This is a genomic window from Stenotrophomonas sp. Pemsol, from assembly GCF_003586545.1.
Taxonomy (GTDB): Bacteria; Pseudomonadota; Gammaproteobacteria; order Xanthomonadales; family Xanthomonadaceae; genus Stenotrophomonas; species Stenotrophomonas sepilia.
In genome coordinates, this window is the sequence record NZ_CP025780.1 from 3,282,543 (window position 1) to 3,339,083 (window position 56,541).

The window sequence follows — 56,541 nt, forward strand, 5'->3', positions numbered from 1 at the left end:
GGTAACCACCATTTTCCAAAGATGCCCCGGATGAACAACCTACCGAGAGATCACAACTAACAGTCGACTCTACCAATCGACGCACGCCTCTGCGGTGCCCCCTGGCATCGCCGGCATGGCCCGGCGAGAGCGTCGTCCATGCTACAGCGCTTCCAGGCTGCACCACGGCAGCTCGGGCAACCCCTGCCCGGCCACCGCCGCGGCCAGCTGTGCATCGGCGCCGTCGACATCGATGCCCTGGCGCAGGTACCACGCCGGGTCGTAATAGCTCTGCGCGTAGCGTTCGCCGCTGTCGCACAGGATGCTGACGATGCTGCCCTGGTGGCCCGCCTCGCGCATCCATTGCGCGGCCTGCAGCACGCCGATGAAGTTGGTGCCGGTGGAACCACCGACGCGGCGGCCGAGCTGGCGGCTGACATGGCGCATCGCGGCCAGGCTCAGCGCGTCGGGTACCTTGACCATCGCATCGACGCTGGTCGGGATGAAGCTCGGCTCCACCCGTGGCCGGCCGATGCCCTCCACGCGCGAACCACCACTGCAGGTCAGGTCGCGCCAGTCCTGTCCACCGGCCACAGCGGCCCGGTAGCCGTCGAAGAACACCGACACTTCCGGGTCCGCGCACAGGATGCGGGTATCGTGGCGGCGGTAGCTGACATAGCGGCCCAGGGTGGCGGCGGTACCGCCGGTGCCGGGGCTGCACACGATCCATTCCGGAACCGGGCTGGGCTCTTCGGCCATCTGCTTGAAGATGGACTCGGCGATGTTGTTGTTGGCACGCCAGTCGGTCGCGCGCTCAGCGTAGGTGAACTGGTCCATGAAGTGGCCACCGGTTTCACGGGCCAGCTTTTCCGAATCACAGTTGAGGTCGCAGGCACGTTCGACCAGGTGGCAGCGGCCGCCCTGGAACTCGATCGCGGCGATCTTTTCAGGCGAGGTGGTGGCCGGGATCACTGCAATGAACGGCAGGCCCAGCAGGCGCGCGAAATAGGCTTCGGACACCGCCGTCGAGCCGCTGGACGCCTCGATCACCGGTCGCCCTTCGCGCAGCCAGCCATTGGCCAGCGCATACAGGAACAGCGAGCGCGCCAGCCGGTGCTTGAGGCTGCCGGTGGGATGGCTCGACTCATCCTTCAGGTACACATCGATGCCCTCGAACCCGGGCAGCGCCAGCGGGATCAGGTGGGTATCGGCGGAGCGGTTGAAATCGGCTTCAATCTTGCGGATGGCGGCGGCCACCCATTCACGCTGCGACATGGCGGGCAATCGTTGTCAGGACGGAACGGTGCGATCCGGCCATTGTACGTCGCGGTACCGTCAGGTGCTGGCCGGTAGAATGCCCCCATCCGGCCGGCAACGGCCCTGTCTGAAGGACCTCCCCCATGACCATTCCCGCCCTGCGCGATGTCCCCGGCGTCGCCGCCCAGGCCCCGGCCGAAACCACCGGCTTCATGTTCAACCACACCATGCTACGGGTGAAGGACATCACCGCCTCGCTGGACTTCTACACCCGCGTGCTCGGCTACCAGCTGATCGACAAGCGCGACTTCCCGGAGGCCCAGTTCAGCCTGTACTTCCTGGCCTACGTCCCTGCCGGCGTGGTGGTACCGGAAGACGACAGCCAGCGCCGCGTGTGGATGGCCGGCCTGCCGGGCGTGCTGGAACTGACCCATAACCACGGCACCGAAACCCAGGACGGTGCGGTCTATCACGACGGCAACAGCGACCCGCGCGGCTTCGGCCACATCTGCGTGTCGGTGCCGGACATCGAGGCGGCCTGCCAGCGCTTCGAGGACCTCGGGGTAACCTTCCAGAAGCGACTGACCGACGGCCGCATGAAGAACCTGGCCTTCATCAAGGACCCGGACGGCTACTGGGTCGAGATCATCGCCAACGTCTGACCCCGAAAAGGGGACGGAGGGGATTAAGCCGTTTCTGGCACTATTGTGCTGGAAGCGACTTAATCCCCTCCGTCCCCTTTTTCTGTGAGGTTCGTATGGAAACGATGGAACTGCACCGTGGCCGCCTGATCGACCACATCCAGCTGGTGGTGCGTGACCTGGCCGCCAGCCGCCGCTTCTACCAGGCAGTGTTCGATACGGTCGGCATCCCACTGGGCGGCGAAGGGCCAGACTTCTTCTGGGCCGACGAGCTGTTCATTTCCAGTGCCAGCAGCCGTGCCGCCGCCGGCCAGCTGACCGGCCGCCACCATCTCGCCTTCCAGGCCCGCGACAGCGCCACCGTTGATGCCTTCCACACTGCCGCGATCGCCGCCGGCGGTACCGACAATGGCGCGCCAGGCGAACGCCCCTACCACCCGGGCTACTACGGCGCCTTCGTGCTCGACCCCGATGGCAACAACATCGAAGTGGTCTATCACGGGCCGGCGAACTACAGCGCCGATTCGGTGAAGGTCACTTTCTGATATCACCGGCGCCGTGAACGAAGAAGCCGGGCAATGCCCGGCTTCTCTGCTTCCAGCGCTGCGGCCCTCAGTGGGCGGCCATGTAGATGTCCTGCAGCACCGCCTTTTCCAGTTCCAGCTCGCCCAGCAGGTTCTTCACGATATCGCCCAGGCTGAGGATGCCGACCAGGCGAGTGCCTTCAGTGACCATCAGGTGACGGCGCCGCGAGTACGTCATCAACGACATGGCCTGTTTCAGCGTGGCTTCCGGCGCAATGCCCTCCAGACCGGTGGACGGCAGGCTGGAAATCACCCGGCGGCCGGCCTGCGGGCCGTCGTCGGCCAGGGTGCGCACGATGTCCTTCTCGGAAATGATGCCGACCGGGGCATCGTCCTTCATCACCACCAGCGCAGCGATCCTGTTCGCGCTCATCTTGTGGGCGGCGGCACCGATCGTGTCTTCGGCATCGATGGTGATGACAGCTTCTTTCTTGGATTGCAGGAGTTCGCGGACGTTCATTCTTGTTTCCTGGTGCAGGTCACTGAAGTCAAAAAAGTGTGCTCTTCCGATACGCCCCCTCCCCGGGAACAGACCTTTCAGCGCACGTCTGGCGCACCCGGCTGCCGCTTGGAATGGCTCGGCAGACGACGTGCTGCAACGCGAACGAGGCGGGTTCAACGACTCAACCCGAACCTCGACCAGATCGATTCTACGACTGCGACCCTCGGTCACTACCGGCATCGATAGGACAGTTCGTCGTGGGAACCAACTGACGATCCAGAGAATGGCACCGCGGCTGAAACCGCCGCTGAATACAGCCGATGCCGCGCATTAAAGAATGATTGCCTGCTGCCGACGACGGACAGAACGCCCGGCGGCTGTCCCACTTCGTACTGCCTCCGGCACAAACGAAAGGGGCCTCGCAGGCCCCTTTCGCATGCAGCATCCCACAGCTCCGGGAATGCCTTACTCCACCGTCACGCTCTTGGCCAGGTTGCGCGGCTTGTCCACGTCGGTGCCGCGTGCCAGCGCGGTGTGGTAGGCCAGCAGCTGCACCGGGATGGTGTGCACGATCGGGCTGAGCACGCCCGCATGGCGCGGCGTGCGGATCACATGTACGCCTTCGGACTCATTGAAGTTGCTGTCCTGGTCGGCGAACACGAACAGCTCGCCACCACGCGCACGCACTTCCTGCATGTTCGACTTCACCTTCTCCAGCAGGCTGTCGTTCGGCGCGATCACCACCACCGGCATGTGCTCGTCCACCAGCGCCAGCGGACCATGCTTCAGCTCACCGGCCGGGTAGGCCTCGGCGTGGATGTAGGAGATTTCCTTGAGCTTGAGCGCGCCTTCCAGCGCGATCGGGTAATGCAGGCCGCGGCCAAGGAACAATGCGCTGCTCTTGCGCGCGAAACGCTCGGCCCAGGCGGCGATCTGTGGCTCCATGTTCAGCGCGTGCTGCACGCTGCCCGGCAGGAAGCGCAGCTGTTCCAGATAGTCCGCTTCCTGCGCCGCGTCGATGCGGCCATGCAGCTTGCCCAGCACCATGGTCAACTGGAACAGTGCGGCCAGCTGGGTGGTGAAGGCCTTGGTCGAGGCCACGCCGATCTCGGCGCCGGCGCGGGTGTAGCAGACCAGTTCGCTGGCGCGCGGAATCGCACTTTCCGGCACGTTGCAGATCGACAGCGTGTGCTTGTGGCCCAGCGATTTGGCGTACTTCAGCGCTTCCATCGTATCCAGCGTTTCGCCGGACTGCGAGATGGTCACGATCAGATGCTTGGGGTTCGCGTAGGCCGCGCGATAGCGGTACTCGCTGGCGATTTCCACGCTGCACGGCAGGCCGGCGATGGCCTCGATCCAGTAGCGCGCGGTCAGGCCCGAGTAGTAGCTGGTGCCGCAGGCGATGATCTGCACGCCTTCGATGCCCGACAGCACCGCTTCGGCGTTCTTGCCGAACAGCCCGGCCGGGAAACCACCGGCATCGATCGCCGCCTCGATGGTGTCGCCCAGCGCGCGCGGCTGCTCGTGGATTTCCTTCTGCATGAAGTGGCGGTACGGGCCCAGCTCCAGCGATGCCAGCGACACGTCGGACAGGTGCACATCGCGCTCGACCGGCTGGTCGTGCTCGTCGAAGATGCGCACGCCATCACGCCGGATCTCGGCGGTGTCGCCCTCTTCCAGGAAGATCACCTTGCGCGTGGCCGAGATCACGGCCGAGACGTCGGAGGCGACGAAGTTCTCTCCCTCGCCCAGGCCGACCAGCAGCGGGCAGCCCATGCGCGCGCAGACGAAGCGCTCCGGCTCGGCGCGGCTGACCACGGCCAGCGCGTAGGCACCGGTCAGCTCCTTCACCGTGTGCTGCAGCGCCACCAGCAGATCGTCGCCATCCTTCAGATGATGATGGATCAGGTGCGCGATGACTTCGGTATCGGTCTGCGATTCAAACGTGTAGCCCAGCGCGCGCAGCTTCTCGCGCTGCTCTTCGTGGTTCTCGATGATGCCGTTGTGCACCAGCGCCACACCGTGGCTGATGTGCGGATGTGCATTGGCCTCGGTGACACCGCCGTGGGTGGCCCAGCGGGTGTGGCCGATGCCCAGCACCGCATTGAAGCCCTCGGCCTCGGCCGCCGTGGCCATTTCCGACACTCGACCGGTACGACGGACGCGACGGACTTCGGGGCGCTCGGCGTGGTCGATCACTGCGATGCCCGAGGAGTCGTAACCACGGTACTCGAGCCGCTTCAGGCCTTCGATCAGTACCGGCACCACATCGCGATCGGCGATTGCACCCACGATTCCACACATGTCACGCGATTCCTTGGAGACGATCGGCGCATTCTAGCCCGCCTGCCCGGCTTCCCCCTCCTGTCCGCTTAATGAAAGTGTCCGGAAAGGTGTCCGCGGACACCCGGACACTCCCCCGAAATCCCCAACCCCTTGACCTGAAAGGAAATAAAGTTGGCACGCTACGTGCTTGGTATTGGCTACCACCGTCAGGCACGCACCCGATGATCCGCGACACTTCCGCACAGGACCAGATCGTTTCCTCCGCCCCGGCCGGCACCACCCGCGCCAGCTGGCATCGCTACCGCTGGCCGGCGCTGGGCGCCATTGCGCTGCTCGCCGGCATCGGCTGGGCGGTCCATGCCTGGTCCAATGCCAGCCGCTCCTTCGACAGCAGCCGCGTGCGCATCGCCGAGGTGAAGCGGGGCGACCTGGTCCGTGACATCGCCGCCGACGGCCGCGTGATCGCCGCCAACAGCCCGATCCTGTACGCGATCTCGGCCGGTACCGTGGACCTGAAGGTCGTCGCCGGTGACGTGGTCAAGAAGGGCCAGGAGCTGGCGATCATCGACAGCCCGGAACTGCGCAGCAAGCTGGCCCAGGAACAGGCAACGCTGGCCGGCCTGGAAGCCGAGGCCAGCCGCGCCGCGCTGGACGCGACCCTGGCCCGTGCCAAGTCACGCAAGGAAACCGACCAGGCCACCATCGAACGCCAGGCCGCCGACCGCGACCTGCAGCGCTACCAGCGCGGCTACGACGGCGGTGCGGTGCCGCAGATCGACCTGGCCAAGGCGAAGGACTCACTGAAGAAGGCCGACATCACCCTGGCCAACGCCACCACCGACGCGCGCCTGCAGAGCCAGGGCGCCGACCTGGATGCCCGCAACAAGCGCCTGCTGGCCGACCGCCAGAAGGCCGTGGTGGCCGAAGTGCAACGCCAGGTCGATGCACTGACCCTGCGCGCCCCGTTCGATGGCCAGGTCGGCCAGGTCCAGGCGGTGCAGTCCACCAACCTGGCCGCCAACGCGCCGGTGCTGGGCGTGGTCGACCTGTCCAAGTTCGAGGTCGAGATCAAGGTGCCGGAGAGCTTCGCCCGCGACCTGGCGATCGGCATGCCGGCCCAGCTGACCGGCGGCAACGGCCAGCCGTTCCCGGGCGAGATCAGCGCGGTATCACCGGAAGTCGTCAACGGCGAGGTCAACGCCCGCGTTCGCTTCGCCAGCGCGCAGCCGGAAGGCCTGCGCCAGAGCCAGCGGATGTCGGTGCGCGTGCTGCTCGATACCCGCAAGAACGTGCTGAAGGTCGAGCGCGGCCCGTTCGTCGAACAGGGCAACGGCATGGCCTACGTGATGGATGGCCGCACCGCCGTGCGCCGCCCGGTGGAACTGGGCGTCAGCAGCCTGGGCGAAGTGGAAATCAAGTCGGGTGTGCAGCCGGGCGACCGCATCGTGGTCTCCGGCAGCGACCTGTTCAAGGACGCCGAACGCGTCTCCGTCAACTGATACCTGAATCCTGGAGAGAGGACACCCCATGTACATGCTCGAAATGCGTTCGGTCGCCAAGGTCTTCCGCACCGAACAGGTGGAAACCCACGCGTTGCGCTCCCTGGAACTGCAGGTCAAGGAAGGCGAGTTCGTCGCCGTCACCGGCCCGTCCGGTTCCGGCAAGACCACCTTCCTCAACATCGCCGGCCTGCTGGAAACCTTCACCAGCGGCACCTACATGCTCGACGGCCAGGACGTGAGCACGCTGGGCGATGATGCGCGCAGCCGCCTGCGCAACCAGAAGATCGGCTTCATCTTCCAGGGCTTCAACCTGATCCCCGACCTCAACCTGTTCGACAACGTCGACGTGCCGCTGCGCTATCGGAAGATGAGCGCCAACGAACGCCGCGAACGCATCGAGAAGGCGCTGACCCAGGTCGGCCTGGGCTCGCGCATGAAGCACTACCCGAATGAGCTGTCCGGCGGTCAGCAGCAGCGTGCGGCGATCGCGCGTGCACTGGCCGGCAGCCCGCGCCTGCTGCTGGCCGACGAACCGACCGGCAACCTGGATACGCAGATGGCGCGCGGCGTGATGGAACTGCTGGAGGAGATCAACGCTGCCGGCACCACCATCGTGATGGTCACCCACGATCCGGAACTGGCCGCGCGCGCGCAGCGCAACGTGCACATCGTCGACGGCCAGGTCACCGACCTGGTGCGCGAGCCGGTGCTGGCCACGCCGCGCCACATCGTCGCCGTCAACGAGTGAGGGCATTCCCATGTTCGCCTACTACGCCCGATTGGCGGTACGCAGTTTCCGCCGCAACAAGGTCCTGACTGCGCTGATGGTGGTGGCCATCGCCCTCGGCATCGGTGCCTCGATGACCACCCTGACCGTGTTCCACGTGCTGTCCGGCGACCCGATCCCCGGCAAGAGTGACCGGCTGTTCTATGTGCAGCTCGATGCCGCGACCGGCGCCTATGTCGCGGGCGAGGAGCCGGAAACACAGTTGACCCGCTTCGACGGTGAAGCCCTGCTGCGCGAAGCCAAGGGCGAGCGCCAGGCGCTGATGAGCGGCGGCGGCGGCACCATCGAACCGGACAACAGCACCCTCAAGCCCTTCAGCATCGACACCCGCTGGACCTCGGCCGATTTCTTCCCGATGTTCGAGGTGCCCATGCAGTACGGCCGCCCGTGGACGCGCGAGGACGACGAAGGCCGCGCACGCGTGGTGGTCATCTCCAAGGCGCTCAACGACAAGCTTTACCAGGGCGCCAACAGCGTAGGCCGCGACCTGCGCATGGAAGGCCAGAGCTACCGCATCGTCGGCGTGATGAAGGAGTGGAGCCCGGAGCCGCACTTCTACGACCTGACCACCGGCAGCTACGGCAAGAACGAGGACCTGCTGCTGCCGATTTCCACGTCCTTCGACCTGAAACTGGGCAGCAACGGCAACATGAACTGCTTCGGCGAAAATCCCGACGGCAACAGCTACTCGCTCAATGCACCGTGCGCGTGGCTGCAGTACTGGGTGGAGATGGACCCGGCCAAGGCCGCCGACTACCGCCGCTACCTGGAGAACTATTCGAGCCAGCAGCGCCAGGCCGGCCGCTTCAAGCACCCGCCGAACGTGCGCCTGCGCACCGTGATGGAATGGCTGGACTTCAACGGCGCGGTGCCCAGCGATGTGCGCCTGCAGCTGTGGCTGGCACTGGGTTTCCTGGGGGTCTGCCTGGTCAACACGGTGGGCCTGCTGCTGGCCAAGTTCCTGCGCCGCAGTGGTGAGATCGGCGTGCGCCGCGCACTCGGTGCCAGCCGTGGCCAGATCTTCCTGCAGTGCCTGGTGGAAGCCGGCGCGGTCGGCGTGGTCGGGGGCGTGCTGGGCATCGGCCTGGCCCTGCTGGGCCTGTTCGCGGTGCGCCAGCAACCGGTGGAGTACGCAAAGCTGGCCCACCTGGACGGCAACATGCTGCTGCTTGCGCTGGGCTTGACCCTGTTCGCCAGCCTTGCCGCCGGTTTCCTGCCTGCCTGGCGCGCCATGCAGGTCACTCCGGCCATCCAGCTCAAGTCGCAGTAAGCACCCGAACGAGGACTCCCATGGACATCCGCCCCATCCTCAGCACGCTGCGCCGGCACAAGACTGCCGCTGCCCTGATCGTGCTGGAAGTCGCACTGACCTGCGCCATCGTCTGCAACGCGCTGTTCCTGGTCAGCCAGCGCGTGGAGAAGATCAGCATGCCCAGCGGCATCGCCGAGAACGAACTGGTGATGCTCCGCGTCAGCGGCATCGGCAAGCAGACCGATGCCATGGCCCGCACCCGTGAGGACCTGGCGTCATTGCGTGCGCTTCCCGGCGTCAGCAACGTCACCATCATCAACCAGGTGCCTTTCCGCAACGGCTCGTCCAGCAGCAGCATCTCGCGGGAGATCGACCAGGAACGGCCGACCACCAACGCCTCGATGTACACCCTGTCCGAGAACGGGCTGGCCACGATGGGCATCAACCTGATCGCCGGCCGCGATTTCCTGCCCGGCGAGTACCAGAACTTCGAAGACGCCAGCAAGGGGGGCGCCAAGGAAAACGCCATCCCGGTCATCCTCACCCAGGCCACCGCCGCCAAGATGGAACCCAGCGGCAGCGCGCTGGGCAAGACCTACTACATGGGCAAGCAGCCGCTGCATGTGGTCGGCATCGTCGACACGCTGAGCACGCCCAACGGCTGGAATGACAACTGGACGAACTCCATGCTGCTGCCCATGCGGCGCACCTTCGACGAGGGTGGCACCTATGTGCTGCGCACTTCGCCGGAACGCCGCCAGGAGGTGCTTGATGCGGGGGCTGCTGTACTGGAGCGCAATGACCCCAACCGGCTGATGCGCGACAAGCTGACCTATGAAGACCAGCGCAAGGACTTCTTCAAGAACGACCGCGCGATGGTTGGCCTGCTGATCACCGTCAGCGTCTCGCTGCTGGTGGTGACCGCACTGGGCATCATCGGCCTGGCCAGCTTCTGGGTGCAGCAGCGCAGCAAGCAGATCGGCATCCGCCGCGCACTCGGTGCCACCCGCGGCCAGATCCTGCGCTACTTCCAGACCGAGAACTTCCTGCTGGCCTCGCTGGGCATCGTGCTGGGCATGCTGGCAGCCTACGCGATCAACCTGGCACTGATGAACCTCTACGAGCTGCCACGCATGCCCCTGTACTACCTGCCGCTGGGCGCGCTTCTGCTGTGGGTGCTGGGCCAGATCGCGGTGTTCGGGCCGGCCCGGCGCGCGGCAGCGGTCCCGCCCGCAGTCGCCACGCGGGGCGCGTGAGGTGCGTGCCTGCCGAATGCTGTTGATGGCACTGCTGCCACTGCCGGCGCTGGCCGGCGGTGGCAGCTCGCAGACGCTGGAATGGCGCCAGGATGATGCCCGCCTGGCGCTCCGCTCGACCGAGGGCCAGGTACGGGTGGACGCCGCGCGTCCGGAAGCCCGCTTCGGCGTGCGCAGCGGCGACCGCATCCTGCGCTTGGACGATACGGCCGTGCGGCGGATCGAGCATCTTGCCGATGCACTGCGGCATTCCAGTGCCCCGACTGTGTACCTGTTGCTGCGCCGCGACAAACGCGAGCTCACCGTCCCGGTGGACGCCACCTCGTGGCGGCTGGCGCTGGCCGCTCCGCCACCGCCGGCACCACCGCCTCCACCAGCGCGGCGCTGAAACCAGCCCGCCCTCGTCGCCACGGCTTTGGCTATGCTTGATGGGTGGCGCCGGGCTCTCCCGGCGTATGGATACGAACACGGCTCCATCGGCGCCGCCCATCCCTTTCTGCAGAACTGCTTGATGCCTTCGATCCTGATCATCGACGACAACGCCAGCGTGGGCACCGCGCTGGACGTGCTGTTCTCCCTGCATGACATCGACACCCTGCAGGCGCAGACCCCGGCCGAAGGGCTGGCCCTGCTCGAGTCGCAGCCGGTCGACCTGGTGATCCAGGACATGAATTTCAGCGAGGACACCACCTCCGGCGAAGAAGGCGAAGACCTGTTCGCACAGATCCGCGCACGCCACCCGGACCTGCCGGTGATCCTGCTCACCGCCTGGACCCACCTGAGCAGTGCGGTGGACCTGGTCAAGGCCGGTGCCGCCGACTACCTGGCCAAGCCCTGGGACGACCGCAAGCTGCTGACCACGGTCAACAACCTGCTCGAGCTGTCCGAGGCGCGGCGCGAGCTGGACCGCCGCCGCAGCCGTGAGCTGCGCCAGCGCAATGCGCTGGAAGAAAAGTACGAGCTGTGTGGTGCGGTCTTCGCCGATCCGGCCAGCGAGCGCGTCATTGCCCTGGCCTGCCAGGTCGCGCGCTCCGACCTGCCGGTGCTGATCACCGGTCCCAATGGTGCCGGCAAGGAGAAGATCGCGCAGATCATCCAGGCCAACTCGCTGGTGGCCAAGGGCCCGTTCATCACGGTCAACTGCGGCGCCCTGCCCTCGGAACTGATCGAGGCCGAACTGTTCGGTGCCGAAGCCGGCGCATATACCGGCTCCAACAAGGCACGCGAGGGCAAGTTCGAAGCCGCCGACGGCGGAACGCTGTTCCTGGATGAGATCGGCAACCTGTCGCTGGGCGGCCAGATGAAGCTCCTGCGTGTGCTGGAAACAGGGCGCTTCGAGCGTCTTGGCTCCAATCGCGAGCGCCAGGTCAAAGTCCGTGTGGTCAGCGCGACCAATGCCGACCTGCCGGCGATGATCCGCGACGGCACCTTCCGCGAAGACCTGTACTACCGCCTCAATACGGTGGAATTGGTACTGCCACCATTGGCCGAGCGCCCGGGCGACATCGTGCCCCTGGCCGAGCGCTTCCTGACCGCCGGCAAGCCACTTTCCAATGCTGCAACCGCGGCCCTGCAACGGCACCCCTGGCCCGGCAATGTGCGCGAACTGCGCAACGTGATCCAGCGGGCCGAGCTGCTGGCGACCGGCAACCGCATCGAAGTGGCCGACCTGAATCTGCCGCGTGCCGCACCTGCACCGCGACCGGCAGCCAGTGCCGGCAATGATCCTGACCGTGCGCGCATCGAGGATGTGCTGGCGCGCAACCACGGCGTCATCGCCCAGGCCGCCGCCGAACTCGGCCTGAGCCGCCAGGCACTGTACCGGCGCATGGACCGGCACGGCATCCCACGCGAATGAAACGGCGCTCGTTCACCTTCCGCCTGTTCCTGCGCCTGCTGCCGGTGCTGGCGCTGGCCGCCGCGTTGCCGTGGCTGCTGGCCTACTGGATGGACCATGGCTGGGTGGTGACCACGGTGTCGGCGCTGATCCTGCTGTCGCTGATGTGGTGGACCCTGCGCCGTGCAACCGCGCCGGTACGTTCATTGATGCGCGCCTTGGCCGGCACCACCAGCAGCTACCGCGACGGTGAGTACAACTTCGGTGTGTACTGGCCAGGCAACGACGAACTGGGTGACCTGGTGCAGGCGCACCGCGAACTGGGCGACGTGCTGCGCGAGCAGCGGCAAGGCCTGGTGCAGCGCGAACTGCTGCTGGACACCATGGTACAGAACACCCCGGTGGCGATGCTGCTGATTGCTTCCGGCGGCGATGGCATCGCCCGCGTGGTGTTCTCCAACCTGGCCGCGCGCAAGCTGCTGCATGGCGGCTGGAAGCTGGAAGGCCAGCGCCTGGAAGAGGTGCTGGAACAGGTGCCGGTGGAGCTGCGCGATGCCATCGCCCGTGGCGGCGACAGCCTGTTCGCGGTGCGTGCGGAAGGCGAAGACGGCGATGAGGACGACGAACAGGTCTATCACCTCTCACGCCGATCTTTCCAGCTCAACGGCCGCCCGCACGACCTGCTGCTGGTACGCCTGCTCACCGCCGAACTGCGCCGCCAGGAAGTGCAGACGTGGAAGAAGGTGATCCGGGTGATCAGCCACGAGCTCAACAACTCGCTGGCGCCGATCGCCTCGCTGGCCCATTCCGGCGGCGTGCTGGTACAGCGCGAGCGCTTCGATCGGCTGCCGGAGATCTTCACCACCATCGAAGACCGCGCGCGCCACCTGGAAGGCTTCATCCGTGGCTATGCGCGCTTCGCCAAGCTGCCGCAACCGCAACTGCAGACCGTGCACTGGGCGCCCTTCCTGTCCAGCCTGCGCCAGCAGATTCCGTTCGGCATGGAACGTGAACCGGACGAGGAACTGAGCAGCCGGATCGACATCGCGCAGTTCGGGCAGGCGCTGTTGAACCTGCTGAAGAACGCGCATGAAGCCTGTGCCGAAGCCGATCCGCCCAATGATGACGTGCAGGTGCAGCTGACGCGGTTGCCGCAATGGCTGCGCCTGGATGTGCTGGACCGTGGCAAGGGCATGAACGAGCAGGTGCTGCAGAACGCGTTGATGCCGTTCTATTCGACCAAGCGCAACGGTACCGGGTTGGGACTGGCACTGACCCGCGAGATCGTGGAGGCACACGGTGGGCGGGTGTCGCTGCAGAACCGCGGTGATGGCGGGCTCTGCGTGTCGATCCTGTTGCCGGTGGGGTGAGCGGGCCAATCGGGTAGATCCACGCCATGCGTGGATGTGCCGACCAAGGTCGACACCTACCAGACCCGCCGCATCGCCACCCGCAGGTGCATCGGAAACCCGAGCGCAGCCTCTTCGGCCATGACGGCGCGCAGGCCATCGTTCCACTCCGCCTCCGGCACTTCAACGAACCCTTCGCTGGCGTAGAAGGCTGCATTCCACGGCACATCGCTCAAGGTGGTCAGCACCGCTGCAGCAAAGCCAGTGGCCCTGGCCTGCGCCAAGGCATGCCGCAGCAATGCACGGCCATGGCCACGACGCGCGTGCGCTGGATCCACATCCATCTGCAGGACATGGAACTCGCCTGCCAGGTCGCCGGCCAGCAGGTAGCCGGCAACACCGCCGGCGGCGCCATCCACCACCCACAGCTGCCCACGCTCAAGGCCTTCCTGCAGCGTCGGCAGGTCCAGGCCGTGGCTGGCAAACACCGGATAGGCCTCGTGACCCCTCAGCAGTTCGCCGGCACGTTGTTCGATCGCCGGCAGCACACCCAGCTCATCGGTGCGCGGAACCCGTGGCTCAGGACTTCTTGACCGGGCGCTTCCAGCCATCGATGGTTTCCTGTCGTGCACGTGCCAGCGTCAGCTTGCCGTCCGGCGCGGTGCGGGTGATGACCGACCCGGCAGCGATGGTCGCGCCCTCGCCGATGGTGATCGGTGCCACCAGCGAGCTGTTGGAGCCGATGAAGGCGTTGTCGCCGATGGTGGTGGTCGACTTGTTCACGCCATCGTAGTTGCAGGTGATGGTGCCGGCACCGATGTTCACCCTGCTGCCGATCACCGCGTCACCCAGGTAGGTGAGATGGTTGGCCTTGCTGCCGACGCCGAGGGTGACCTTCTTGGTTTCGACGAAGTTGCCGACGTGTACGCCATCGGCCAGCACGGTACCCGGCCGCAAGCGTGCGAACGGGCCGATCTGCGCGGCACCTTCGGTCACCACGCCTTCCAGGTCGCAATGCGCGCGCACTTCGGTGCCGGGCCCCAGGTTGACGTCCTTCAGCCGGTTGAACGGGCCTACGGTAACGCCGTCACCGAGCACGACGTTGCCTTCAAGAACAACGTCGACATCGATCAGTACATCACTGCCCACGGTGACGGTGCCACGGATATCCAGTCGTGCCGGGTCACGCACGCGCGCGCCCTGAGCGCACAGTGCACGCACCGCACGCCGCTGCCAGGCGCGCTCCAGCTGCGACAGCTGCCATGGATCATTCGCCCCCTCGGCCTCCTGTGCATCGGCGACCAGGGCCATCTCGGCCGGGGTGTACTCATGCGCGGCGAACGCGAACACATCGGTAAGGTAGTACTCGCCCTGCGCATTGCTGTTGGACAGCTGCGACAACCAGCGGCGCAGCGCGGTCGACTCTGCGGCGATGATGCCGGTGTTAATCGTGCGCACGCGCAGCTGGTCGTCGGTGGCGTCCTTCTGCTCGACGATGGAGCCCACCTTGCCCTCTGCATCGCGCAGCACCCGGCCGTAACCGGTCGGGTCATCGACATCGGCCACCAGCACTGCCAGCCGCCCCGGCTGCGCCAGCAGGTCGCGCAGGGTCTGCGCGCGGATCAGCGGCACATCGCCATACAGCACCAGCACCTGCGCGGCATCGGGCACCTGCGGCATTGCCTGCGCCACTGCGTGGCCGGTACCGAGCTGCTGGACCTGTTCGGCCCACTGCAGGTCGGGCTGGCCGGCGAAGTACTGACGCACCGCCTCGCCACCATGGCCGTAAACCACGTGGATGGCCGCCGGCTGCAGCTCGCGGGCCGTATCGATCACGTGCGCCAGCATCGGCTGGCCGGCGATCGGCTGCAGCACCTTCGGCAGCACCGACTTCATGCGCTTGCCGGCGCCGGCGGCGAGGATGATGACGTGCAGGGCTTGGGTCATGGGAGCAGCAGTCCGTAGTTCGTTGCCGGTGATTCTAGAGCGTGGGCCGTTAACATGGGCATCCCTCCTCCTCTTCCGGCCTGCCGATGAGCCTCGTCCGCCAGGGAAGCGCCTACCTCGTCATCGGGCTCGTGCAGCTGCTGGTGGACTGGCTGGTGTTCGTGCTCGCCACCGCGCTGGGCATGCCGGTGGCACCGGCCAACGTCACCGGGCGCCTGGCCGGCATGCTGCTGGGCTTCTGGCTCAACGGCCGCTACACCTTTGCCGAAGCCGGCAGCCATCGGCTGGGCTGGAAGCGTTTTGCCCGCTTCTTCGTGCTCTGGCTGCTGATGACCGCGGCAAGCACGCTGCTGGTGAGCCTGGTCGATCACGCCCTCGGGTTGCAGTACACCTGGCTGGCCAAGCCGCTGGTGGAAGGCGGGCTGGCCTGCGTGTCGTTCCTGCTGATGCGCTATGTGGTGTATCGCTGATACGAGGCGGGATCCGGATCGGCATGCAAGTCGGCGCTGCCCCGCCAGACAAACAAAAACGCCGGCACAGGGCCGGCGTTCTCGTGGATGCAGCGCGAACCTCAGTGCTTGAGATTCTTGCGCAGGCGTTCCAGTGCCTGCAGCTGGACGACGGCTTCAGCCAGCTTCTGCTGGGCTTCGGCCACTTCCATCGCTTCGCCGCGGTTGGCCAGGATGCGTTCGGCTTCTTCCTTGGCCTTGCGGACCGAGGCTTCGTCGATGTCCTGCGCGCGGATCGCGGTGTCGGCCAGCACGGTCACCACCTGCGGCTGCACTTCCAGGATGCCGCCGGAGATGGCGAAATCCAGCTGCTCGCCGTTCGGCGTGGTCACTACCACCTTGCCCGGCTTCAGGCGGGTGATCAGCGGCGCGTGCTTGGGCGCGATGCCCAGTTCACCCAGCTCACCGGTGGCCACGACCAGGGTCGCTTCGCCACGGAAGATTTCCTGCTCGGCGCTGACGATGTCGCAACGGATCGTGCTCATGCAAATCTCTTCGCTGTTCGCGGCGGCGCAATGCCACCGTGGGGGTCCACCGGCGCGGGCGGTTGCCCGGCGCCGGCGTCAGGTCGGGCAGGATCGCTCCCGCCCGTCCCGGATCAGGCCTTCTCGGCCATCTTCTTGGCCTTCTCGACCGCTTCTTCGATGCCGCCGACCATGTAGAACGCCTGCTCCGGCAGGTGGTCGTACTCGCCATCGACGATGGCCTTGAAGCCACGGATGGTGTCCTTCAGCGGCACGTACTTGCCCGGCGAACCGGTGAACACTTCGGCCACGTGGAACGGCTGGCTGAAGAAGCGCTCGATCTTACGGGCGCGCGACACGGCCTGCTTGTCCTCTTCGGACAGTTCGTCCATGCCCAGGATCGCGATGATGTCCTTCAGTTCCTTGTACTTCTGCAGGGTCTGCTGGACGCGCTGGGCGGTGTCGTAGTGCTCGTGGCCGATCACCAGCGGATCCATCTGGCGGCTGGTGGAGTCCAGCGGATCGACGGCCGGGTAGATACCCAGCGAGGCGATCGAACGCGACAGGGTGACGGTCGAGTCCAGGTGGGCGAAGGTGGTCGCCGGCGACGGGTCGGTCAGGTCGTCCGCGGGAACGTAGACGGCCTGGATCGAGGTGATCGAGCCGTTCTTGGTCGAGGTGATGCGCTCCTGCAGGACGCCCATTTCCTCGGCCAGGGTCGGCTGGTAACCCACCGCGGACGGCATACGGCCCAGCAGTGCCGACACTTCGGTACCGGCCAGGGTGTAGCGGTAGATGTTGTCGACGAACAACAGGACGTCCTTGCCCTTGCCGTTTTCGTCCTTCTCGTCGCGGAAGTACTCGGCCATGGTCAGGCCGGTCAGCGCGACGCGCAGGCGGTTGCCCGGCGGCTCGTTCATCTGGCCGTACACCATCGCCACCTTGTCCAGGACGTTGGAGTCCTTCATTTCGTGGTAGAAGTCGTTGCCCTCACGGGTACGCTCACCCACGCCGGCGAACACGGACAGGCCGCTGTGCGCCTTGGCGATGTTGTTGATCAGCTCCATCATGTTGACGGTCTTGCCGACGCCGGCGCCGCCGAACAGGCCGACCTTGCCGCCCTTGGCGAACGGGCACATCAGGTCGATGACCTTGATGCCGGTTTCCAGCAGCTCGGTGGCCGGGGACTGGTCTTCATACGACGGCGCAGCGCGGTGGATTTCCCAGTTGTCGCTGGCAGCGACCGGGCCGGCTTCGTCGATCGGACGGCCCAGCACGTCCATGATGCGGCCCAGGGTGCCGGCGCCGACCGGCACCGAGATGCCGCGGCCGGTGTTGACGGCAACCAGGTTGCGCTTCAGGCCGTCGGTGGAACCGAGGGCGATGGTACGCACCACGCCGTCGCCCAGCTGCTGCTGGACTTCGAGGGTGATCTCGGTGTTTTCGACCTTCAGTGCGTCGTACACCTTCGGCACCGATTCACGCGGGAATTCGACGTCGACGACCGCGCCGATGATCTGAACGATCTTGCCCTGACTCATTGCTGCATCCTCTAATGTGTGCTTTGAACGAACGCGGTCAGACTGCTGCCGCGCCGCCGACGATTTCGGAGATTTCCTGGGTGATCGCTGCCTGGCGCGCCTTGTTGTAGACGAGCTGCAGGGTGCCGATCAGCTTGTTGGCGTTGTCGCTCGCCGCCTTCATCGCGACCATGCGTGCGGCATGCTCGGAGGCGACGTTTTCCAGCAGTGCCTGGTACACCAGCGACTCGATGTAACGCGTCATCACGTGCTCGAGCACGGTCGCGGCATCGGGTTCGTACAGGTAATCCCAGTCGTGGTGAGCGACCTGCTTCTCGGCTGGCGGCAGCGGCAGCAGCTGATCGAAGCTGGCCTTCTGCACCATGGTGTTCACGAAGCGGTTGTAGACCAGGTACACGCGGTCGATCTTGCCTTCGGTGAAGGCGTCGAGCATGACCTTGATCACACCGATCAGCGATTCCAGCTTCGGCACGTCGCCGATGTGGGTCACGCTGCCGACCATGTTGACCTTCACGCGGCGGAAGAAGGTCGATGCCTTCTGGCCGATGGTCACCAGGTCCACTTCGGCACCCTTGTCCTGCCATGCCTTGGCTTCGCCCAGCATCTTGCGGAACAGGTTGTTGTTCAGGCCGCCGGCCAGGCCGCGATCGGAGGAGATCACGATGAAACCGACCCGCTTGACCTGCTCACGCTCGACCAGGAACGGATGCTGGTAGTCGGTGCTGGCCTGGGCCAGGTGACCGATCACCTGCTTCATCGCCTGCGCGTACGGACGCGAGGTCTTCATCCGATCCTGCGCCTTGCGGATCTTGGAGGCCGAGACCATTTCCAGGGCGCGCGTCACCTTGCGGGTGTTCTGCACGCTCTTGATCTTGGTTTTGATTTCGCGTCCGCTTGCCATCTCTTGTTTCCCGTGGCGCGGGGCTGATGCCCCGCGTTGTTCAACCGTTTGTCATCTGGTCCAGCGGAGCCTGGGGCTCCGCTCTACAGGACCGCGATTACCAGCTGCCGGTGGTCTTGAACTCGGCGATGCCCTTCTTGAAGGCACCTTCGATGTCGTTGTCCCAACCGCCGGTAGCGTTGACCTTGCTGATCAGCTCGCCCTGGGTATTGGCGAAGTGGGCGTGCAGGCCTTCTTCGAACGCCAGCAGCTTGTTGACCGGCACGTCATCGAGGTAGCCCTCGTTGACGGCGTAGATCGACAGCGCCTGGTTGGCGATCGACATGGGCGCGTACTGCTTCTGCTTCATCAGCTCGGTGACGCGCTGGCCACGCTCCAGCTGCTTGCGGGTCGCTTCGTCCAGGTCCGAGGCGAACTGCGCGAACGCAGCCAGCTCACGGTACTGGGCCAGCGAGATACGGATACCGCCCGACAGCTTCTTGATGATCTTGGTCTGGGCCGAGCCACCGACGCGCGACACCGAGATACCGGCGTTCACGGCCGGGCGGATGCCGGCGTTGAACAGGTCGGTTTCCAGGAAGATCTGGCCGTCGGTGATCGAGATCACGTTGGTCGGAACGAAGGCGGACACGTCGCCGGCCTGGGTTTCGATGATCGGCAGCGCGGTCAGCGAGCCGGTCTTGCCGGTGACCTTGCCTTCGGTGAACTTCTCGACGTATTCCTCGGACACGCGGGCAGCGCGTTCCAGCAGGCGCGAGTGCAGGTAGAACACGTCACCCGGGTAGGCTTCGCGGCCCGGCGGACGCTTCAGCAGCAGGGAGATCTGGCGGTAGGCGACGGCCTGCTTGGACAGATCGTCATACACGATCAGCGCGTCTTCGCCGCGGTCCATGAAGTACTCACCCATGGTGCAGCCCGAGTAGGCGCTGATGTACTGCATGGCAGCCGATTCGGAAGCGGTCGCGGCCACCACGATGGTGTGGGCCAGCGCGCCGTTCTCTTCCAGCTTGCGCACGATGTTGGCGATGGTCGACGCCTTCTGGCCGATCGCAACGTACACGCACTTGATGCCGGTGCCCTTCTGGTTGATCACCGCATCGATCGCCATGGCGGTCTTGCCGGTCTGGCGGTCACCGATGATCAGCTCGCGCTGGCCACGGCCGATCGGGATCATCGAGTCGACCGACTTGTAACCGGTCTGCACCGGCTGGTCGACCGACTTGCGCCAGATCACGCCCGGAGCAACGCGCTCCACCGGAGCGGTCAGGTCGGTGCCCAGCGGGCCCTTGCCGTCGATCGGCTCGCCCAGCGCGTTCACGACGCGGCCCAGCAGTTCCGGACCGACCGGCACTTCCAGGATGCGGCCGGTGGTCTTGGCGACGTCGCCTTCGCGCAGGTGCTCGTAGTCACCCAGGACCACGGCGCCGACCGAGTCGCGCTCCAGGTTCAGGGCCAGGGCGAAGGTGTTGTTCGGCAGTTCGATCATTTCGCCCTGCATCACGTCGGCCAGACCGAAGATGCGCACGATGCCGTCGGACACGCTGGTCACGGTGCCTTCGTTGCGCGATTCCGCGGCCAGCTTGACCTTCTCGATGCGGTTCTTGATCAGTTCGCTGATTTCGGAGGGGTTGAGCGTGGTTGCCATCGTCAAGTCCTAGTGCCGGCAGCGGGGCCGGACGTTAAATGAATTCAGTTAGCGAGCGCGGTCTGCAGACGGGCCAGCTTGCCCTTCAGCGAACCATCGATGACCACGTCGCCGGCGTCGATCACGGCGCCGCCGATCAGCGAAGCATCGACCGCAGTGGTCACGTCGACCTCGCGGTTGAAGCGCTTGCGCAGCGCGACCTTGATCGCGTCCAGCTCGCCGGCCGACAGCTCGGCAGCCGAGGTGACGGTGGCCTTGACCACGTGCTCGGCTTCGGCGCGCAGGGCGTCGAACATGCCGGAGATTTCCGGCAGCAGCGGCAGACGATGCGATTCGGCCAGGATGGCCAGGAAGCGCGAGTAGGTCTCGCCGTGGGACACCGGCGCCAGCAGGGCGACGGCGTCGTCACGACCCAGCTCCGGGTTGGCGAGCAGGGCCGCCACGCGCGGGTCGGCGGCGACGTGGGCGGAGAACGCCAGGGCGTCCGACCACGGCGCGAACGCGCCTTCGTCGCGCGCGGTCGCGAACGCGGCGCGGGCGTACGGGCGGGCAAGCGTGAGGGCCTGGCTCATCCTTAGATCTCCGAGGCCAGCTCGTCGAGCAGCGCCTTGTGGGCGTTGGCGTCGATTTCGCGCTTGAGCAGCTTTTCGGCACCGGTCACGGCCAGCGCGGACACCTGCTTGCGCAGATCTTCACGGGCACGGTTGGCGGCGGCGTCGATTTCAGCCTGGGCCAGTTCCTTCTGACGGGTGGCTTCGGTGATCGCTTCGTTGCGGGCAGCATCAACGATCTGGTTGGCACGCGCATGGGCCTGATCGATGATCTCGTTGGCCTTGGTGCGGGCTTCCTTCAGCGCTTCGTTGACCTTCTCCTGCGCCTGGGCCAGATCTTTCTGGCTGCGGTCGGCAGCAGCGAGGCCTTCAGCAATCTTCTGCTGGCGCTCTTCGATCGCGTTCATCAGCGGCGGCCAGATCTTGGTCGCGATGATCCAGATCAGACCAGCGAAGGCCAGCGCCTGCGCAAGAAGGGTGAAATTGATATTCATGGTTAGCTCGATCGCTGGTTTCGGGGTGGACGCGCCGCCGAAGCGGCACATCCGGCCTTCATCCGAAACCGGGTGCATCAGCACCCGGTCGTCTCAAACCGCTGTATCAGCCGGCCAGAGCCTTGGTGACGGCGCCAGCGAAGGCAGCCGACAGCGGGTTGGCGAAGGCCAGCAGCAGGCCAACGGCGACCGAGATGATGAACGCGGCGTCGATCAGGCCGGCGGTGATGAACATGCGGACCTGCAGGACCGGGATCAGTTCCGGCTGGCGGGCGGCCGACTCCAGGAACTTACCAGCCATGATGGCCAGACCCAGACCGGCGCCCAGCGCGGCCAGGCCGATCATGATGCCGACGGCAAGGGCGGTGGAGCTCTGAATCTGCGCGAAGTTGGTCAGGACGGCGAAGTACATGGTTATCTCCAGGAACTTAAGTTGCTAAGGGTGATGAAACGGATGAAGGTTGAAACGCGTTGAAGCTTGAAACTCAGTGAGCGTCTTCCGACAGGCTCAGGTACACGATCGACAGCATCATGAAGATGAAGGCCTGCAGCGGGATCACCAGCAGGTGGAACAGCATCCAGCCGAGGCCGAACACACCACCGGCAATGGCACCGAAGAAACCGGCACCACCCAGCACCCAGATCAGCAGGAACACGATTTCGCCGCCGAACATGTTGCCGAACAGTCGCATCGCCAGCGAGATCGGCTTGCTCAGCCACTCGACGATGTTGAGGATCAGGTTGAACGGCATCATCCACTTGCCGAACGGCGCCGTCAGGAATTCCTTGATGAAGCCGCCCAGGCCCTTCGACTTCAGTGCGAAGAACAGCATCAGGAAGAACACGCTGATGGCCATGCCCAGGGTGGCATTGACGTCAGCGGTCGGCACCGGCTTCCAGTAGTGCACGCCCACCCATTCCAGCGGCTTGGCGATGAAATCGGCCGGGATCATCTTCAGCAGATTCATCAGCAGAATCCAGAAGAAGATGGTGATGGCGATCGGCGTGACCAGCTTGCTCTTGCCGTGGTAGGTGTCCTTGGCCTGGCGGTCGACGAACTCCAGGCAGATCTCGACGAAGGCCTGCCACTTGCCCGGCACGCCGGCGGTGGCCTTGCGGGTGCCCAGCCAGAACGCGACAACGATCACCAGGCCCATCAGGACCGCGGTGAGGAAGGTATCGACGTGGATATGCCAGAACATACCCTCACCCTTGCCGACCGGCGCGGTCAGGTTGTGCAGGTGATGCTGGATGTAGCTGGTAGGGGTTAGAGCCTCGCCCGCCATGTGTCCGGAACCTTCAGTTAATTGAATTCTGTCAACGCCTGGCCATCGCCAGGACCTGGAACATCAAGCCGACGGCGATACCGGCCAACAGCGCCAATGCAGGCAGCTTGAAGACCAGGAACCCCACCAGCAGGACGCCGAAAACCACGACCCACTTGGCCACGATCGCAATGATCAGGCGAGCCATCGCCGATCCTGCGGCCACCGCACCACCCCCCAGCGCCATCCTTGCCGCCACCCAGCCACCGGCCGAAATGGCCACACCGGACGCCAGCGCGCCGAGGGCATATTTCGGACCGACCAGCAGGAAGGCCAGGGCCAGGACAGCGACCGCGGCCAGCGGGTAGACCGCGGCGCGCAGCATCAGTCGCCGACCCGCATCAACGGAGTTCAGCACAGGACGTCCCGCGTGGTTGCAAGTGGAAGGCTGAGGCGGCTACAGCAGGGGGGCCTCATCGAGCCGCCAAATTATAGCAATGGGACAATTTGCGAGACAACCGCTGCCTGTTCATCCCGGGAAGCCGCAAGTTGCGGTAACGGTTACATTTTTGCGTACCACCCGGGGGACAATGACGTCCGCATGATGCTGCACCGCAGTATTGAACTTTGGTCGCAGGCGAGGAACTTTCGCCGGATGCGCGGGTCCGATCTTTCGACCTGCCTGCAGCATCCTCGTCGGCTCCACCCCGCAGGTCCCACGATGGCCCCGAAGCCCGTCTCCGGGGCCATCTTTTTGCATCGTCGCGACAGCACTGAACCGTGCACATGCCGTGGACCATACGTTCACGGATGGTGGACGGGCCTGTCCGGCACAGTGGTCTTCATTCTGATGAACCACTGCAAGGACTCTTCGATGCGCCCCGTACCCACCCTGCTCGCTCTCTCCCTGATCGCCGCCGGCGCCTCGTTCGCCACCGCTGCCCACGCCGCCGAAGGCGACGACCGCTTTGCCCTGCGCCTGGGTGCGATGAACATCGACTCGGACAACACGCTCCGCGGCAAGACCAATGTCGCCGGGCAGGACATCGGCTTCTCCGAGGACTTCAAGCTGGGTGGCAAGGAGTGGGAGCCGCGCATTGACGGCATGTTCCGCATCAGCAACCGCCAGCGCCTGCTGTTCAACTATTTCAAGTACGACAAGGACCGCCGCGAGACCCTCGGCCAGGACATCTCCTTCGGTGACGTCAACGTGCCGTCCGGCAGCTTCGTCAAGGGCGAACTGAAGTACCAGGTGGCCAGCCTGGTCTATGACTACTCGGTGGTGGACACCGATACGTTCGACCTCGGCCTGCAGCTGGGTGCCGAGTACGCCAAGGTCAGCACCAAGGCCTACGCCGACCTCGGCACCGTGTACGAAGGCCAGTTCCTCAACGAGAAGACCGACGGCGTGGCGCCGGTGGTCGGTGCGCGATTGAGCTTCACCCCGTCCGAGAAGTGGATGATCACCCTGCAGGGCCAGTACCTCAACACGCGCTGGGGCAGCTTCGATGACTACAAGGGCGATCTGAGCCGCGCCAACGCCATCGTCGATTACCGCTTCACCAGGAACTTCGGTGTGTTCGCCGGCTACGACTGGTTCAAGCTCGATGCGGACAAGAAGGGCAGCGACGGCACCATCGGCCTGAAGCAGGAATTCAAGGGCCCGGTGGCCGGCGTCAGCTTCGTGTTCTGACACCCGCCCCTTCCACGGCACTCTCTCTCCTGGCGCGGCCTCCGGAACATCGGGGCCGCGTTTTTTGTGGCATCGTCGAGCAGAGAAGCAGGTTGGTCGAGCGCGGGGGGCAGAGGGGCTTGCGTGCGAATGTCCCCCGGCGCCGGCCTGCGGCCGTCACCTCCTCCTTTACTTCGCACGCAAGCCCCTCTCCCCCCGCGTGTCAGGCATCCGGGCGGCTTTGGCACTGGCTCTTACTATCCGCAAGCCGAGCCGCAGCGCGGGTGGCAGGCGTTTGGACAAAGTAAAGGAGGAGGCGACCGCCACAGGCGGGCGACGGGGGACATTTGTCCAAATGCCTGCCACCCGCGCTGCGGCCCGAACGCTCGCAATGAGAGTGATCGCGGCTCAACAAAAAAACCCCGGCAAATGCCGGGGCTTTTCATTTGGAACGGCGCAGGCGCCTTACTTCTTCTTCGGCATGTACAGATCGGTGATCGTGCCGTCGTAGATTTCCGAGGCCATCGCCACCGATTCGCTCAGTGTCGGGTGCGCATGGATGGTGTGGCCGATGTCCTCGGCTTCGGCACCCATCTCGATCGCCAAGCCGATCTCGGCCAGCAGGTCACCGGCATGCACGCCGACGATCGCGCCGCCGATGATGCGGTGAGTCTCCTCATCGAAGATCAGCTTGGTGAAGCCCTCAGTGCGACCGATGCCGATCGCGCGGCCGCTGGCGGCCCACGGGAACTTGGCCACGCCGACCTTCAGGCCCTTGGCCTTGGCTTCGGTCTCGGTCACGCCCACCCAGGCGATTTCCGGGTTGGTGTAGGCCACCGACGGAATCACACGGGCGACCCATTCCTTCTTGTGGCCAGCAGCCACTTCAGCCGCCAGCTTGCCTTCGTGCGTTGCCTTGTGGGCCAGCATCGGATTGCCGACGATGTCGCCGATGGCAAAGATGTGCGGCACGTTGGTGCGCATCTGGCGATCAACCGGGATGAAGCCACGCTCGGTGACCTGCACACCGGCCTTCTCGGCATCGATCTTCTTGCCGTTCGGCGAACGCCCGACGGCCACCAGCACACGGTCGAAAGTGCCCTGCGCCAGCGCCGGTGCCTGGCCTTCCTCGGCCGCCTCGAAGGTCACGGTGATGCCCTTGGCATCGGCGGTGACGCCCGAGGCCTTGGTCTTCAGGTGCACTTCGATGCCCTGCTTCTTCAGGCGGTCGGCCAGCGGCTTGACCAGGTCCTTGTCGGCGCCCGGCATCAGCTGGTCCATGAACTCGACCACGGTGACCTTGCTGCCCAGTGCGCTGTACACAGTGGCCATTTCCAGGCCGATGATGCCGCCGCCGACGACCAGCAGCGAGCCCGGCACTTCGGCCAGCTCCAGCGCGTCGGTGGAATCCATCACGCGCTTGTCGTCCCACGGGAAGTTCGGCAGCTTCACCGCCTGCGAACCAGCGGCAATGATGCACTTCTGGAAGCGCAGCAGCTGGGTGCTGCCGTCTGCGGCGGTGATCTCCAGTTCGTTGGCCGAGAGGAACCTGCCGACGCCCTGCACGTTGCGGACCTTGCGCTGCTTGGCCATGCCGGCCAGGCCCTTGGTCAGCTGGTTGACGACCTTTTCCTTGTACTGGCGCAGCTTGTCCAGGGTGATGGTCGGCTTGCCGAACTCGACGCCGAAATCGCCGGCGTGGGCCACTTCGTCGATCACCGCGGCAGCGTGCAGCAGCGCCTTGGACGGAATGCAACCGACGTTGAGGCAGACGCCGCCGAGGCTGGCGTAGCGCTCGACCAGCACCGTATCCAGGCCGACGTCGGCGGCGCGGAAGGCGGCGGTGTAGCCGCCCGGGCCGGAGCCCAGCACGACCATTTCGCATTCGATGTCGGCCGGCTTGCCACTGGACAGCGCCGGCTTCGGTGCCACCGGCTCGGCCGGGGCGCGGTGCGAGGGGGTCACCGGCGGCTTGCTGGCCGGAGCGGCCGCAGCCGGAGCCGGCGCAGCGGCCTTGGCCGGGGCATCGGCGGCGCCTTCAGCGTCCAGCACCACGACCACGGCGCCTTCGGACAGGGTATCGCCCAGCTTGACCTTGATCTCCTTGACCACGCCGGCCGCCGAGGACGGCACTTCCAGGGTGGCCTTGTCCGACTCCAGGGTCACCAGGCCCTGGTCCTTCTTCACCGTGTCGCCGACGGCGACCAACACTTCGATCACCGGAACATCGCTGTAATCGCCGATGTCGGGAACCTTGACTTCAATCGTGGCCATGGTGGTTTTCCTTGTGCCCGGCCGGCAGGGCCGGCGGGCTGTCACTGCATCTGTTCACGCGGCCGCGCCAGGGGCAGCGGCCGCACGGTGGGGGCGAAGCGATGCCTTACAGCAGCACGCGGCGCATGTCGGCCAGCACCTGCGACAGGTACGTGGTGAAGCGTGCGGCCAGGGCGCCGTCGATGACGCGGTGGTCGTAGCTCAGCGACAGCGGCAGCATCAGCTTCGGCGCGAACTCCTTGCCATTCCAGACCGGCTGGATGGAGGACTTGGACACGCCCAGGATGGCCACTTCCGGCGCATTGACGATCGGAGTGAACGCGGTGCCGCCAATGCCGCCCAGCGAGCTGATCGAGAAGCAGCCGCCGCTCATGTCGGCCGGGCCCAGCTTGCCGTCGCGCGCCTTCTTGGCCAGCTCGCCGGTTTCCTGCGCGATCTGCACCACGCCCTTCTTGTCCACGTCGCGGATGACCGGCACGACCAGGCCGTTCGGCGTATCGGCGGCAAAACCGATGTGGAAGTACTTCTTCAGGGTCAGGTTCTCACCGCTGGCATCGAGCGAGGCGTTGAACTCCGGGAACTTCTTCAGCGCCGCGGCGCTGGCCTTGATCAGGAAGGCAAGCATGGTCAGCTTGATGCCGGCCTTCTCGTTTTCCTTGTTCAGCGCCACGCGCAGGCCTTCCAGGTCGGTGATGTCGGCCTGTTCGAACTGGGTGACGTGCGGGATCATCGCCCAGTTGCGGGCCAGGTTCGCGCCGGAGATCTTCTTGATGCGCGACAGCGGCTGGACTTCGGTCTCGCCGAACTTGCTGAAGTCGACCTTCGGCCACGGCAGCAGGTTCAGGCCACCACCGGCGGCGACGGCGCCACCGGCAGCTGCTGGCACACCACCACTGAGTGCGGCCTTGACGAACTTCTGCACGTCAGCCTTGGTGATGCGGCCCCCCTTCTCGGTGCCGTTGATCTGCAGCAGGTCCACGCCCAGCTCGCGGGCGAACACGCGCACCGCCGGGGTGGCGTACGGCACCTTGGCCGGCAGCACGCCATCGGCGTTGAACTGCACCGGCGGGCTGGACGGGGTGCCGGCCGAAGCGATCTCGCGCGCCGCCAGCTTGTCCGGCTGTGCCGGCACAGCGACCGGCTCGACCTTGGTGGCGGTTTCGGCGGCGGCCGGGGCAGCAGCAGCGGCGGCCTTGCTCGGGGCCGGCGCCGCAGCGCCCTCGGCCTCGATGATGGCGACCAAGGCACCCTGCGACAGGGTGTCGCCCACCTTGACCTTCAGTTCCTTGACCACGCCAGCGACCGAGGACGGCACTTCCATGGTCGCCTTGTCGCTTTCCAGCGTCACCAGGCCCTGGTCCTTCTTGACCGTGTCGCCCACGGCGACCAGCACTTCGATGACCGGGATGTCGGTGTAATCGCCGATGTCCGGCACCAGCGCTTCCACTGCGCCACCGCTGGCGGCCGGAGTGGCCGGAGCGGCGGCCGGGGCCGGCGCGCTCTGGGTGGCGGCAGCCGGGGCAGCGGACTTGGCCGGTGCCGGTGCGGCGGCGGCCGGCGCGGCGGCTTCGCCTTCGGCCACTTCGATCAGCGCCACGACCTTGCCTTCGGACAGGCTGTCGCCCACCTTGACCTTCAGTTCCTTGACCACGCCTGCCACCGAGGACGGCACTTCCATCGTCGCCTTGTCGCTTTCCAGCGTCACCAGGCCCTGGTCCTTCTTGACCGTGTCGCCGACGGCGACAAGCACCTCGATTACCGGGATATCGCTGTAGTCACCGATATCGGGGACAAGTGCTTCCTTGATTTCGGCCATGGGGATAACTCCGGCAATCTGGTGTAGGGAAACGTCTATTGTGCGGCCAGCGGGGTCCAGCGCCAACCGTTACAGGTGTTTTCAGTACGCACGCAGCCGGGACAGGCTGTTGCCCACGGGTCCCGGCCGCGACCAGTCGGTAGCGTATTGTCCGGACGATGTCCGCTTCATGTCGCCAGTGCGTCTGCAACCGGCTGCCAGGCCTGGCGCAGGCGCGGCAACGACCACGCCGCATTGGCCGGGCTGGTCGAGGGCAATGCAACCACCTGTGGCGGGGCCTCCAGCTGCGGCAGCACCCAGCGCTGGAACGCCTGCCATGATGCAGCGCCATTGCAGCCGATCAGCGTCAGCTCAGGCAACGTGGCGATCAGTTCCGGCAGTGCATTGGCCACTTCCGTGCCACGCACGATGTCCGCGTCCAGGCTGCCTCGGCGCTCGCAGCGACCGATCACATCCCACAGACCGATGCCCGCGGCATTCAATGCCTGCAGCCGCGCGGCGTAGGCCAGATCCGCGTCGAAACCACAGATGTCGGCCATCAGCGGCCAGAAGCGGTTGCGCGGATGGGCGTAATAGCGCTGCTCCTGCAGGGACGCCACGCCCGGCATCGAGCCCAGCAGCAGCACCCGGCACTCCAGGTTCACCTGCGCTTGCAGGCCAATGCACAACGTTGCTGTGCTCACATCTTCTCCAACTGCATGAATGTCCCCGAGCGCCAGAAACCCCATGAATACAGGCGTTCCGTACCCGTCGCTGAACAAGGAAAACTATTTTTTAACGTGCGTCGGATTCGATTCATGTTGGGGCGACTACGGTGTGCTCGCCCCGCAACCGGGGGCCCAAAACAAGAAACATTAGGAGATACCCCCATGCGCTCCATCCGTATCCTGAGTCTCGCCCTGCTGACCTCCGCCGCCTTCGCGCCGGCCGCTTTCGCCCAGGACAGCAGCAGCACCGACACCGCGTCGGGCAAGCATTTTGCCGTTGTTGGCGGCATCTCGCTGCTGGAACCGAAGAACGACCCGATCTCCGGCGTGAAGAAGACCGATGGTGGCCCGGCGCCGACCGTCAGCTTCAGCTACTACATCAACGACAACTGGGCCGTTGAACTGTGGGGCGCCGCCGACAAGTTCGACAACAAGTTCAAGGGCCCGAACAACGCCCGCCTCGGCTCGGTCGAGCAGCAGCCGGTCGCGCTGAGCGGCCAGTACCACTTCGGCCAGGCTGACAACGTGTTCCGTCCGTTCGTGGGCGTCGGCTACTACCAGTCGAGCTTCAGCAACGAGAAGCTGGGCAACGGCGCTGACACCGACATCCGCTTCAAGGATGCCAAGGGCGTGATCGGCACCGTCGGCGTCGACATGAACATCAACTCCACCTGGTTCGCCCGTGCTGACGCCCGCTACATGCGCGCCCGCCCGGACATCAAGGTTGGCGGCGAGAAGATCGGCGAAGCCAAGATGGATCCGTGGACCGTCGGCTTCGGCATCGGCGCCCGCTTCTGATCCAGGCTGCACCTGCTTCACTGATGCAACGCGACGGGCCCTTCGGGGCCCGTCGTCGTTTCCGTCACCGGCGTTCTGTAGAGTCGAGCCCATGCTCGACTGCCTTTTTGTAGAGTCGAGCCAAGCCCCCTATCCCGAGTCGAGCGGCGGGCTCCGCGCGCATTGCGATGCGTTACGTTCAATGGCGCCCACGGTCAATGGTGGCGCGGCTCGGCTCTACAGACACAGGACGCGGAGACACGATGGACGACGTCGACCTGCTGGTGATCGGTGGCGGCATCAACGGTGCCGGCATCGCCCGTGACGCCAGCGGCCGCGGCCTGCGCGTGCTGCTGTGCGAGCAGCACGACCTGGCCGCGCATACCTCCAGCGCCAGCAGCAAGCTGATCCACGGCGGACTGCGCTACCTGGAACAGGGCGAGTTCGGGCTGGTGCGCAAGGCGCTGGGCGAACGCGAGGTGGTACGCCGGCAGGCGCCCCATCTGGTCCATCCATTGCGCTTCGTGCTGCCGTGGGAACCCCATCTGCGCCCACGCTGGATGCTACGCGCGGGACTGTGGCTGTATGACCACCTGGGCCGTCGCAGCCCGGCATTTCCCGCCTCGCGCGCCCTGGACCTTCAGCGCGATCCGCTCGGCCCCTGGCTTTCCCCGGATCTGCGGCAGGCCTTCAGCTACGCCGACGCGCAGGTCGATGACGCGCGACTGGTGCTGCTCAACGCTCTGGATGCCGCGCAGCGGGGCGCACAGGTGCGGGTGCGCAGCCGCTGCATCGACCTGCAGCCCTTGCCGGGCCGGTGGCAAGCGGTGCTGGAATCCGCTGATGGTCAGCAGCAGGTGACCGCGCGCGCCGTCGCCAATGCGGCAGGGCCGTGGGCCGGCGGCCTGCTGGAACGGATGGAGGCACGCAGTGGCGGCCCCGCGCTGCGGCTGGTACAAGGCAGCCACATCGTCCTGCGCCGGCCCTGGCCCAATGACAGCGCGTGCCTGCTGCAGCAACCCGATGGACGCGTGGTGTTCCTGTTGCCCTTCGCCCACGACCACCTGCTGGTTGGCACCACCGACACCGACTATCGCGGCGACCCGGCGCGCTGCAGCGTGCTGCCTTCAGAGGTGGCGTACCTGTGCGAAGCGGCCAACCGCTACCTGCATGAACCCATCGCGCCGGAAGATGTGGTCTGGCAATTCGCCGGTGTCCGCCCGCTGCTGGCTGATCCCGATCCGCGCGCGGCAAGACTCAGCCGCGATTACCGCCTGCAGCTGCAGGTGGACCCGGCACCGGCGCTGCATGTGCTGGGCGGCAAGCTGACCACCTACCGGGTGCTGGCCGAGGAAGCGCTGGAGCTGCTGCGGCCCGCCCTGCCGCAGATGGGAGCGGCGTGGACAGCAAACGGAGACCCGCTGCCAGGCAGCGACTGGGGCGACGCCGCGCAGGCGGGCGCGCATCTGCAGGTATCGGCACCATGGTTGCCCGCAGGTATCGCGCGACGCTGGGCCGGGGCCTATGGCAGTCGCAGCGCGGAACTGCTGCAGGGTGTACGGGGCCTGCACGATCTTGGCGAGGCGTTTGGCGGCGGCCTGCATGCCCGGGAAGTGGCCTTTCTGCGCGAGCAAGAGTGGGCGCGCACTGCCGAGGACGTGCTGTGGCGAAGGAGCAAGCTGGGGTTGCGGCTGGACGCTGCGCAGGTGACACGGCTGCAGGCGTGGATCGAACACTCCACTCTGTAGAGCCGAGCCATGCTCGGCTGCGTTGTGCAAATGCAGCCGAGCATGGCTCGGCTCTACAGAGAGAAAGGTAAGTTACCCTGACTGCTCTACCGGAGACGCTGCATGACGCCCCGCTACGTGCTGGCCATCGACCAGGGCACCACCAGTTCGCGCGCGATCCTGTTCGACCGTGCCGGCGACATCATCGGCAGCGCGCAGCGCGAGTTTGCACAGATCTTCCCGCAACCCGGCTGGGTCGAGCATGACCCGCGCGAGATCCTCACCAGCGTCTATGCCACGCTGACCGAACTGCTCAGTCGCGGGCAGATCGACCCGCGCCATATCGCCGCACTGGGCATCACCAACCAGCGCGAAACCACCGTGGTCTGGGACCGTGCCACCGGCCAGCCGATCCACAACGCCATCGTCTGGCAATCGCGGCAGAGCCACGCCATCTGTGAACGACTGAAGTCCGAAGGCCATGAAGCGCTGATCCGCGAGCGGACCGGCCTGCTGATCGATGCCTATTTTTCTGCGACCAAGGTGCGCTGGATCCTCGACCACGTGGAAGGTGCGCAGCAGCGCGCCGAACGTGGCGAGCTGCTGTTTGGCACCATCGACAGCTGGCTGGTGTGGAACCTCAGCGGCGGCCAGGCGCATGTGACCGACTACAGCAACGCGGCGCGCACGCTGTTGTTCAACATCCACACGCTGGACTGGGATGACGATCTGCTGGCCCTGCTCGACATCCCGCGCGCGATGCTGCCGCAGGTGCGCGACTCCAGTGCGGTGTACGCACACACCCGGCCGCAGTTCTTCTTCGACCACCCGATCCCGATCGCCGGCATCGCCGGTGACCAGCAGGCGGCACTGTTCGGCCAGGCCTGTTTCCAGCCGGGCATGGTCAAGAACACCTATGGCACCGGTTGCTTCATGTTGATGCATACCGGCGCGCAGGCGGTACGGTCGCGCAACGGCCTGCTGACCACCATTGCCTGGGGCCTGGACGGGCGCGTGGAGTATGCGCTGGAAGGCTCGATCTTCATCGCCGGCTCGGTGGTGCAGTGGCTGCGCGACGGACTGCGCATGATCGAACGCGCCAGCGACAGCCAGGCACTGGCCGCGCAGGTGCCCGACAGCGGCGGCGCCTATCTGGTGCCGGCGTTTGTCGGCCTGGGTGCGCCCTATTGGCGCAGTGATGTGCGCGGTGCGATGTTTGGCTTGACCCGTGGCACGGGCAAGGCGCATTTCGTGCGCGCCGCGCTGGAAGCGATGGCCTACCAGACCCGCGACGTGCTCGATGCCATGCAGTCCGATGCGGGCATCGCACTGACCGAGCTGCGCGCTGATGGCGGTGCGATCGGCAACGACTTCCTGGCCGGCTTCCAGGCAGACATCCTCGGTGTGCCGCTGCTGCGGCCGCGGTTGACCGAAACCACCGCGCTCGGTGCGGCCTATCTGGCCGGCCTGGCCGTCGGGTTCTGGTCAAGCCGCGAACAGATCGCTGCACAGTGGGGCCTGGACCGGCGCTTCGAGCCACAGATGGAGGTGTCGCGGCGCGAGAAGCTGTATGCGGGATGGCAGCAGGCGGTTGCCGCCACCCTCGCCTTCCACGTCGATTGAAACTGCAATGCCCTGCCCTGCTGCGGCACGTGGAGTGACACGGAAGAGCCGAGCGATGCTCGGCTGCCGTTGGTGAAATGCCGGAAACAGCAGAGCCGAGCGTGGGCTCGGCTCTACAGGGCAGGCAGTGTCGACCAAGGTCGACACCCACCATTCAAATCAACAGATCAGCCGCAATCAGAACGCCGGCAGCACCGCGCCCTTGTACTTGCTCTCGATGAAGGCCTTCACCTGCGGGCTGGTCAGGGCCTTGGCCAGCTTCTGCACACGGGCGTCGTCCTTGTTGTCCGGGCGCGCGACCAGGAAGTTCACGTACGGCGAATCCTTGCTCTCGATCGCCAGCGCATCCTTGGTCGGGTTGAGGCCGGCGTCCAGCGCATAGTTGGTGTTGATCAGGGCCAGATCGACCTGGTCCAGCACGCGCGGCAGCATCGCCGAGTCCAGCTCGCGGAACTTCAGGTTCTTCGGGTTGGCGGTGATGTCACGCTGGGTCGACAGCGCGTTGGCCGGGTCCTTCAGCTCGATCACGCCGGCCTTGTGCAGCAGGATCAGCGCGCGGCTGTTGTTGCTCGGATCGTTCGGGATCACCACGTCGGCACCGTCGCGCAGCTCGGCCAGCGACTTGACCTTGCGCGAGTACGCACCGAACGGCTCGATGTGCACGCCGATCACCTTCACCAGGTCGGTCTTGCGGTCGCGGTTGTAGGCATCCAGGTACGGCTCGGTCTGGAAGTAGTTGGCGTCCACCTGCTTCTGCACCAGCTGGTCGTTGGGCTGCACGTAGTCGTTGAATACGCGCACGTCCAGGTCCACGCCTTCCTGCTTGAGGATCGGCTTGACTACCTCGAGGATCTCGGCATGCGGCACGGCCGTGGCGGCCACCACCAGCTTCTGCGAGGGCTCGCCGGACTTGCCGCAGGCGGTCAGGGCCAGCGCAGCGGCGAGCAGGGACAGCAACAGGGTCTTCTTCATGGGGGACGGGGTTCTCGGGGGGGGAGTGTCAGGATTTTTCGTAGTTGCTCAGGGCCAGCTCAAGCAGCGCCTTGGCCTGCTCGCGCAGCATGATCGGCTCGATGATCTCGGCATCCGAACCATAGTGCAGCACGTCCATCAGCAACTCTCGCGAGACGCTGTACGGCACCTTCAGTTCGTAGCGGCCATCGGCCAGGAAACGACCCTGCTGCTTGGAATGCCAGTGCTCGTCGGCCACCCAGCGCGCAGCCTTGGCGCTGAACAGGATGGTCGCCCAGCCCTTCGGCGCACCCGAAAAAATGCCATAGCTGGCGCCGAGCTGCTCGTCCAGCTCGCTGTCGGCGACATCGCGGGCGGCACTGTCGATTACCCGTGCCTTGTGGATGCGGTCCACCGCGAAACTGCGCAGCGCCTCGCGGTCATGGTCCCAGGCATCCAGGTACCAGTTGTCGCGATAATGGGTCAGGCGCTGCGGCGAGACGGTGCGCTTGGTCGGCTCGTCGGTGGAGCGGGCGCGGTACTCGAACGCCAGCTGGCGGCGCTCCAGCACCGCCGAGGCCACGCTGCGGAAGCTGCCTTCATCGAACTTGCGGCCACGGTGCGGAATCACCCGCACGCGGTCGACCGGCCAGCTGGAGACACCGGCCTGGGCTGCCAACAGGCTCTCGATGCGCTGCTGCAGCGGGGCCAGCACCGACGACAGCACGCCACCGCCGGTGCGCGCCAGCAGGTGCTGCGAGGCCAGCAGGGCATGCAGCTCCTCCGAGCTGAGCCAAAGGCCGGGCAGCTCGAAGCGATCGCTCTCGTCGGCCTGGTAGCGGAAGCCGGCCTCGCCGTCGCCCTCGATCGGTGCCATCAGCGCATCGCGCAGGAAGGCCAGGTCGCGGTAGACGGTGGCACGGGAACAACCGAGCTTGTCCTGCAGGGTCGCCACCGTCACCGGATAGCGCGCGGACTTGAGCAGACGATGCAGGGCGGTGATGCGTTCGTATCGGTCCATACCCCCGATTATGTCCGAGTCGCGGGTCTTGTGTGGGACGTTTGGGCTATCGTGGTCGCCCCCACCCCATGGAATGCCCGATGCGCCGGTTGCCTGCCCTGTCCCTGCTGGCCTGCCTGCTGCTGGCCGCCTGCGATCGCGCGCCGGCGCCGGCGGGCACCGAGGCCCCGGTACCTGCCGCCGATCCGGCACAGGCGGTGCTGGGCGCCAGCCAGCGTTTCGCCGCCCTGCGCAGCTTCCACGCCGAACTGGAAGTGCTGGGCGCGCCGCAGCGGATACGCAGCGCCATGGACTTCGTTGCACCCGACCGTTTCCGGGTGGAGACCCCGGCCGGGCCGCAGACCATCATCGGCGACACCCTGTTCCTGCAGGCCGACGGTGCGATCCGCCAGGTGCCGGCCCCGCCCGGCCTGCTCGAGCAGTGGCGCAACCCGCTGCCGGCCGACGCCCTGCCCGCCGACCTGAAGGCCGAAGATCTCGGCAGCCAGGCGCTGGACGGGGTCAAGACCCGTCACTACCGGCTGCGCGGCAACCAGCCCGGCGAACGCCTGGAGTACTGGGTGGATGCCCAGGGCCTGCCACGCCAGATCGTGCGCAGCGGCAGCAGCAATGGCCGCAGCTTCCAGCTGCGCCTGCGCTATTCGCGCTTCAACGACCCCGCATTGCGTGTCGATCTGCCCTGAATAGGCGATCGCGGCAACGTTCGCTGAAGCACGCTTTGGATCGATTCGGACCGCCATCACGCTTCCAGTATCATCACCGGCTGTTAACCGTTCCGGAGAAGCCTCGATGTCCCTGCGCGTGTCCCTGCTGATCCCCCTGCTGCTGTGTGCGCCGCTCGCATACGCGCAGGATGCCTCCGAACTGGCGGCGATGTCCTCGCCGTGGAGTGGCAGCGGCGGCGAGCTCGGCTTTGCCTCGGCACGCGGCAACAGCAGCACCGAGAGCTTCAACGGCCGCCTGCGCCTGCGCTACACCGACGGCGACTGGGTGCACAGCATGGACCTGTTCGGCCTGCGCTCCAGCTCCAAGGTGACCGAGACCAATGACGACGGCACCACCACCCGCCGCAGCAACACCACCGCCAACCGCTACACCGGCAGTGCGGGCAGCGCGCTGCAGCTGGGCGAGCACCGCCAGCTGACGGCCACGGTGCGTACCGAGCGCGACGACTTCGCCACCTACGACCGCCAGAGCTCGTTCGGTCTGGGTTACGGCACCCGACTGTGGAACACCGAGCGCTTTTCGTTCGACGCGCAGATCGGCCCCGGCGTGCGCCGTACCCACAGCACCGAGGATGACCGCACCCGTACCGGCATGATCGGCCGTGGCCTGTTCGACCTGAAGTACTCGCTGACCGACAACACCGACCTGGTGAACACGCTGCTGGTCGAGTCCGGTTCGTACAACACCTTCGGCCAGAACGACTTCGGTGTCTCGGTGAGCATGAACGAGCACCTGGCGCTGAAGGCCGGCTGGCAGGCGCGTTACAACAGCGACGTCGCTGTCGACAAGCGCAAGACCGATACGCTGACCACGATGAACGTGGTCTACAAGTTCAAATAAGAAACGGGCGCCAAGGCGCCCGTTCTTCATTTCGGTAGTGCCGGCCGCTGGCCGGCAACAGCGTTCAATCGGCGGCATGAGGTTGCCGGCCAGCGGCCGGCACTACCTGCGGTGCCTCAGACGTTCAGCAGTTCGCCAGCACCATCGTCCAGCAGCAGCTTCGCCACCTGCTGGCCCAGCGCTTCCGGATCGCGGGCCGGACCCACCGCTTCGGCACGCACGGCGCGGCCGTCACTGGCGCTGCCGACCAGGCCCTGCAGGTGCAGGTCGTCGCCCTGCCACTGCGCGATCGCCGCCACCGGCACGTGGCAGCTGCCATGCAGCGCGCGGTTCATGGCCCGCTCGGCTTCCACGCAGGCGCGCGTGGCGGCGTCATCAAGCGTGGCGAACAGCGCCATCAGGCGCGTGTTGCCTCCGTCGCACTCTACCGCCACCGCGCCCTGCGCCGGCGCCGGCAACCACTGCGGCGGTTGCAGGCGCGCGACGATGCGCTCGCCCAGGCCCAGGCGCTCGAGGCCGGCCACCGCCAGCACGATGGCGTCGTAGCCACCGTTGTCGAGCTTGGCCAGGCGGGTGTTGACGTTGCCACGCAGGTCCAGCAGCTCCAGGTCCGGGCGCAGCGCGCGCAGCTGGGCCTGGCGGCGCAGCGACGAGGTGCCGACCCGCGCGCCGATCGGCAGCGCGTCCAGCGAGGCGTACAGGTTGGAGACGAAACCATCGGCCGGGTCGTGCCGGGTCAGCATCGCCGGCAGCGCGAAGGGCGCGTCCAGTTCCATCGGCACATCCTTCAGCGAGTGCACGGCGCAGTCGGCCTCACCCCGCAGCATGGCCAGCTCCAGTTCCTTCAGGAACAGGCCCTTGCCACCGATGGCGGCCAGCGAGCGGTCCAGCACCTCGTCACCGCGGGTGCTCATCGGCACCAGTTCCACGTGCAGGCCGGGGTGGGCCTGGCGCAGGCGGTCGGCGACGTGTTCGCTCTGCCAGAGGGCGAGCGGGCTCTTGCGGGTAGCGATGCGGACAGTTTCCATACGGTCATTATCGCGCCTTCGGCGCGGATACGGCCAACGGCGGAGCCCCTCGTGGCTGGCTGGGGGGCGTGAAAGCAACAGCCGTGCTTGGCCGGGCGGGATGGACTGCGCAGGGGCCGCTGCAAGTACGTCCATGTAAGCTCGGTCGCCGCATCCATGCGGCTCACGCCCCTGCGCAGCCCACTCGCCCCCCCCCCCGCCGCCCCACCCCGGCCCAACCCAGCACGTAGAAACAACGAGCCATGACCCGCTGTTGCTGTTGCTGTTGCTGTTGATTTCACAGCAGTCGCGGCCGCAGGCCGCGCGGAACTCTCACAAGTGCCGCAGTTCCTGCTTCAGCGTCGCCACGCACCGGCGGCTGACTTCCAGCGGCTGCTTGCCATGCCGCAATACCGCCTGCACCTGCCCGCCCGAGCCTCGACGCAGCTCCACCAGCTCGTGGCGTGCCACCAGGCAGTTGCGATGGATGCGGATGAAACGGCTGGCGAACTCTTCTTCCAGCGACTTCAGCGATTCCTCGATCAGGTCCTCGCCGCGCGCGTGGTGCACCACCACGTACTTCTCCTCGGCCTGCAGGTAGTGGATATCGTCCAGCGGAATCAGGCGCAGGCTGCCGCGCAGGCGTGCGCACAGCACGCTGCGTGCCTGCTGCCCGCTGTGCTCCTGCGGCCGGCCATCGCGGCCGGCCAGGAACGTGCGCGCACGTGCGATCGCCGCCGCCAACCGTTCGGCACGCACTGGCTTCATCAGGTAGTCGATCGCTGCAGCCTCGAACGCCGACAGCGCATGCGCATCGTAGGCGGTGCAGAACACCACCGCAGGCCGAGGTTCGAAGCTGGCCAGGTGGCGGGCCGCTTCCAGGCCATCCAGCCCGGGCATCGCGATATCCAGCAGGACCAGGTCCGGCTGCAGCTCCGCGCACGCGTGCAGGGCCTGCTCACCGTTGCCGGCCTCGGCCACCACGTCCACGCCGTCCTGTGCCGCCAACAGGCTGCGCAGGCGCTCGCGCGCCAGCGGTTCGTCGTCGGCGATGACTACCCTCACGATCGTTCCCTCACTGGATCGGCACTGTCACCTGGCAGGCATAGTAGCCCTCGCTCCAGCCAGCCGTCATCCGCGCGGCGCTGCCGAAGCGCCAGGCCAGCCGATGGCCGATGCTGTGCTGGGCATGACCGGCGCCGCGTGCCAGCGCCAGCCCCGGCGCCTGCGGATCGGGTGCCGGGTTGCGTACGCGGATCTGCAGTTCATTGCCCTCGCGCGCCAGCTGCAGTTCGATGGTGCCGCCGTCGGGCAGGCGCGAGATGCCATGCAGCACCGCGTTTTCCACCAGCGGCTGCAGTACCAGCCTTGGCAAGGGCAGGTCCCAGGGCAGCGGCTCGTCGCGCTGCCAACGCACCTGCAGGCGTTCACCCAGGCGCAGCGATTCGATCGACAGGTAGCGCTCGGCCAGCTCGCATTCGTCGCGAAGGGTGGAATCGCCCTCGCCCGCCCCCAGCGCGGCACGGAACAGATCGGACAGGTCCAGCACCGCGCGCTCGGCGACTGCCGGGTCACGATGCAGCAGGCTGGCGATCAGGTTCATGCTGTTGAACAGGAAATGCGGGCGGATACGCGCCTGCAGCGCGTCGGCCTGCGCGCGCGCGTTGGCCTGCACCTGCGCGGCCCAGCGATCGCTTACGTAGAAGTAGCGCAGCGCCAGCGCGGCGATCAGCGCCGTGGTTGCCGCGCTGCCGAGGGTGAAACGCCAGAAGCTGATGCCGCTGGCGAAGCTGTCGCCCAGCACCGCGTACAGCGCGTGCACGATGCCGGCGCAGACCACCGCGATCAGGGTTGCCAGCACGGTCGCCGCAATGGCGCCCAGCACCGGCGGCAGCCGCGACAGGGTCTGCCGCAGCAGGCAAAGGCTGGCGGTCACCGCCAGCGCCAGCCACAGCGCGAATCCGCTGGCCGACAGCAGTTCGCCGAAGGTCCAGTGACGGCTGCCGTCCGGCGCCAGCGCCAGTACCACCACCACCAGCTCGGCCAGGCCGAGCATCGCCGCCAGCCGTGGCAGGCGGCACAGTTCCGGCATCCACGGCGGTGTGCTGGCCGGCGACATGGCTCAGGCGGCGCCCAGGCGTTCCTGCAGCCAGTCACCCAGTGCCTGGATCTCCTCGGCACAGACCTGGTGGGCCATTGGGTAACTGTGCCACGCCACATCCAGGCCCAGCGTATGCAGCGCCTGCGCGCTGTGCGCTGCGACGGCCTGAGGGATCACCGGGTCGCCACTGCCATGGGCCATGAACACCGGCACCTGCACCGCGCCGTCAACACGCGTGGCGCTGTCGGCTTCGGGCAGATAGGTGGACAGCGCGATCAGGCCGGCCAGCGGTGCGGTACGCGAGAGCGCGGCCGTCAGGATGATCGCCCCACCCTGCGAGAAGCCTGCCAGGAAGATCTTCTCCGGCGCGATGCCGCGCTCGATCTCGCGCGCGATCAGTGCGTCCAGCTGCACCACCGATTCCTGCACGCCGGCCATGTCGGCGCGCGAACGGAAGTCCATGCCCACGATGTCGTACCAGCCGCGCATCGGCACGCCGTTGTTGATCGTGATCGGCCGCACGGGTGCGTGCGGGAACACGAAGCGCAGCGCCGGCCAGTGCGGCCGCACCAGTTCCGGCACGATCGGCGCGAAATCATGGCCGTCGGCGCCGAGGCCGTGCAACCAGATCACCGACCACTGCGGCGAGGCGCCGGTTTCCTGTTCCACCGTTTGCAGCATGATGCGGCTCCTTCAAGTTCGAGCCGCATTATGCCGCTGGCGCGGGGCAATCAGTACAGCGGCGGTTGCTCGGCCGCTTCCCGCCGCAGCTGCGCGGCGCGTACCAGCACCGGTGGCGGGATGTTCTCTTCGGGGATATCGAGCAGGCCGAGGCGATGCAGGAAAGCACCGGGGCCGCGCGAGGAGGTCAGCGCCACCACCGGAACGGCCAGAACCATGCCGATCACCACCGGCGCCATCCAGGCCGCCAGCGACGGCGATACCGCCCAGGCCAGCACGCCCATGAAGGCGCCGAACACACCCAGGCCACCGTAGCCACGGATCAACGCCATCCATGAGATGCCGCCGTCGTCACGCTGCTGCGCGTCCCAGCCGGAATCGCGCCCGGACAACACTTCGGCCACGCCGCGTGACTGCACGTACATCACCACCGGCGCCATCAGCGCGGCGAGCACGGTTTCCACCAGCATCGATACGAAGGCACGGATCGGACCGCCACAACCGCGGCGGTCGACCGGGTCCAGCAGCATTGCCAGGTAGCCGAGCACCTTGGGCAGCAGCAGCACCGCCATGGTGGCGGCGAACAGGCGCACCACCTGCTCTTCATCCTGTGCGCGCCAGTACACGCTGGGCGACAGGTGCAGCAGGGCGTTGAAATCGATGCCTTCCTGGAACAGCGGGATGGCGATGCCGATCAGCATCAGCATCGCCCACATCGGTGCGGTGAAATAGTGGCCGATGCCGATCAGCATGTGCGTGCGGCTGATCCAGTGCAGCCCGCGGCTGCCGACCACCTTGCCGTGCTGCAGGTTGCCCTGGCACCAGCGCCGGTCGCGCACCAGCAGGTCGGTCAGCGTCGGCGGGCCTTCCTCGTAACTGCCACCGAGGTAGGGCACCATGTGCGCGGCCCAGCCGCCACGACGCATCAGCGCCGCTTCGACGAAATCGTGGCTGAGCACGTGGCCGCCGAACGGCTTGCGCCCCGGCAGCGCCGGCAGGCCGGCGTGGTCGGCGAAGGCGCGGGTGCGAATGATGGCGTTGTGGCCCCAGTAGTTGCTCTCGGCGCCGTGCCACCAGGCCACGCCGCGGGCGATCACCGGCCCGTACACGCGGCCACCGAACTGCTGCATGCGCGCGAACAGGGTGCGGCCGCCGATCACCGACGGCAGGGTCTGGATCAGTCCGACGTCGGCGTTGTGTTCCATGCCGGCCACCAGGCGCACGATGCTGTCGCCGGTCATCAGGCTGTCGGCGTCAAGGATCAGCATCTGCGGGTAGGCACCGCCGAAGCGGCGGACCCAGTCGGCGATGTTGCCGGCCTTGCGCCCGCTGTTGTCACCACGGCGACGATAGAACAGGCGCGTCTGCCCCTCCGGCACACGCTCGCGCAGCTCGGCGAACACCTGTTCCTCGGCAGCGGCGATGTCCTCGCGGCGGGTGTCGCTGAGCACGAAGAAGTCGAAGCGGTCGAGCTGGCCGGTGGCCGCCACCGACTCGTAGATCGCCTGCAGGCCCGCCAGCAGGCGGCGCGGGTCTTCGTTGTAGGTCGGCATCAACAGCGCAGTACGGCTGTGCACGGCCGGCAACGGCTTGTCCGGGTCGATGCCGAGCCGATAGCCCCGGTCGAACACAGCGGTCAGGAAGCCGGCCAGGGCGCTGGCAAAGGAGAGCGCGATCCAGGCAAACAGGCCGACGAACAGCACCAGCAGGCAGGCTTCGAGCACGCTGATGCCATTGGCCGACAGCACCCGCCACATCATCCGCGTAGCCACGGCGGTCATGCCGAGCGTGCCACCAAACAGGTACAGCCGGCGCAGGCCGATCAGGCGCGGCGAGGTGCGATGCCGCCGGACCTTCAGTGCGCCTTCGCGCAGGGTCTGTTCGGGCATCGGCAATGGCGATTCAGCGGGTAGCAGCGCCCAGCCGGCATCGAGCCGGGGCGTTCCTGCTTCCGCATGGATGGTCTGCACCCCCATCGTCGCTTACTCCGCGCCGTCGGCACGGCCGGCCATCCCGGCCGGGCTGCATGCACCAAGGTTCCCGGCGCGCTTTCCCGGCGCCCGCACTTGTCCTGGCTGTGTCGGCCTCACGCCGCACAGTCGATGTCTGTCACTACCGGAACCCACACGATCTCCAACGGGGCGGAATCGAAAATGCGGCCCAGTCTAGGGCCCAGAATGTAAGCCGGGTGCGAAGGTCTACACCGGGATTTGTCCCCATTCAGCAAATAGCAGGCGATCACGCCAGGGCGTGGCCAGATGTCACTGCATCGCCCCCGGTACTGGATCGTAACAAACGCGAACGGTTATCATTTAATCAACCAGGCAGGTCACCGTCTTCCGCGCGGCCGCGACCCACCCAGCTGCGCCGGTCCAGACCGCGCACCCGACGACCCACGGAAGGGGGGGGCTGCCTGCTGTCTGCCTGCGCCTGCTGCTTCCACCGGGTCACCCCACCTCCCATGGAAGCCGTCATGTCCCTGTCGTCCCGTTCCCGTTCCGCGCGCCTGCCGCGCACCCGCCTGGCCACCGTCTGCCTGCTGGCCCTGCCCGGCCTGGCCGCCGCAGAGGCCGCCGCCGATGCCTCCACCAAGGACCTGGATACCGTGGTGGTCACGGCTTCAGGCAGCCAGCAGTGGATCAAGGATGCCCCGGCCAGCATCAGCGTGATCAGTCGTGAGGACATCGAGCGCCAGCCGGTACCGGACCTGGCCGCCCTGCTCAGCCGCGTACCGGGCGTGACCGGCGGCCTCAGCGCCGTCGGCGAGCAGTCCAAGATCAAGCTGCGTGGCATGCCGTCCAACTACACGCTGGTGCTGGTGGACGGCAAGCGCATGGGCAGCTCGGCCTCGACCAACTATCGCCCCGACCTCGGCCGCCAGGACCTGAACTGGATCTCGCCGGACCAGATCGAGCGCATCGAAGTGGTGCGCGGGCCGATGTCGTCGCTGTATGGCTCCGATGCGATGGGCGGGGTGATCAACATCATCACCCGGCGCATCGGCGACGAATGGAACGGCAGCGCCACCCACAGCTACACCCGCCCGGCTGACGGCAAGCGCGGCGATACCCAGCAGATCGGCGCCACGTTCTCCGGGCCGCTGGGCGAACGCTTCGGCCTGCGCATCGGTGCCAACAGCATGCGCCGCGATTCGGACCGCTCCAACGGCGGTGTCTCCGGCAATGCCTACGCGGGCGAAAAGGACCGCAATGTCGATGCGCTGCTGCAGTGGAAGCTGAGCGACGCACAGGAACTGTCGCTGGAAGCCGGGCACGGCGTGCAGCAGGCCTTCATCGATGCGTCGCTGGAAAAGCAGGACGAAGGTGCCTGGGGTGCCAGTGAGCTCAAGCGCAGCTCGCTGGCGCTCAACCACGATGGCAAGTGGCGCTTCGGCAATTCGAAGATCAGTGCGTACTGGACCGAGTACAGGAACGACATCGGTGCTGCCGGCCGTTCCGAAGCCACCGATACGATCATCGAGGGCAGCCTGACCACGCCGTTCACCCTCGGCGTTGAACACCAGTTCGCCGTAGGCGGCCAATGGAAGCGGCAGGAGCTGACCAACACCGACACCATCGGCCGCGCGCCGATCGACTATGCCGGCAACGCGGTCAGCGGCTCCACTCTGGACGTGGACACCTGGGCGCTGTTTGCCGAGGACGAGCTGAAACTGCACCGCACCCTGGCCCTGACCGTGGGCGCGCGCCTGGACCATCACGAGCAGTTTGGCGGCCACGTCAGCCCGCGTGCGTACCTGGTCTGGCACCCTGCCGAACAGTGGACGATCCGCGGTGGCGTCTCCAAGGGCTTCCGTGCGCCCAGCCTGACCGAGAACTCGGCCAGTGCCGCTACCCAGTCCGGGGGCCGCGGCTGCACCTCGCTGATTCCGCTGGGCTACACCCGTGGCGGGTGCTACATGGCCGGCAACCCGGACCTGGATCCGGAGACCAGCACCAACCGCGAGATCGGCATCAGCTTCGACAATGACCTGATCGATGTCGGCGTGACCTATTTCCACACCGACTTCCGGAACAAGATCGAGTACGCACCGCTGGGCCGGTTCAACGGCATCTGGTGGACGCGCATGAACAACGTACAGCGCGCGCGCACCCGCGGCATGGAAGGCAACCTGAACGTCCGCTTCGGCGAGCAGTGGCGCTGGCGCACCTCGGCGACCTGGATGAAGGAAGCCAGGAACCTGACCACCGGCCGCAACCTGATCGATACACCGGAGTTCTCCGGCTATTCGTCGCTGGACTGGGCGCCCAGCACGGTGTTTTCCGGCAGCCTGTCGGCGCAGTACACCGGCAGGCAGACCGGCACCGCCACGACCTTCCTCAAGGCCTATACGCTGTATGACCTGACCGCGGCATGGAACGTCAACGAAGTGCTGACCCTGCGCGGTGGCGTCAGCAACCTGGCCGACAAGAAGCTGTATGCGGAAGGCTCCACCGACTACTTCGTCGCCGGGCGCAGCTACTTCCTGAGCATGACCGCGCGGTTCTGACCGGCGGCACGCGCCGTGATCGCGCTGGCGACATGCCAGCGCGATCGACGGTGTTGCGGGTTACTCGCGTTCCAGCGCGGTCGGTGCCGCATCCCGCGTGGCGGCCGTGCGCGCACGGTCCATCGCCACCGCCAGTTGCTGGCGTGCGAGCAGTTGTTGTGCCTGCACCACTTCAGGTGTCGGCAGGAGCACCGGTCCCGGTGCGTTTTCCGGTGTAGCAGGTGTGGTCATGCAACCTCCATGGACATCCCGCCGCCGCACGGGTTCAGCCGGGGCGGCAGCGGAACTGCGCACCCTATCCTAAAAACAAGGCGGGCGGGTGACGGCGCGGCGCTTGGCCGCAGGCGCGGGAACAAGGCAGGCGTCACATTCTTGACGCTAGCGCTTGGATCCTGAATAGGACTTGTCCTATCATGAAAACGTTTTCTCACAGGGATGTTTCCCAATGAATACCACTGACCTGTCCCAGTTCAGCCCGAAGTGGCAGTTCCGCTTCAACTTCTTCCGCCAGCACGGCGCCCCCAAGAACCCCGGCTTCAAGCAGGCCTGGAAGGCACTGTCCTTTGGTGACCGCCTGAAGATCAACCTGAACTTCTTCGCGTTGTTCTTCGGTGCCATCTACCTGCTGATTCTCGGCATGTGGCGCAAGGCACTGGTGGTGATCGGCATCAACATTGCGCTGGCCATCGTCAGCATGTTCCTGCCGGATGTCGTCGGGCGCATGCTGTTCATCGCCATGAACCTGCTGGTCGCCTCCAGCACCAACTACAGCTACTACCTGGAAAAGGTGGAAGGACGCGCCAGCTGGAATCCGTTTGAAGGAATGTTCTGAGCCATCAGACCTGCGCAGGATGCGCGGCAAGGATGCATGCGACGCCCGGCAGCCGCCGGGCGTCTTCGTTTCCGGCATCAGGCCGCGCGGCGGGCCATGCCCTCCGGCTCGGCCTGCAGGCGGAAGCGCGACACCGCCACTGCCAGCTGCTCGGCCTGCTCCTCCATCGCACGGGCGGCGGCACTGGCTTCCTCCACCAGCGCGGCGTTCTGCTGGGTGGTTTCGTCCATCTGCACTACGGTCTGGTTGACCTGCTCGATGCCGGCAGACTGTTCGCGCGACGCGGCCGAGATCTCGGCCATGATCTCGTTGACCCGGCCGACCTGACCGACGATGTCCTGCATGGTGCGCCCCGCACCGTGCACCAGCTGCGCGCCGGCACCGACCTGGGCCACCGAGGCGTCGATCAGCTCCTTGATCTCCTTGGCAGCACCCGCCGAGCGCTGCGCCAGCGCCCGCACTTCACTGGCCACCACTGCGAAGCCACGGCCCTGTTCACCGGCGCGCGCCGCTTCCACTGCGGCGTTCAACGCCAGGATGTTGGTCTGGAACGCAATGCCATCGATCACCGAGATGATCTCGGCGATGCGCTGCGAAGACGCCTCGATCTGCTCCATGGTGTGCACCACCTGGCTGACCACCTGGCCGCCTTCGCTGGCCACGCCCGCTGCGGAACCGGCCAGCGTATTTGCCTGCAGCGCATGGTCGGCGTTCTGGCGCACGGTGGAGGTCAGTTCTTCCATCGACGCGGCGGTTTCCTCCAGGTTGGCGGCCTGCTGCTCGGTGCGGCGCGACAGGTCACTGTTGCCGGCGGCGATCTCACCGGCGGCCAGGCGGATGCTGGCCGCCGACTGCTGGATCTGGCCGACGATCTGGGTCAGCTGCTGCACGGTGCTGTTGGCATCGTCGCGCATCACCGCAAACACGCCGTGGAAGTCGCCCTGCATGCGCGCACTGAGGTCACCGGCGGCGATCGCGCGCAGCAGCGTCGACAGTGCCGCCAGGTTGTGGTCGCTGACCTGCATCATTGTGTTCAGGGTCTCCACCATGCGGCGGAAATCATGTTCGAAGCGCAGTGCATCACCGCGCACGGCGAAGTCACCGGCGGCGGCGGCGGCGGCCAGTTGCTGGATCTGCTCGTTGATCGCGGCCAGGTTGCGCTTGGTGGTCGCCATTGCGGCAGTGAACACCGCCTTCTCGCCCGGCAGCACTTCCATGTCCACGCTGAGGTCGCCCACGGCATAGCGCTGCATCACTTCAACCAGGCGCTGGGTGACCGCATTGCTGGAGGCCACCAGCTGGTTGCTGTCGGCCACCATGCGGCCGTACTCGCCCGGGAAGGCCGCAGCATCCATGCGATAGCTGAGTTCACCGGCATCGTGCCGGCGCGCCATTTCGGCCTGCGCAGCCATCACCGACTGCAACTGCCCACGCATGCCCTGCATTGCGTCCAGCAGGCGCCCCACTTCGTCGTTGCTGCGCGCCGGCAGCGTGCTGTCCAGCTTGCCGGCGGCGACATCACCGGCCACGCGTACCGCTTCGGCCAACGGGCGGATCGCCAGGCGGCGCAGCAGCACGTAGACGCCGGCGCTGAGGGTCAGCGCGGCGATCACGCCGACCAGCAGGGTCAGCCACAGCAGCTGGCGTGCCTCAGACACGATCACCGCATGCGGCATCACCACGCCCAGCGCGAAGCGTTGCGGGGCGTCGCCCACGCGCAGCGGCACATACACGCGTACGTTGCCGGCCGCGTCGGGGCTGAAGGCCTCGAACGGACGGTCGGCGGCGATGTCGGCCAGCATGGTGCGGGTCAGGGCATCGTTGCGCGGCTTGCCGATCTCGGCGGCATTGGCCGAGGCCAGCACCACGCCCTTCGGCGACAGCAGTTCGACGCGGCCAGCCCCCATCGGCTTCAGCGTTGCCAGGTGCTTCTGCAGCGCTGCCAGCGAGAAGTCGACGGTGAATACACCGAGGAACCTGTCGTTCTCGATGATCGGCGTGCTCAACGTGCTCATCAACACCTGCTGCCCGGCGATGTCATAGGCATAGGGTTCGCTGACCTTGGGCAACTTGTCGCGGCTGGGCACCATGTACCAGTCACCGGAACCGCTGGCAGTCTCGGTGTAGTCGGTCATCACCGACTGCTGCGGTTTGCCGTCGTGCCAGGCCCAATAGCTCATGTAGCGGCCGGTGGCATCGTGTGCTTCGGTATTGACGAACTCCGCATCCTTGCCGTCGAAGGCGTCGGCCTCCCACATGGTGCTCTTGCCCAGCCATTGAGGATGAGCACGCAGCTGTTCGCCGAGCACCGCCGCCAGGCTGGCGCGGTCGGGTATGTCACCACGGGCACGCTGGGCCAGCACGGCCTCGACCATGGCGTCATTGCTGGCGAAAGCGGTGCCCAGATCAGCCGCCACCTGGCGCGCCTCGGCGTTGGCCTCGCTGGTCATGGTCTGGCGCGAGGCGCTGATCAGACTGGCGCTGGCCTGTCGGTAGATCAGGAACGCGGTCAGGCCGAAGCACAGCAGCGCGATCACGGCGGTGCCCAGCATCAACTTGTGGGCGATGCTGCCTGGGCGTTGGGCAGTGGCAGAGCGGGAAGAAGGCATGGGAGGGTCCGCAAGGCAGTTCAGGACGACCGGCACCACGAGGGCACCGCGCAGGCGCGCGATCCGTCGCGCAGGCCACCGGCCGCCGGGGCGCGCCCGGCGCTGGAAGCGCACTGGGTTAGCGGCCGCCCGCCAACGAGGTTGAGGCGGGCGGCCTGCACATTCCTGAATCCGCTCAGGCTCGGCTCAGCGCCCCCCTCGCGATGCCCTCACTCGGCCACGCGGTCCTTGATCCACTGTGCCCGCGGCAGTACCTCGATGCTGCCGACGGCATACTGCTGCAGCACGTCGTCCGGCCCGAAGCACGGTTGCCAGCCCAGCTCGCTGCGCAGGCGGGCACTGTCGTAGACACGGTCGATGCTCAACGGCAGCGGCCAACCACGGCGTTCGAACTCGGCCAGCAGCTGCGGCGCGCGACGGGCCAGCACGCTGCGCGGGTGCGTGGCCAGCTCCAGGCAGTCCTCGCGCCGGAACGGCGTCGGCGCACAGGCGAGGTAGCGCGCGAACGGGGCGCCTTCGTCGAGCAGCAGTGCAGCATGTGCGCTGGCCACATCGCGGGCGTCGATGCCGCGATGCAGGCGGAACATCGCCATCCGTTCGGGCGGTTCCGGGAAACACCGGCCCATGCGCAGCACGCGAACGCTGAAGCCCGGCGTGGCGGCGGCTTCGGCCAGGGTCTCTGCCTGCAGCTTGGTACGGTGGTAGATCGTGCGCGGCAGCGGCTCGGTGTCTTCGTCGATCCAACGGCAGCCACCGGCCACCACGGCATGGCCATACAACGCAGTGGTGCTGGTCAGCACGAAGCGCCGTGCTCCTGCTTCGCGTGCAGCCTGCAGCAGGTGTGCGGTGGCCTCCACGTTGATCTGCTGGAACACCGCATCCGGCACCAGGCCGACATGCGGGGCATGCAGGGCCGCGGTATGGATGACTGCATCCATGCCCTGCACCGCGCGCGCGACGGCCTGCCGATCGCTGACATCGGCAATGATGCGCGTGGTGGCAAACGGACTGCGGTCCAGCCCCACCACTTCGTGGGCGGCCGCCAACGCACCGAAGATCGCGCGCCCGATGCGGCCGGAACTGCCGGTCAACAGAATCTTCATTGAGTCCATTCACTCGAAGCGCCCGGGAACTACCGGGATGCTTCGATTCTAGGCATGCAATCGCGCATCCGCGATAGGACAGCCATGCAATCGTGCGTTCATCTTGACGACTTCGCAGGCGCCAGCAGTTGCCGCGCGATGAACAGCGGATCGTCGCCGCCGGCCACATCAGGCCTCACGCCATTACGTTCCCAGTTTCCACCGGTGCGCAGATTGATGGGTTGCCGGTCGGGAATACTGATCTGATAGCCATCGGGCAGCAGCACAGGATCACCGAACATATGCGCGGCACCGCCACTGCGCGTGCCGACAATCCGCGCGCGGCCCAGTGCCTGCAGCGAATAGGCGACGAACTCGACCGCCGAACCGGTGCGGCGGTCGATCAGCACCACCAGCGGTTTCAGGTACGCAGGCAGGCTGGCAGGCGGCAGCGGTACCGGCGTGCGCCGGCCGCGCTGGTCCAGCTGCTGCACCGCGTCGATCTTCGCGTCCAGCAGCGTGCGTACCAGCAGGTCGGCACTTGCATCGTCGCCGCCCCCGTTCTGGCGCAGATCCAGCACCAGGCCATCGGTGTCGGTCAGCAGCGCAAGGGCCGCAGCGAACTTCGGGCGCGCCAGATCCAGCGGATAGAAGGTACTCAGCCGCAGGTAGCCAATGTTGCCCTCCATCACCCGCACCTCGCGCACGCCGGCACCATTGCTGCGGGCATCGGCGCGCCAGGCCATCAACCAATCGTCCTGGCCGGCCGCTGCGTCCACGCGTTCAACGTGGAAGTGGCCATCGAACATGTCCAGGTCCTGGTTCAGGCGTGCGCTGAACGCAACCGGATCCGAACAGCTGTCCGCATAGCGCTGCTGCACCGACCAGGTGCGTAGGGCATCGGCGATACGGGCGCCCTCCGCCTCGTCAAGGTACTGCGCCTGCACGGCGGTGGCCGCCGCGCGCAGCACTCCGTCCTGCGCCGGGCAGGCCGCTGCCAGCAAAGCAGCGAGCATCCAGGACACGGTCATCAACCACCTCCGCGTTGAAGATATATAAGTGCTTATATATCATCCTGGTCATGGATCTCCAACACGCCACGCTGGGCACCCTGCTGCGCGCCCTGCTCGACCAGCTGGACCCGGCGGTCGAGCAGGCCTACCGGGACCTGCAACTGGACTACCGGCCCCGCTACACACCGGTGCTGCGCACGCTGATGGCGCAGGGCCCCTGCCGGATCAAGGACCTGGCATCGGCCTGCGGGCTCAGCCATTCGGCGCTCAGCCAGACCGCGGCGGCGATGGTGCGTGATGGTTGGCTGCACGCGTCCAGCGGCGACGACGGACGTGAACGCATCCTGCAGTTGAGCCCCCGCGCACAGCGCGCGATGCCTGCGCTGCAGGCGCAATGGCAGGCCACTGCCGTAGCGGCGCGCAGCCTCGATGCCGATCTGGGGCAGCCGCTGGAGCAGGTGCTGCGCGACGCCCTTGCAGCGCTCGCACAGCGGCCCTTCGCGCAGCGCCTGCAGGACGCCCGCCGGCCCTGAAGCCTTCTGCTCTGCGGCCATTTCGATTTCGCTGAGGAAGGTCCAGCCGCCGTTGCCCAGGCGCAGCTCCAGCGTGCGCACTGCGCGGCCGGCTGTCCGGCCTAGGTGAAGGGTGCAGTTCGTCCTAGCCACGCAGGGCGGCGCGCGCAGCAGCGTACCTGCGCCGTGAAAAGCAGTACGGTGCGGCGTGAAGGCAGCCGCACCGATGCGGACACTCCGTTAGCCGGGCACCGGCAAGGATGAGCTTCCCTTCCATGCAACGGGAGCCTTCCCATGGCCGGCCAGCACCACGGCACTTCCCATCGTGGCTTCGCCTCGATGGACCAGGACAAGCAGCGCGCGATCGCCGCAAAGGGAGGACGCGCCGCGCATGCGTCCGGCAATGCACATGAGTTCAGCCCAGCCGAGGCACGCGTGGCCGGCCGCAAGGGCGGCGAGGCGATCAGCCGCAACCGCCAGCACATGGCAGCGATCGGCCGCGAAGGCGGGCACGCTCGCCACGCCAATGCACGGCAACAGCGACAAGCGGCCGAAGCGACGCCAACGAGGGACGGTCCACAACGCCAGCAGGGCTGACCGCGGCGCGTTCAGGCGCGCCTGTGCTACCGGAGCAGCCCGAATGCCGCGAGCAGGGCCAGCACGCCGTTAGACGGTCATCGTCCCGCGCGCACCGTCAGGCGTGGCTGAGGCACCATCCACCGCTCAGGCGTGGGCGAGGATGTTCAACAGCCGACCGAACGGATCGCGGACGAAGAAGCGCCGCACGCCCCAGGGTTCGTCGGCCGGGCCATATTCCAGCGCGATGCGGGCCGCGCGCATGCGCTGCAGCACGTCCTGCAGATTGTCCACTTCGATCGACAGGTCCGGCACCGGCGTGCCCGAGCCTCCTTCACTGGCGAAGCTGACCTGGGCCAGCGCACTGCTCTGCCCGCCATGGGTGACGATCCAGCCATGGTCCATCACCACCGGCATGCCGAGCAGCTCGCCATAGAACGCAGCGGCACGTGAGGGATCGGACGTGGCGATGTTGGCGACGACACGCTTGACGGCCATGTTCCACTCCACCAGGAAGAATGTGTCGAGACTGCCCGACCTTGCGCACGAACAGAAGAGCCCCGCCACGGACGAGGCCCGTCTTCAGCCGAGCATGGCTGGGCTTACACCGCGCCGCAGCGCTCCATGACACATCGATCGTATTCGTACTGGCATTCCATGGCATCACCACCACCGGACACACATGCCTGGTAAGCCTTCCAGCAGGGCAGATCGCAGGGCTGGACCGGTCCGGCCACGGCCACCGAGCCGCTGCAGGCCAACGCCAACACAACACCGGCGATCACTTTCCTGAAAGTACGCATCGACATCGCTCCTTGATTAGCCTGGTGAGCCCAGGCCGGGCCACCTTAGCGCTGCACACGGGACGCTGGGTGAAGGCCGATGCCGCTCGACTCAGCGGTGCAGCAACCCCAGCACACGCAGCTGTCCGGCTAGCTCATCAATGTTGCGCCACGGCAGGATCGGCGAATTGCCGCGCTCGTCCGGCGGGTTGTCCGGCAGCGCATCGGACCAGCCACCGGCCCCCACAAGCGGCAGCAGAGGCCGCTTGTGCAGCCAGGCCAGGCAAACCTCCGAGATCGTACCGGCGCGCCCGCCGATCACGATGCAGGCATCACCGGCCAGGGCCATGATCAGGTTGCGCGCATCGCCCATGCCACAGGGCACCACCACCGTGGCGGGCCAATCGGCTACCGGCATGCCGCTTTCCGGGATCACGCTGAGCACCTGGCCACCGGCGGCTACTGCCTGCTCGGCAGCTACCCGCGTAGCGGCACTGCCACAGCCGCTGACCAGCGTGATGCCCTGCACGGCCAGGAAACGCCCTGCTTCAGCTGCGCGCTCGAACGCGTCGCTGCCAGGATCGGCACTACCCAATATCGCCAACTGTGGTTTACGCAATGCGTTACGCATGGACGGCCCCAAGGCCTCGGCAAGAAAGGTCGCGGTGCCCGGCCCGGCGGAGCCACGTCTTGCACCGATCACAGAAGATTAACACGTTCATAAAAATCCCTTCACATTACTGGGGGATATCGCCATGCCTTTGCGTTAACGGCCTTGATGTCCGTCAACCAAGGAAGTTGTCCGATGAATCACCCGCTGTACGGCCGTTCGTCCCGCTCCCTGTCGCACCGCCCGCTGGCGCTTGCCGTCGCCAGCTCGCTGCTGCTGGCCGCTGCACTGCCGGCCATGGCCAGCGAATCACTCGAGGCCTGGCAGCAGCAGCGCCAGATGCAGGCTGCATGGGCACAGCCTGCTGCCAACGCTGCACCCGCAGCGACGGCCGCTGCACCTGCCGCCAGCAGCACCGCCGTTCTTGGCAACCCGGGCGATCCGGCCAGCTGGCGCAGCGATGAGTTCAACGCCGATTGGGGCCTGGGTGCGATGGGCGCGGACTACGCCTATGCACGCGGCCTGACCGGCAAGGGTGTGCGCCTGGCGCTGTTCGACTCGGGGTCCGCACTGGCGCATCCGGAGTTTGCAGGACGCAATACCTCCAGCATCACCATCGGTGCCGACTGCCCGACGCCGGGTGTGGTCGCGGGGACCGGTGCCTGCGGGCAGACCCGCGGCGAACAGCCCGGCTACAACTACTATGGCCTCGGTGCCGGCGTTCCGGCCGCACTCGCGGCACGCCTGATCGCGGCCGGCCAGCCCTATGGCTTCAGCTACGCCGACCACGGAACGCATGTGCTTGGCACCATCGGCGCAAACCGCAATGGCACCGGCATGCATGGCGTGGCCTTTGGTGCGGATCTCACCGCCGCCCGCGTGTTCGGCGACACCTACTATGAGTGGCGCCTGGATCCGGACAACTACTATCGCCCGCGCGCGGTGTACCGCACCGATCCGGATGACGCCGCCACGCTGGACATGTATGCACAGATCCAGGCGCAGGGCGTGCGTGCCATCAACCACAGCTGGGGCATCTCCACGCGCAACATGACCGCCGCCGCGCTGGACCAGCAGTACGCCAACATCGGTGCCGACTACGGCGTGTACGGCAGCATCTACGCCAGCAATGGCGATACACCGGGCTCCACCCTCATCCAGGTCTGGTCGGCTGGCAACGGCAGCGGCGCCGTCGCCGGAATCACGGCCGCGATGCCGCGCTGGAAGCCCGAACTGGAACCGTACTGGCTGGCCGTGGCCAACGTCCGCCGGCCCAACGCCGCTGCGGGCGAAACGGACTACGTGATCGATGGAAGTTCCAGCATCTGTGGCGTTGCCGCCAACTGGTGCATCTCGGCACCCGGCACCGACATCGTCAGCACCATCGTTTCCGGGGATATCCAGGGCCGCATCGAAAACACCTCCGCCTACGTGCGGCTGATCATCGACAGCGAGAACACCCAGTATGTCTATGGCACCAAGACGGGCACATCGATGGCGGCGCCGCACATCACTGGCGCGCTCGGCCTGCTGATGGAGCGCTTCCCCTATCTGGACAACGCCCAGGTCCGCGACGTGCTGCTGACCACCGCACGCGACCTGGGTGCAGCGGGCATCGATCCGATCTACGGCTGGGGCATGGTGGATCTGAAGAAGGCCATCGAAGGCTATGGCTCGCTGCGCGTGGACACCAACGTGGTGATGAACCAGAAAGCCGGCGGCCTGAAAGTCTGGGAAGGCGATGCCTGGGACAACTGGACCAACGACATCGGTGGCCCTGGCAAGCTGACCAAATCCGGTATCGGCTGGCTGCGCCTGAGCGGCAACAACAGCTTCAACGGCGCGGTACTGCAGGACGGTACGCTGGAATTGAACGGCACCAACACCCTCACCTCGGCAGTCGAGGTACAGGGTGGCCAGTTGCTGCTCAACGGCAGCCTGGTCTCCACCGCACTGACCACTACCGGTGGCGTGAGCACGGTCAGCGCCAGCGGCGTGCTGAACAACAGCAACCTGGTGATCAGCGGCGGCGTGGTGTCCTTCAACGGCACGCAGACCGGCGGCACCACCACGGTCGGCGCCAATGGCCTGCTGAAGGGCGTCGGCACGCTCGGCAATACCCGCGTGGACGGCCTCATCGCGCCGGGCAACTCGATCGGCACGCTGACCATCAACGGCAACTACGTGCAGGGCGCCACTGGCGTCTATGCCGCCGAGCTGGCCCCGGGTGGCCGCAGTGACCAGTTGCACGTGACCGGCACCGCCACCCTTGGCGGCACGCTGGTCGCGCTGCCGGAGCCGGGCGTGTACTACCTCGGCGAGCAGTTCAACTTCCTGCGTGCCGACGGAGGCGTCAACGGCCAGTTCGCCAAGACCGACTTCAGCGCGTTTTCCCCGTTCCTGCAGTTCAGCCTGGCCTACGGTACCAACGGCACGCGCATCGACGTCGCCCGTGGCGCTTCACTGACCACGGCTGCCAACACGCCCAACCAGCGTGCAGTGGCAGCGGCCGCCGACCTGCTGCCGATCGCCCAGGGTCTGCCCAAACCGCTGACGCAGCTGTTCCCGCAGCAGCTCGGAGGCGTGCTCGACGGCCTCAGCGGCGAGCTGCATCCGGCCACGGCCATCGCCCTGGTCGAGGGCAGCCGCTACGTGCGCGATGCCGCGTTGTCACGCCGTGCCGGCGCCGCCGCACCCGGTAGCGACGTGGGTGACGCGACGGGTGCATGGGTGCAGGCCATCGGTGGCAACAGCAAGCTGGACGGTGATGTCAACACTGCCCGCACCGAAGCCAACAGCAACGGCCTGCTGGTCGGCATCGACCGCGAGTTCTCCGGCTGGCAGGTCGGCGTGTTGGCCGGCACGGGCCGCACCGACGTGAAGCAGCAGGAGCGTCGCGCCAAGTCGAAGATCGACAACACCCACTTCGGTGCCTACGCCAGCCACAACTGGGGCGGTTTCGGCCTGCGCGGTGGTGTGGCGTGGAGCAAGCACGAGGTGAAGAGTACGCGTGATGTCGCCTTCGCAGGCTTCAGCGACAGCCTGAGCGCGCGCTACGACGCCCGCACCCGCCAGGCCTTCATCGAAGCCGGCTACCGCTTCGGTGGCCCGGAAGCCGGGCTGGAGCCCTACCTGCAGGTCGCACGTGTCGAAGTGGACCTCAAGCGCGTCAACGAACACGGTGGAGCAGCGGCACTGCAGGGCAAGGTGGACGATACCGGAACCACGATTGCCACTGCCGGCGTGCGCTTCGACAAGGGACTGAAGGCTTCGTTCCAGCAGGAGAGCTGGCTGCACCTGCGCGGTGGCGTCGGCTATCGCCGCGCTTCCGGTGATCGCAGCCAGGTCGCCAACCTGGCCTTCGCCAACGGAAGCACGACGTTTGCGGTCAACGGCGCGCCGATCGCCGACAACGCGGTGGTGGCCGAACTGGGCCTGTCGGCCTGGCTGACCGAGCGCCAGCAGCTGGAACTGGGCTACAGCGGCCAGTACGGCAGTGAAAGCCGCGACCACAGTGCGAATGTGCGCTGGTCGGTGCGCTTCTAGTTCCCGTCACGTGTTCTCATGAAGGATTGGGGCGGCCTGATGGCCGCCCTTTTTTTATCA

52 protein-coding genes are annotated in these 56,541 nt (G+C 66.5%); 21 read left to right on the forward strand and 31 right to left on the reverse strand.

Annotation, left to right across the window (positions count from 1 at the left end; translation table 11 throughout):
- Positions 1–141: 141 nt before the first annotated feature.
- Entirely contained in the window at positions 142–1,254 is a 1,113-nt protein-coding gene (locus PEM_RS15040) for a PLP-dependent cysteine synthase family protein (protein WP_005419477.1), read from the reverse strand.
- Between the two features lie 125 nt (positions 1,255–1,379).
- On the opposite strand from PEM_RS15040, the gene gloA reads away from it, so the two are divergent.
- A complete protein-coding gene (gene gloA / locus PEM_RS15045; RefSeq protein ID WP_111127527.1) occupies positions 1,380–1,898 on the forward strand; it encodes a lactoylglutathione lyase in 519 nt (172 codons plus the stop codon).
- Between the two features lie 95 nt (positions 1,899–1,993).
- Complete coding sequence (locus PEM_RS15050; protein ID WP_005419481.1) at positions 1,994–2,422, forward strand: VOC family protein; 429 nt, start codon at positions 1,994–1,996, stop codon at positions 2,420–2,422.
- A gap of 67 nt (positions 2,423–2,489) precedes the next feature.
- Here PEM_RS15050 and PEM_RS15055 read toward each other — a convergent pair whose 3' ends face one another.
- On the reverse strand, positions 2,490–2,921 hold the full coding sequence (locus PEM_RS15055) for a CBS domain-containing protein (RefSeq protein WP_005411115.1): 432 nt from the start codon (positions 2,919–2,921) through the stop codon (positions 2,490–2,492).
- A gap of 447 nt (positions 2,922–3,368) precedes the next feature.
- A complete protein-coding gene (gene glmS / locus PEM_RS15060) occupies positions 3,369–5,207 on the reverse strand; it encodes a glutamine--fructose-6-phosphate transaminase (isomerizing) (protein WP_111127529.1) in 1,839 nt (612 codons plus the stop codon).
- A gap of 203 nt (positions 5,208–5,410) precedes the next feature.
- On the opposite strand from glmS, the gene PEM_RS15065 reads away from it, so the two are divergent.
- The 7 genes from PEM_RS15065 to PEM_RS15095 all read left to right on the forward strand — a co-directional run bounded on the left by PEM_RS15065 (position 5,411) and on the right by PEM_RS15095 (position 13,193).
- The gene (locus PEM_RS15065) at positions 5,411–6,688 is read left to right on the forward strand and encodes an efflux RND transporter periplasmic adaptor subunit (protein WP_005419485.1); all 1,278 of its coding nucleotides are present in this window, start codon (positions 5,411–5,413) and stop codon (positions 6,686–6,688) included.
- Between the two features lie 28 nt (positions 6,689–6,716).
- The gene (locus PEM_RS15070; RefSeq protein ID WP_005419487.1) at positions 6,717–7,439 is read left to right on the forward strand and encodes an ABC transporter ATP-binding protein; all 723 of its coding nucleotides are present in this window, start codon (positions 6,717–6,719) and stop codon (positions 7,437–7,439) included.
- Positions 7,440–7,449: 10 nt separating this feature from the next.
- A complete protein-coding gene (locus tag PEM_RS15075; RefSeq protein WP_005419489.1) occupies positions 7,450–8,748 on the forward strand; it encodes an ABC transporter permease in 1,299 nt (432 codons plus the stop codon).
- A 20-nt stretch (positions 8,749–8,768) separates the two neighbouring features.
- The gene (locus PEM_RS15080) at positions 8,769–9,986 is read left to right on the forward strand and encodes an FtsX-like permease family protein (protein WP_111127531.1); all 1,218 of its coding nucleotides are present in this window, start codon (positions 8,769–8,771) and stop codon (positions 9,984–9,986) included.
- Between the two features lie 16 nt (positions 9,987–10,002).
- Complete coding sequence (locus PEM_RS15085; protein WP_065178013.1) at positions 10,003–10,374, forward strand: PDZ domain-containing protein; 372 nt, start codon at positions 10,003–10,005, stop codon at positions 10,372–10,374.
- A 123-nt stretch (positions 10,375–10,497) separates the two neighbouring features.
- Complete coding sequence (locus tag PEM_RS15090) at positions 10,498–11,844, forward strand: sigma-54 dependent transcriptional regulator (protein WP_111127533.1); 1,347 nt, start codon at positions 10,498–10,500, stop codon at positions 11,842–11,844.
- On the forward strand, positions 11,841–13,193 hold the full coding sequence (locus tag PEM_RS15095) for an ATP-binding protein (protein ID WP_095378268.1): 1,353 nt from the start codon (positions 11,841–11,843) through the stop codon (positions 13,191–13,193). Before PEM_RS15090 ends, PEM_RS15095 begins: the two co-directional genes overlap by 4 nt.
- Positions 13,194–13,249: 56 nt before the next feature.
- Here PEM_RS15095 and PEM_RS15100 read toward each other — a convergent pair whose 3' ends face one another.
- The gene (locus PEM_RS15100; protein WP_095378267.1) at positions 13,250–13,783 is read right to left on the reverse strand and encodes a GNAT family N-acetyltransferase; all 534 of its coding nucleotides are present in this window, start codon (positions 13,781–13,783) and stop codon (positions 13,250–13,252) included.
- The gene (gene glmU / locus PEM_RS15105) at positions 13,752–15,119 is read right to left on the reverse strand and encodes a bifunctional UDP-N-acetylglucosamine diphosphorylase/glucosamine-1-phosphate N-acetyltransferase GlmU (protein ID WP_065186211.1); all 1,368 of its coding nucleotides are present in this window, start codon (positions 15,117–15,119) and stop codon (positions 13,752–13,754) included. The genes PEM_RS15100 and glmU overlap by 32 nt, the downstream gene beginning before the upstream one ends.
- An 86-nt stretch (positions 15,120–15,205) precedes the next feature.
- Here glmU and PEM_RS15110 point away from each other — a divergent pair, with 86 nt between their 5' ends.
- On the forward strand, positions 15,206–15,589 hold the full coding sequence (locus PEM_RS15110) for a GtrA family protein (protein WP_111127535.1): 384 nt from the start codon (positions 15,206–15,208) through the stop codon (positions 15,587–15,589).
- Between the two features lie 101 nt (positions 15,590–15,690).
- Here PEM_RS15110 and PEM_RS15115 read toward each other — a convergent pair whose 3' ends face one another.
- The 9 genes from PEM_RS15115 to PEM_RS15155 all read right to left on the reverse strand — a co-directional run bounded on the left by PEM_RS15115 (position 15,691) and on the right by PEM_RS15155 (position 22,907).
- A complete protein-coding gene (locus PEM_RS15115) occupies positions 15,691–16,113 on the reverse strand; it encodes a F0F1 ATP synthase subunit epsilon (protein ID WP_005419509.1) in 423 nt (140 codons plus the stop codon).
- Positions 16,114–16,226: 113 nt separating this feature from the next.
- Entirely contained in the window at positions 16,227–17,633 is a 1,407-nt protein-coding gene (gene atpD, locus PEM_RS15120; RefSeq protein WP_005419510.1) for a F0F1 ATP synthase subunit beta, read from the reverse strand.
- 37 nt (positions 17,634–17,670) lie between these two features.
- Complete coding sequence (gene atpG / locus PEM_RS15125) at positions 17,671–18,534, reverse strand: F0F1 ATP synthase subunit gamma (RefSeq protein ID WP_005411129.1); 864 nt, start codon at positions 18,532–18,534, stop codon at positions 17,671–17,673.
- Between the two features lie 97 nt (positions 18,535–18,631).
- The gene (gene atpA, locus PEM_RS15130) at positions 18,632–20,179 is read right to left on the reverse strand and encodes a F0F1 ATP synthase subunit alpha (RefSeq protein ID WP_005419511.1); all 1,548 of its coding nucleotides are present in this window, start codon (positions 20,177–20,179) and stop codon (positions 18,632–18,634) included.
- Between the two features lie 44 nt (positions 20,180–20,223).
- On the reverse strand, positions 20,224–20,751 hold the full coding sequence (locus PEM_RS15135) for a F0F1 ATP synthase subunit delta (protein WP_005411131.1): 528 nt from the start codon (positions 20,749–20,751) through the stop codon (positions 20,224–20,226).
- Positions 20,752–20,753: 2 nt separating this feature from the next.
- Positions 20,754–21,224 carry a F0F1 ATP synthase subunit B gene (locus tag PEM_RS15140; protein ID WP_005419512.1) on the reverse strand — a complete coding sequence of 157 codons (471 nt, stop codon included), beginning with the start codon at positions 21,222–21,224 and terminating at the stop codon, positions 20,754–20,756.
- Positions 21,225–21,330: 106 nt separating this feature from the next.
- Positions 21,331–21,636, reverse strand: a complete 306-nt coding sequence (gene atpE / locus PEM_RS15145; protein WP_005411133.1) for a F0F1 ATP synthase subunit C — start codon at positions 21,634–21,636, stop codon at positions 21,331–21,333.
- Between the two features lie 73 nt (positions 21,637–21,709).
- A complete protein-coding gene (atpB, locus tag PEM_RS15150; protein ID WP_010481316.1) occupies positions 21,710–22,510 on the reverse strand; it encodes a F0F1 ATP synthase subunit A in 801 nt (266 codons plus the stop codon).
- A 31-nt stretch (positions 22,511–22,541) separates the two neighbouring features.
- A complete protein-coding gene (locus PEM_RS15155; RefSeq protein WP_014648497.1) occupies positions 22,542–22,907 on the reverse strand; it encodes a hypothetical protein in 366 nt (121 codons plus the stop codon).
- Between the two features lie 456 nt (positions 22,908–23,363).
- Here PEM_RS15155 and PEM_RS15160 point away from each other — a divergent pair, with 456 nt between their 5' ends.
- Positions 23,364–24,182, forward strand: coding sequence for a hypothetical protein (locus tag PEM_RS15160; RefSeq protein WP_005419516.1), 819 nt, complete (start codon positions 23,364–23,366; stop codon positions 24,180–24,182).
- A 444-nt stretch (positions 24,183–24,626) separates the two neighbouring features.
- Here the strand turns inward: PEM_RS15160 and lpdA are convergent, their stop codons facing one another.
- The 3 genes from lpdA to PEM_RS15175 form a co-directional block, all read right to left on the reverse strand.
- Positions 24,627–26,435 carry a dihydrolipoyl dehydrogenase gene (lpdA, locus tag PEM_RS15165; RefSeq protein ID WP_111127537.1) on the reverse strand — a complete coding sequence of 603 codons (1,809 nt, stop codon included), beginning with the start codon at positions 26,433–26,435 and terminating at the stop codon, positions 24,627–24,629.
- Between the two features lie 106 nt (positions 26,436–26,541).
- Positions 26,542–28,251: a dihydrolipoyllysine-residue acetyltransferase gene (gene aceF / locus PEM_RS15170; RefSeq protein WP_111127539.1), complete on the reverse strand. Its 1,710-nt coding sequence runs from the start codon at positions 28,249–28,251 to the stop codon at positions 26,542–26,544.
- 167 nt (positions 28,252–28,418) lie between these two features.
- On the reverse strand, positions 28,419–28,934 hold the full coding sequence (locus tag PEM_RS15175) for a DNA-deoxyinosine glycosylase (protein ID WP_111127541.1): 516 nt from the start codon (positions 28,932–28,934) through the stop codon (positions 28,419–28,421).
- Positions 28,935–29,120: 186 nt separating this feature from the next.
- Between PEM_RS15175 and PEM_RS15180 the strand changes: the two genes are divergently transcribed.
- The 3 genes from PEM_RS15180 (at position 29,121) to glpK (ending at position 33,085) form a co-directional block, all read left to right on the forward strand.
- The gene (locus PEM_RS15180; protein WP_005419535.1) at positions 29,121–29,756 is read left to right on the forward strand and encodes an OmpW family outer membrane protein; all 636 of its coding nucleotides are present in this window, start codon (positions 29,121–29,123) and stop codon (positions 29,754–29,756) included.
- A gap of 242 nt (positions 29,757–29,998) precedes the next feature.
- Positions 29,999–31,483: a glycerol-3-phosphate dehydrogenase gene (glpD, locus tag PEM_RS15185; protein WP_005419536.1), complete on the forward strand. Its 1,485-nt coding sequence runs from the start codon at positions 29,999–30,001 to the stop codon at positions 31,481–31,483.
- A gap of 102 nt (positions 31,484–31,585) precedes the next feature.
- Complete coding sequence (glpK, locus tag PEM_RS15190; protein WP_065178005.1) at positions 31,586–33,085, forward strand: glycerol kinase GlpK; 1,500 nt, start codon at positions 31,586–31,588, stop codon at positions 33,083–33,085.
- A gap of 177 nt (positions 33,086–33,262) precedes the next feature.
- Here the strand turns inward: glpK and PEM_RS15195 are convergent, their stop codons facing one another.
- Positions 33,263–34,057: a MetQ/NlpA family ABC transporter substrate-binding protein gene (locus tag PEM_RS15195; RefSeq protein ID WP_053500668.1), complete on the reverse strand. Its 795-nt coding sequence runs from the start codon at positions 34,055–34,057 to the stop codon at positions 33,263–33,265.
- Between the two features lie 28 nt (positions 34,058–34,085).
- Positions 34,086–35,057 (reverse strand): YafY family protein, encoded by a 972-nt coding sequence (locus PEM_RS15200; RefSeq protein ID WP_005419539.1) that lies wholly within the window; start codon positions 35,055–35,057, stop codon positions 34,086–34,088.
- An 80-nt stretch (positions 35,058–35,137) separates the two neighbouring features.
- On the opposite strand from PEM_RS15200, the gene PEM_RS15205 reads away from it, so the two are divergent.
- On the forward strand, positions 35,138–35,740 hold the full coding sequence (locus PEM_RS15205) for a hypothetical protein (protein WP_111127543.1): 603 nt from the start codon (positions 35,138–35,140) through the stop codon (positions 35,738–35,740).
- A 106-nt stretch (positions 35,741–35,846) separates the two neighbouring features.
- Complete coding sequence (locus PEM_RS15210; protein ID WP_049413237.1) at positions 35,847–36,623, forward strand: DUF481 domain-containing protein; 777 nt, start codon at positions 35,847–35,849, stop codon at positions 36,621–36,623.
- Between the two features lie 116 nt (positions 36,624–36,739).
- Here PEM_RS15210 and hemC read toward each other — a convergent pair whose 3' ends face one another.
- The 5 genes from hemC to mdoH form a co-directional block, all read right to left on the reverse strand.
- Positions 36,740–37,651, reverse strand: a complete 912-nt coding sequence (hemC, locus tag PEM_RS15215; protein ID WP_061479896.1) for a hydroxymethylbilane synthase — start codon at positions 37,649–37,651, stop codon at positions 36,740–36,742.
- A gap of 312 nt (positions 37,652–37,963) precedes the next feature.
- The gene (locus PEM_RS15220) at positions 37,964–38,695 is read right to left on the reverse strand and encodes a LytTR family DNA-binding domain-containing protein (RefSeq protein WP_053497027.1); all 732 of its coding nucleotides are present in this window, start codon (positions 38,693–38,695) and stop codon (positions 37,964–37,966) included.
- Positions 38,696–38,705: 10 nt separating this feature from the next.
- Positions 38,706–39,749, reverse strand: a complete 1,044-nt coding sequence (locus PEM_RS15225; protein ID WP_181453248.1) for a sensor histidine kinase — start codon at positions 39,747–39,749, stop codon at positions 38,706–38,708.
- 3 nt (positions 39,750–39,752) lie between these two features.
- Positions 39,753–40,412, reverse strand: coding sequence for an alpha/beta hydrolase (locus PEM_RS15230; protein ID WP_111128044.1), 660 nt, complete (start codon positions 40,410–40,412; stop codon positions 39,753–39,755).
- A 50-nt stretch (positions 40,413–40,462) separates the two neighbouring features.
- Complete coding sequence (gene mdoH / locus PEM_RS15235) at positions 40,463–42,388, reverse strand: glucans biosynthesis glucosyltransferase MdoH (protein ID WP_005419550.1); 1,926 nt, start codon at positions 42,386–42,388, stop codon at positions 40,463–40,465.
- Between the two features lie 497 nt (positions 42,389–42,885).
- Here mdoH and PEM_RS15245 point away from each other — a divergent pair, with 497 nt between their 5' ends.
- Positions 42,886–44,919, forward strand: coding sequence for a TonB-dependent receptor (locus PEM_RS15245; protein WP_111128045.1), 2,034 nt, complete (start codon positions 42,886–42,888; stop codon positions 44,917–44,919).
- Positions 44,920–44,979: 60 nt separating this feature from the next.
- Here PEM_RS15245 and PEM_RS20335 read toward each other — a convergent pair whose 3' ends face one another.
- Complete coding sequence (locus PEM_RS20335) at positions 44,980–45,150, reverse strand: hypothetical protein (RefSeq protein ID WP_162911597.1); 171 nt, start codon at positions 45,148–45,150, stop codon at positions 44,980–44,982.
- 214 nt (positions 45,151–45,364) lie between these two features.
- Between PEM_RS20335 and PEM_RS15250 the strand changes: the two genes are divergently transcribed.
- The gene (locus PEM_RS15250) at positions 45,365–45,751 is read left to right on the forward strand and encodes a DUF2628 domain-containing protein (RefSeq protein ID WP_014648516.1); all 387 of its coding nucleotides are present in this window, start codon (positions 45,365–45,367) and stop codon (positions 45,749–45,751) included.
- A 77-nt stretch (positions 45,752–45,828) separates the two neighbouring features.
- On the opposite strand, the gene PEM_RS15255 is transcribed toward PEM_RS15250, so the two are convergent.
- From PEM_RS15255 to PEM_RS15265, 3 genes are all read right to left on the reverse strand, one after another.
- Positions 45,829–48,360, reverse strand: a complete 2,532-nt coding sequence (locus PEM_RS15255; RefSeq protein ID WP_111128047.1) for a methyl-accepting chemotaxis protein — start codon at positions 48,358–48,360, stop codon at positions 45,829–45,831.
- A 209-nt stretch (positions 48,361–48,569) separates the two neighbouring features.
- A complete protein-coding gene (locus tag PEM_RS15260) occupies positions 48,570–49,463 on the reverse strand; it encodes an NAD(P)-dependent oxidoreductase (protein WP_005419556.1) in 894 nt (297 codons plus the stop codon).
- A gap of 98 nt (positions 49,464–49,561) precedes the next feature.
- Positions 49,562–50,473, reverse strand: a complete 912-nt coding sequence (locus tag PEM_RS15265) for a S41 family peptidase (RefSeq protein WP_119706122.1) — start codon at positions 50,471–50,473, stop codon at positions 49,562–49,564.
- 50 nt (positions 50,474–50,523) lie between these two features.
- Between PEM_RS15265 and PEM_RS15270 the strand changes: the two genes are divergently transcribed.
- Positions 50,524–50,988 carry a MarR family transcriptional regulator gene (locus PEM_RS15270; protein WP_005419558.1) on the forward strand — a complete coding sequence of 155 codons (465 nt, stop codon included), beginning with the start codon at positions 50,524–50,526 and terminating at the stop codon, positions 50,986–50,988.
- Between the two features lie 273 nt (positions 50,989–51,261).
- Positions 51,262–51,564 carry a KGG domain-containing protein gene (locus tag PEM_RS15275; protein ID WP_005419559.1) on the forward strand — a complete coding sequence of 101 codons (303 nt, stop codon included), beginning with the start codon at positions 51,262–51,264 and terminating at the stop codon, positions 51,562–51,564.
- Positions 51,565–51,690: 126 nt separating this feature from the next.
- Here PEM_RS15275 and PEM_RS15280 read toward each other — a convergent pair whose 3' ends face one another.
- The 3 genes from PEM_RS15280 to PEM_RS15290 all read right to left on the reverse strand — a co-directional run bounded on the left by PEM_RS15280 (position 51,691) and on the right by PEM_RS15290 (position 52,956).
- Entirely contained in the window at positions 51,691–52,041 is a 351-nt protein-coding gene (locus tag PEM_RS15280) for a VOC family protein (protein ID WP_111128050.1), read from the reverse strand.
- 104 nt (positions 52,042–52,145) lie between these two features.
- Positions 52,146–52,346: a hypothetical protein gene (locus tag PEM_RS15285; RefSeq protein WP_111128052.1), complete on the reverse strand. Its 201-nt coding sequence runs from the start codon at positions 52,344–52,346 to the stop codon at positions 52,146–52,148.
- A gap of 91 nt (positions 52,347–52,437) precedes the next feature.
- Positions 52,438–52,956, reverse strand: coding sequence for a Rossmann fold nucleotide-binding protein (locus PEM_RS15290; protein WP_111128054.1), 519 nt, complete (start codon positions 52,954–52,956; stop codon positions 52,438–52,440).
- 174 nt (positions 52,957–53,130) lie between these two features.
- Here PEM_RS15290 and PEM_RS15295 point away from each other — a divergent pair, with 174 nt between their 5' ends.
- Entirely contained in the window at positions 53,131–56,481 is a 3,351-nt protein-coding gene (locus PEM_RS15295) for an autotransporter serine protease (RefSeq protein ID WP_111128055.1), read from the forward strand.
- The last annotated feature ends 60 nt before the right edge of the window (positions 56,482–56,541 follow it).

What these genes read in the sequence shown, in the direction of transcription:
- glpK (WP_065178005.1), top strand. Translation starts at nt 31,586, where the DNA reads ATGACGCCCCGCTACGTGCTGGCCATCGACCAGGGCACCACCAGTTCG.
- PEM_RS15080 (WP_111127531.1), top strand. Translation starts at nt 8,769, where the DNA reads ATGGACATCCGCCCCATCCTCAGCACGCTGCGCCGGCACAAGACTGCC.
- PEM_RS15265 (WP_119706122.1), bottom strand. Translation starts at nt 50,473, where the DNA reads ATGACCGTGTCCTGGATGCTCGCTGCTTTGCTGGCAGCGGCCTGCCCG.
- PEM_RS15205 (WP_111127543.1), top strand. Translation starts at nt 35,138, where the DNA reads ATGCGCCGGTTGCCTGCCCTGTCCCTGCTGGCCTGCCTGCTGCTGGCC.
- PEM_RS20335 (WP_162911597.1), bottom strand. Translation starts at nt 45,150, where the DNA reads ATGACCACACCTGCTACACCGGAAAACGCACCGGGACCGGTGCTCCTG.
- lpdA (WP_111127537.1), bottom strand. Translation starts at nt 26,435, where the DNA reads ATGGCCACGATTGAAGTCAAGGTTCCCGACATCGGCGATTACAGCGAT.
- atpD (WP_005419510.1), bottom strand. Translation starts at nt 17,633, where the DNA reads ATGAGTCAGGGCAAGATCGTTCAGATCATCGGCGCGGTCGTCGACGTC.
- PEM_RS15210 (WP_049413237.1), top strand. Translation starts at nt 35,847, where the DNA reads ATGTCCCTGCGCGTGTCCCTGCTGATCCCCCTGCTGCTGTGTGCGCCG.
- PEM_RS15295 (WP_111128055.1), top strand. Translation starts at nt 53,131, where the DNA reads ATGAATCACCCGCTGTACGGCCGTTCGTCCCGCTCCCTGTCGCACCGC.
- hemC (WP_061479896.1), bottom strand. Translation starts at nt 37,651, where the DNA reads ATGGAAACTGTCCGCATCGCTACCCGCAAGAGCCCGCTCGCCCTCTGG.
- PEM_RS15200 (WP_005419539.1), bottom strand. Translation starts at nt 35,057, where the DNA reads ATGGACCGATACGAACGCATCACCGCCCTGCATCGTCTGCTCAAGTCC.
- PEM_RS15275 (WP_005419559.1), top strand. Translation starts at nt 51,262, where the DNA reads ATGGCCGGCCAGCACCACGGCACTTCCCATCGTGGCTTCGCCTCGATG.
- PEM_RS15110 (WP_111127535.1), top strand. Translation starts at nt 15,206, where the DNA reads ATGAGCCTCGTCCGCCAGGGAAGCGCCTACCTCGTCATCGGGCTCGTG.
- PEM_RS15255 (WP_111128047.1), bottom strand. Translation starts at nt 48,360, where the DNA reads ATGCCTTCTTCCCGCTCTGCCACTGCCCAACGCCCAGGCAGCATCGCC.
- glpD (WP_005419536.1), top strand. Translation starts at nt 29,999, where the DNA reads ATGGACGACGTCGACCTGCTGGTGATCGGTGGCGGCATCAACGGTGCC.
- PEM_RS15055 (WP_005411115.1), bottom strand. Translation starts at nt 2,921, where the DNA reads ATGAACGTCCGCGAACTCCTGCAATCCAAGAAAGAAGCTGTCATCACC.
- atpG (WP_005411129.1), bottom strand. Translation starts at nt 18,534, where the DNA reads ATGGCAAGCGGACGCGAAATCAAAACCAAGATCAAGAGCGTGCAGAAC.
- PEM_RS15075 (WP_005419489.1), top strand. Translation starts at nt 7,450, where the DNA reads ATGTTCGCCTACTACGCCCGATTGGCGGTACGCAGTTTCCGCCGCAAC.
- PEM_RS15245 (WP_111128045.1), top strand. Translation starts at nt 42,886, where the DNA reads ATGTCCCTGTCGTCCCGTTCCCGTTCCGCGCGCCTGCCGCGCACCCGC.
- atpE (WP_005411133.1), bottom strand. Translation starts at nt 21,636, where the DNA reads ATGTACTTCGCCGTCCTGACCAACTTCGCGCAGATTCAGAGCTCCACC.
- PEM_RS15070 (WP_005419487.1), top strand. Translation starts at nt 6,717, where the DNA reads ATGTACATGCTCGAAATGCGTTCGGTCGCCAAGGTCTTCCGCACCGAA.
- PEM_RS15085 (WP_065178013.1), top strand. Translation starts at nt 10,003, where the DNA reads ATGCTGTTGATGGCACTGCTGCCACTGCCGGCGCTGGCCGGCGGTGGC.
- PEM_RS15065 (WP_005419485.1), top strand. Translation starts at nt 5,411, where the DNA reads ATGATCCGCGACACTTCCGCACAGGACCAGATCGTTTCCTCCGCCCCG.
- PEM_RS15225 (WP_181453248.1), bottom strand. Translation starts at nt 39,749, where the DNA reads ATGTCGCCGGCCAGCACACCGCCGTGGATGCCGGAACTGTGCCGCCTG.
- PEM_RS15090 (WP_111127533.1), top strand. Translation starts at nt 10,498, where the DNA reads ATGCCTTCGATCCTGATCATCGACGACAACGCCAGCGTGGGCACCGCG.
- PEM_RS15195 (WP_053500668.1), bottom strand. Translation starts at nt 34,057, where the DNA reads ATGAAGAAGACCCTGTTGCTGTCCCTGCTCGCCGCTGCGCTGGCCCTG.
- PEM_RS15180 (WP_005419535.1), top strand. Translation starts at nt 29,121, where the DNA reads ATGCGCTCCATCCGTATCCTGAGTCTCGCCCTGCTGACCTCCGCCGCC.
- aceF (WP_111127539.1), bottom strand. Translation starts at nt 28,251, where the DNA reads ATGGCCGAAATCAAGGAAGCACTTGTCCCCGATATCGGTGACTACAGC.
- PEM_RS15290 (WP_111128054.1), bottom strand. Translation starts at nt 52,956, where the DNA reads ATGCGTAACGCATTGCGTAAACCACAGTTGGCGATATTGGGTAGTGCC.
- PEM_RS15270 (WP_005419558.1), top strand. Translation starts at nt 50,524, where the DNA reads ATGGATCTCCAACACGCCACGCTGGGCACCCTGCTGCGCGCCCTGCTC.
- PEM_RS15285 (WP_111128052.1), bottom strand. Translation starts at nt 52,346, where the DNA reads ATGCGTACTTTCAGGAAAGTGATCGCCGGTGTTGTGTTGGCGTTGGCC.
- PEM_RS15160 (WP_005419516.1), top strand. Translation starts at nt 23,364, where the DNA reads ATGCGCCCCGTACCCACCCTGCTCGCTCTCTCCCTGATCGCCGCCGGC.
- PEM_RS15100 (WP_095378267.1), bottom strand. Translation starts at nt 13,783, where the DNA reads ATGGCTGGAAGCGCCCGGTCAAGAAGTCCTGAGCCACGGGTTCCGCGC.
- gloA (WP_111127527.1), top strand. Translation starts at nt 1,380, where the DNA reads ATGACCATTCCCGCCCTGCGCGATGTCCCCGGCGTCGCCGCCCAGGCC.
- PEM_RS15135 (WP_005411131.1), bottom strand. Translation starts at nt 20,751, where the DNA reads ATGAGCCAGGCCCTCACGCTTGCCCGCCCGTACGCCCGCGCCGCGTTC.
- glmU (WP_065186211.1), bottom strand. Translation starts at nt 15,119, where the DNA reads ATGACCCAAGCCCTGCACGTCATCATCCTCGCCGCCGGCGCCGGCAAG.
- PEM_RS15115 (WP_005419509.1), bottom strand. Translation starts at nt 16,113, where the DNA reads ATGAGCACGATCCGTTGCGACATCGTCAGCGCCGAGCAGGAAATCTTC.
- PEM_RS15040 (WP_005419477.1), bottom strand. Translation starts at nt 1,254, where the DNA reads ATGTCGCAGCGTGAATGGGTGGCCGCCGCCATCCGCAAGATTGAAGCC.
- PEM_RS15050 (WP_005419481.1), top strand. Translation starts at nt 1,994, where the DNA reads ATGGAAACGATGGAACTGCACCGTGGCCGCCTGATCGACCACATCCAG.
- atpA (WP_005419511.1), bottom strand. Translation starts at nt 20,179, where the DNA reads ATGGCAACCACGCTCAACCCCTCCGAAATCAGCGAACTGATCAAGAAC.
- PEM_RS15095 (WP_095378268.1), top strand. Translation starts at nt 11,841, where the DNA reads ATGAAACGGCGCTCGTTCACCTTCCGCCTGTTCCTGCGCCTGCTGCCG.
- atpB (WP_010481316.1), bottom strand. Translation starts at nt 22,510, where the DNA reads ATGGCGGGCGAGGCTCTAACCCCTACCAGCTACATCCAGCATCACCTG.
- PEM_RS15280 (WP_111128050.1), bottom strand. Translation starts at nt 52,041, where the DNA reads ATGGCCGTCAAGCGTGTCGTCGCCAACATCGCCACGTCCGATCCCTCA.
- PEM_RS15250 (WP_014648516.1), top strand. Translation starts at nt 45,365, where the DNA reads ATGAATACCACTGACCTGTCCCAGTTCAGCCCGAAGTGGCAGTTCCGC.
- mdoH (WP_005419550.1), bottom strand. Translation starts at nt 42,388, where the DNA reads ATGGGGGTGCAGACCATCCATGCGGAAGCAGGAACGCCCCGGCTCGAT.
- glmS (WP_111127529.1), bottom strand. Translation starts at nt 5,207, where the DNA reads ATGTGTGGAATCGTGGGTGCAATCGCCGATCGCGATGTGGTGCCGGTA.
- PEM_RS15140 (WP_005419512.1), bottom strand. Translation starts at nt 21,224, where the DNA reads ATGAATATCAATTTCACCCTTCTTGCGCAGGCGCTGGCCTTCGCTGGT.
- PEM_RS15230 (WP_111128044.1), bottom strand. Translation starts at nt 40,412, where the DNA reads ATGCTGCAAACGGTGGAACAGGAAACCGGCGCCTCGCCGCAGTGGTCG.
- PEM_RS15260 (WP_005419556.1), bottom strand. Translation starts at nt 49,463, where the DNA reads ATGAAGATTCTGTTGACCGGCAGTTCCGGCCGCATCGGGCGCGCGATC.